Source organism: Pantoea endophytica (assembly GCF_002858935.1).
GTDB classification, from domain to species: Bacteria; Pseudomonadota; Gammaproteobacteria; order Enterobacterales; family Enterobacteriaceae; genus Pantoea; species Pantoea leporis.
In genome coordinates this window covers 171,298-224,196 of the sequence record NZ_PJRT01000029.1, presented here as the reverse complement: position 1 = coordinate 224,196, position 52,899 = coordinate 171,298, and the positions used below count along the sequence as shown (strand labels likewise).

The window sequence follows — 52,899 nt, the reverse complement described above, 5'->3', positions numbered from 1 at the left end:
GGCGGTCCTGAAGACCGGATTCTCCCTCTTCAGCCCAGCGGCGAAGCCACTTGTAGGCAGTGGCGGAAGAAATGCCGTAGTGACGGCAGAGTGCGCGGATGTTCGCCCCGTCTTGCGAGGCTAACAGAACAAACTCTTTACGTAATGACATGGTATCTCTCGCATCCCAGGACATAAGCGACTCCATAAACGGGTTCTTATGCCTTAGTTGTAAGTGTCTACCATGTCCCCGAACAAGTGTTCACCATGTCCCCGGACTGTACAGCGGGAGAGGGAGAGGGAGAGGGAACCGTGTAGTGCAGGTTTAAGCCAGAATTCGGTCTGCTCCCTCTCCCGCCTGCGGGAGAGGGTTGGGGTGAGGGGAAATCCACTACTTCTTACGTGCGTACTTCAATGAATCCAGCGCCACGGCGAAGATGATAATGCCGCCCTTGATGATGTACTGCCAGTAAGGGTTAACGCCGATGTAGGTCAAACCGTAGTTGATCACGGTGAAGATGATGACACCGGTCACCACGCCCGCCACCGAACCCACGCCCCCGGCAAACGACACGCCGCCGACCACACAAGCCGCAATCGCATCCAGCTCATACATAAAGCCGAGGTTATTGGTGGCGCTGCCGATACGGCCTGCTTCCAGCATCCCGCCGAACGCGTAGAACACGCCAGACAAGGCATACACCAGAATCAGGTTGAACGGCACGTTCACACCAGACACTTTCGCCGCTTCCGGGTTACCACCGATAGCGAAGATATTGCGACCAAAGCGAGTTTTATTCCACAGCACCCAAACAAAGACGATGGCAATGACAGCGTAGAAGGTGATAAACGACAGTTTGAAATCACCAAAACGCAGGAAGCCTTGGGCAAATTTGGAGAAGCCAGGATCGAAACCGGCAATTGGCGATGCACCCACAAAGTCGTAATAGAGCGAGTTGATACCGTAAACGATAATCATGGTGCCCAACGTGGTGATAAATGGCGTTACCTTGAGGTAAGCGATGATCACCCCGTTCACCAGACCAATCACACCGCCGATGATGCACACGGTCAGGATAACCACTGGAATAGGTACGGTATCCAGATGCGGGAACACCTTGTTCGCGTTATCCATCGCCTGCAGCAGCGTGGCTGCCACCACCGCCGCTAAGCCAACCTGACGACCCGCTGAAAGGTCGGTACCCTGGGTGACAATCAAACCGGCCACGCCGAGTGCGATAATAATACGCACCGAAGATTGGGTCAGAATATTACTCAGGTTCATTAAGCTTAAGAAGGTTGGATCCTGGAAAATAATAATTGCCAGCAGTACAAACAGGACAACGTAAATGCCGCCCTCTTTTAACCAGGTTAGCGCATTCTTTTTAGTAGTCGCTTTCATGTTAAAGCCCTTGCTTCATTAAAGGTGTAATGACGCTAAACGCAGGATTTCATTCTGCGAGGTCGTTTTGGTATCAACAATGCCTGCTACCTGGCCATTACTCATCACTAAAATACGATCGGTAATACCCAACAGCTCTGGCATTTCAGAAGAGATAATAATGATGCCCTTCTCTTTCTTCGCCAACTCGGCAATAAGTTGGTAGATTTCGAATTTCGCGCCCACATCAATCCCGCGCGTCGGTTCATCAAGCATCAATATTTCCGGCTGCGTTAATAACCAGCGACCAATAATCACTTTCTGTTGGTTACCACCGGAAAGCGAACCAATTTGCGTATGATGACCCGGCGTTTTCACGCGCATCGAATCAATGACCCATTGGGTATCGCTTTTCATGCGTTTATTATCGAGCAGCCCCATGCTGGATTTATACTTTTTAATATTGGAGATAAGCGAGTTAAAGCCAATATCCAGATACGCATAAATACCGGTGGAGCGACGCTCTTCCGTCACCAGCGCAAAGCCGTGGTTAATGGCTTCGTTGGCGCTGTGGTTATTAATTCTCTTGCCGTGCAGCTTAATCGTACCGCCTGACTTCTCGCGAATGCCAAACAGGGTTTCGACGATGTCGGTACGCTTGGCACCTACCAAACCGGCAATACCAAGAATTTCACCTTTACGCAGATCGAACGAGATATCACGTATCGATGGCTGACGCAGTGAGGTTAAATGGCGCACCTCAAGAATGGTTTCCCCCGGCACGTTGGTTTTGTCCGGGAAGCGCTGGTTCAATGAACGGCCAACCATCATCGAGATGATTTTGTCCATGTCCAGACCTTCCAGCGGCTGGGTGGCGATCCACTGTCCGTCACGCAAAATGGTGATCTCATCACACAGCTGGAATATCTCTTCCATCTTGTGCGAGATATACACAATGCCGCAGCCACGATCTTTCAGCTTACGAATAATCGTGAACAAGTGGTTCACTTCTTTTTCGGTCAGCGATGATGTCGGCTCATCCATAATGACGATTTTGGCGTCATAGGAGAAGGCTTTGGCGATTTCGATCATCTGCATCTGCGACACCGATAAGGTGGCAACTTTATCGCGCGGATCGATATCAATATCTAATTCATCAAAGATCGCTTTAGTATCGCGATACATTTTATTCTGATCGACAAACACGCCCTTACGTGGATAACGGCCAAGCCACATGTTATCCATGACGTTGCGTTGCAGAACCAGGTTTAATTCCTGATGCACCATGGAAACGCCATTTTCCAGCGCCTCTTTGGAGCTCTTATAATCAATTTCCTCACCCTGAAACAGGATGCTCCCCGTATCCTTTTTATAAATCCCAAACAGACATTTTAATAATGTAGATTTCCCGGCGCCGTTTTCGCCCATTAATGCATGAACAGAGTGCGGCCGCACTTTTAAATTCACATTATCTAAGGCTTTAACCCCTGGAAATGATTTCGAGACATTCGTCATCTCCAGCAGATATTCACGCTGTGTGGTCGGATTCTCACTGGCCATAATTTACCTGGCTAAATAAAGCGTTGGTCAGATGCAATAAGGCGCGGCGATATGCCGCGCCCAGGATGAATTACTTCACAAACTGCGACAGATTTTCTTTATCTACTGGTACGTAAGGAACACGTACGATTTTGTTGTCCATCTTGAAGTTAGTGCCTGCAGTTGGCTCTTTGCCATTGGCCAGATTGTTAGCAATATCCAGCGTCGCTTTCGCCTGGTTTTCCGCATCGTTCAACACGGTACCGGCCAGCGCGCCTGATTTCACCAGCGCCAGCGCTTCTGGCAGTGCATCGACACCAAACACCGGAATGCTGGTTTTGTTGTGCGCTTTCAGCGCTTCAACCGCACCCATCGCCATCGCATCGTTATTAGCGATGATCACTTCAATCTTGTTGGCGTTCGGGCCAGAGAGCCAGGCGTCAACTTTGTCTTTTGCCTGTGCGGTATCCCACATCGCGGTATCCATCGCCAGTTGCTGCGTTTTCAGGCCGTCTTTGTTCAGGGTATCGATCACGTATTTAGTACGCGCTTCGGCATCCGGATGGCCCGGCTCGCCTTTCAGCAGCACGAACTGGATGGTACCGTCTTTGTTCAGATCCCAGGCTGGCGTGGCTTTCCAGTGCTTCTCAATCAGCTGACCCTGGATGATGCCTGACTCTTTAGAGTCGGTACCGACGTAATACGCTTTCGGGTAGCTGGCCAGCACTTTGGCGTTAGGTTCTTTGTTGAAGAACACCACCGGCACATCGTTGCCACGCGCTTTATCAATCACCACTGCCGCAGCAGCCGGATCCACCAGGTTGATGGCCAGCGCTTTCACGCCTTTCGCCATCAGCACGTCAATCTGGTCGTTCTGTTTAGACTGGTCGTTTTGGGAGTCATTCATCAACAGCTGAATGCCGCCCAATGATTTTGCTTCTTTCTCAATGTCCTTACGCACCATCGACATGAAGTTGTCGTCGTATTTGTAGATGGTCACGCCAATGCGGGTATCGGCGGCGTGCGCAGTTGCACCAAACATCATGCTGGCAACCAGTGCTGTGAGCGTGAAAACCTTCTTATTCATGGTATCTCCGGTTTTTAATGTAGGGCATTTCATTGCGCTATTTGCCTGCGGGCAAACAGCGCCGTCGGTTGTAAACCTGATAATGGGCGGACGCGTAACGCAAAGCCGGGCCACCATCGCAATCCTGACTTCCCTGTAGGTAAACGCTTCCTGAAGAGTGTTGTGAACTATTTCAATCGGCTACTGAAACCGGCTGGGAGAAGGATTTCCCAGCGTTACATGATGTTTCAGTCCGGTAAGACGCTGCCATCATAGTGAGCGGCATGTTAATTAACTGTGAATGCAATCACAGATTGGAAACGGTTACACTGCGCTATCGCCTGAATTAGTGACCGACTCCACAATTTGCCGCTGGGCGACAGAATGGCGACGCACCAGCGTTGGCATAAAGCAGTGTACAGCCAGCTGATCCAGCTCGCCTGCGGCACCTTTAAGCGCTAACTCCGTGGCGAGTTTCGCCATAGAAACAATAGGATAACGGACCGTGGTTAACTGCGGATCGGTGTAGCGTGAGATGGGAATATCATCAAAGCCAATGACAGAGAAATGCTGCGGAACCTGGATGCCGTTGTCCTTTAAAGCGGTCAATGCACCCGCCGCCATGCCGTCATTGTAGGAAAACACCGCTGTTAAATGTAAGTTACGCCCCAGCAGCTCCACCATCGCTGCTTCGCCGCCTTGCATATCAGGTTCAGCATGCGCAATCCATGACTCCTGCGGGCGAATTCCCTGTTCTGACAAGGCCTGCAGCCAGCCTTCACGTCGTTGCGTTACATCCTCAATCGGGTGGCTGGAGCTAAGAAAGCCGATGCGTTGATGTCCCTGTTGTAACAACATGCGCGTGGCTACCTGAGCGCCGGTAACGTTATCCAGGCAGACGCAGCGGTGTTCGTAACCGGGAATTGTACGGTTAATCAATACCATACCGGGAACCTGATCCATAAACTGCATCAGTTCGGCGTCTGAAAGCGTTTTCGCGTGCACCACCAATGCGTTACATCGTTGACGTATCAGCACCTCAATTGCGTGACGTTCTTTCTCTTCCTGATGCCAGGAGTTGCTGATTAACACGTGTTTATGCACGCGCTGCGCCACGGTATCAACCGCTTTCACCAGCGCGCCAAAGAAGGGATCGGAAACATCCATCACCACCACGCCGATGGTGTCACTGATTTGCGTAGCCAGCGCCTGCGCGTTGGCGTTCGGGCGATAGCCTAACGCATCAACGGCAGCCAGCACGGCTTCCCGGGTATCGGCGGTGACTGCACTGCTGTTGTTGAGCACACGCGACACGGTGGCTACTGACACACCGGCCTGACGGGCGACATCACGAATCGTTATCATGCAGCTGTTCCACAGAGGCTGAAAATGCGCGACAAGCGCGTAACGGCGCTATTCTGTCAGGGCATGTGAAACGACTACGTGAATCACGTCACAGCAATGAAAACGGTTACATACAATTCTGCAACCTTTGTGATGAACATCATTATCTGAGCGAGGAGGAAGGATCAGCTTTTCCCGCGGCAAGACGTGTCAGTTTGCGCCAGATCCACTCCATTGGGCCTTGCGGGAAGACGCGCAGCCACAGCACGGAAAACAGGATATTAACCAGCCAGATAGCCGGTACAAAGGCCAGCAGCTGCAGTCGATCGAATCTGAGGAAAAGATCAAAGCGGTAGAACAGCGTGGTGCAAATCAGCGTCTGTAACAGGTAATTGCTCAAGGCCATGCGGCCAACGCATTGAATGGCGTAGCTGACGCGCGTTGACGCAATTTGCGGCCAGAATCCCAGGCAAAGCGCGGCATAACCGAGGCTGATAAACGGACTGGCGAGATCGCGCGGTACCTGCAGGAAAAAGCCGGTCCAGCGGAATTCCCAGCCAATCATCCACTGCGCGGCGATGCCGGGAATGGCGATCAGCCAGCCGATAGTCAGCAGCAGCGCCGCCGAACGGCGATAGTGCTGCACGCTAAATTGCCCGCTGAGCCAGCCGCTGCGCATCAATGCCGCACCAATCAGCATCAAACCCGCCAGTTGCCAGCCATATTGTGATGCCAGTGCCATCAGGCCTGATGACAGATGATCCAGCCGGTTCTGCACCGCTTCCCAACCGCCGAGCAGTTTCCAGTAGCTCTCATACTGCAGGTCCGCCGCACCCGGCAGCCAGGATCGCGTGGGATTGGGGCTGGAGACCGCGCCGAAAATCAGCAGCACGCCACAGCCGACCAGATAGAGTAATGCGCCGGTTTGTAGCAACGCGCGGTCGGAAGGCACATCACGCAGCATGCGCCAGATAATCAGCCCAATCAGGCCATAATCCAGCAGGATGTCGCCTTCCCAGAAAAAGATGCCGTGAATGAAACCGAGCAGCACCAGCAGCGTCAGACGCGCCGACATCCAGCGGCTGCCGCGCGGCGCCTGCATATAAAGACCGGCACCAAACAGCAAGGCAAACAGCGTGAGGAATTTCAGCTGCGCCAGGCCATCCATGATCGCCCACGTCCAGGCATCAGACGTAGCAGCCTCGCCGCGCCACGCCGGATTGAGATAGGCGGCCGATGGCAACGCAAAGCCGACAATGTTCAGCAGCAAGATGCCGAGAATGGCGCAACCACGAATGAAATCCAGCGCGAGATAGCGTTGCATCGAGTGCCCTGACGGAGAGAGGAAATCGGGCAACAGGCTGTTGCCCAAACAGATTAGCTGTGACGAACCGCGCGCAAAAACTCCTGACGCGTGTTCTGGCTGGATTTGAACAAGCCACCCAGCGAGGTGGTGGTGGTGGCGCTGGTAGCATCTTTCACGCCACGCGCTTTCACGCAGTAATGCACCGCATCAATTGACACCGCAACGTTATTGGTGCCAAGCAGCGTTTGCAGCGCCACCAGCACTTGCTGCGTCAGGCGCTCTTGCACCTGCGGACGCTGGGCAAAGAACTGCACAATACGGTTGATTTTCGACAGGCCAATCACTTTCTCTTTCGGGATATACGCCACGGTGGCTTTGCCATCGATAATCACAAAGTGGTGTTCGCAAGTGCTGGTCAGCGTGATATCACGCACTGTTACCATCTCATCCACTTTCATCTTGTTTTCGATGACGGTGATTTTCGGGAAGTTGGCGTAATCCAGACCTGAGAAAATCTCATCCACATACATCTTGGCGATGCGGTGCGGCGTTTCCATCAGGCTGTCATCTTCCAGATCCAGGTTCAGCAGCTGCATGATTTGCGTCATGTGGCCGGCAATTTCGCGTTTACGCGCGGCGTCATCCATTTCACGCACCGGGGCACGTAACGGTGTTTCCAGACCACGCGCCAACAGCGCTTCGTGAACCAGGGCGGCTTCCTGACTTAAGGTGCTCATTTACTCTTCTCCGACAGGTGATGCGCCCGCGGGTTTTCGCCCACGGGGGAAATTCTGAGCGCGTATTGTGAAATACTCCGCGCCCTTAATCCAGTAATCATTCTGATAAGCTTTTCATCACGTACGGCGACGTAAAACCAGCATTCCCGCAAGGATTAAGCTGGCGCCCGCTACCCATAGCGCGGGTTCCAGCTGATGCCATAGCATGCTGGAAATCCACGACAGCAGCGGACCGCCCAATTGCCCGACCGCATAACCGGTGGTGAGCAAACCGGCAAGATAGCGCGCATGCTGCGGTGCCAGCTCGCGCCCATATTGCAGCGTCAGCTGCACCACACACAGGAAGCCGCCGCCGATCAGCGCTGCGCCCAGCATCAGGCCATTCAAGCCGGGCAGCACAATCGCGGCGATAACGCCCAGCGCCTGCGCCCACAGCACTATGGCCAGTCGCAGATGGCTGCTGCCCCAGTGACGCGTCAGGATGCCTAACACGATGCCGATCACCGCCGCGCCACCAAACACCGGCCAGACAAACTGGGCAAACGCGCTGTCAGGAAAACGCGCCGCCGCCATTTGCGACAGAAAAGTGGCGGGCAGAATGTAGCCAAAGCCGGCGAGGCTGTAACTCAGCACCAGGCGCTTGAGATTGCCATTCAGCACCAGCGGCGATGCAGCGTGATCGGGGCGATGTAACTGGCCGGTGCGCGGCAGGAATCGCGCAATCGCGGCAATCAACAACAGCGCCAGCAAACCGTAAGCCGCCCACGCAAAGGCCGCGCTGACACCGCTGGCGTGCAGCGCCACCGCCAGCATGCCGCTGATAAAGATGCCGGTGCCGGGTCCGGCAAACACCGCCGCCAGCAAGCCGGGACGTCCGTGATGATGTAGCTGGTCGCTGGCCCATGCCGCCAGCAACACCATCGCCCAGCCGCTGGCCCAGCCAATCAGGAAACGAATCAGGCCATGTAACCACGGACCGCTGACGCAGGCCGAGAGCAGCGTTAAAATCACTGCGCCCCACACGCCCGCCTGTAAACGCCACTCGACGCGGGTGCGCGCACGCATCGCATCAAACGAGCCAAATAGATAGCCGAGATAGTTGAGTGCCGCCACCAGACTGGCGCTGGTGAGCGTCAGTTGATGGTCCTGAATCATCAGCGGAACCTGCGGCGTGAAAGCAAATCGCCCAATCCCCATCGCAACCACTAAACTTAAGAACGCGCTAAGCGCGACACGAAACGCCATACTGACCTCAGAATGTTTTATCACTTGTCACTAGCATGCATGACGTTTAAAATCACGGAAAGTGAATAATACTAACCAAGTTGTTTACGAGAAGAGAATATGGATTTAGTACAGCTCCGCATGTTTTGCTCCGTGGCCGAATCCGGTTCGCTGGCGCGTGCCGCCGAGCAACTCCATCGCGTACCTTCCAATCTCACCACGCGTCTGCGCCAGCTGGAAGATGAAATTGGCGTTGATCTGTTTATTCGTGAGAAGCAACGCATTCGCCTGTCGCCAATGGGCCACAATTTTCTTAACTATGCGCAGCGCATCCTGGCATTGAGCGATGAAGCGCTGAACATGGCGCGCGCCGGTGAGCCGGGCGGTAATTTCGCGCTCGGTTCGATGGAGAGCACCGCCGCGACGCGCCTCCCTGCCCTCCTGGCGGCCTATCACCAGCGTTTTCCCGCCGTGGAACTGTCGCTGATCACCAATACTTCCGGTGAAATCATCGACAAAGTGCGGGAAGGCACGCTGGCCGCCGCGCTGGTGGATGGTCCGGTGGCGCACGACGATCTCAATGGCTGCATTGCCTTTAATGAGCAGATGGTGCTGATCACCAGCCCGGAACATGCGCCGATTGCCAGCGCGCGCGATGTGCAAGGCGACACGCTGTTTGCTTTTCGCAACAGCTGTTCCTACCGCACCAAGCTGGAAGCGTGGTATCGCGAAAGCCAGACCGCGCCGAGCAGCGTGATGGAGATACAGTCTTACCACGCGATGGTGGCGTGTGTGGCCGGCGGCGCGGGCGTGGCGATGATTCCCGCCTCGGTGCTGGCGCAAATGCCAGCCCGCGCCCGCGTGCAGGAGCATGCGTTACCGCCTGCTTACCGCGATACCGCCACTTGGCTGATGTGGCGGCGCGATGCGTTTACACCCAATGTGGAAGCGCTGAAATACTTGATTATTGAACTGTTTGACGATCGCCCGGTTAACGACGAGTTGCGGCATCCGCTGCACGTTGCCGAGTGAGTTTCTGTTTTATCGACATCACGACCATCGGGGCCACTTACCCCGCATCTACAGGAAGAGGGATTGCATGAACATGATTAAAACCCGCGCCGCCGTTGCCTGGGCAGCTGGCGAACCGCTGAAAATCGAAGAAGTGGATCTGATGCCACCGCAAAAAGGTGAAGTGCTGGTGCGCATCGTGGCCACCGGCGTGTGCCACACCGATGCTTACACCTTGTCGGGACAAGATCCGGAAGGCGTATTCCCGGCGATCCTCGGCCACGAAGGCGGCGGCGTGGTGGAAGCGGTGGGTGAAGGCGTGACCAGCGTGGCCGTCGGCGACCACGTGATCCCGCTTTACACCCCAGAGTGCGGCAAGTGTAAGTTCTGTCTCTCGGGCAAAACCAACCTGTGTCAGGCGATTCGCGCCACCCAGGGCAAAGGTTTGATGCCAGACGGCACCACCCGCTTCTTCAAAGACGGCAAGCCGATTTTCCACTACATGGGCACCTCAACCTTCTCTGAATACACCGTGGTACCGGAAATCTCGCTGGCGGTGATCAGCAAAGAAGCGCCTCTGGAAGAAGTGTGCCTGCTGGGCTGCGGCGTCACCACCGGCATGGGCGCGGTGATGAACACGGCCAAAGTGAAAGAAGGCGATACCGTGGCGATCTTCGGCCTCGGCGGCATTGGTTTGTCGGCGATTATCGGCGCGAAGATGGCGAAAGCCGGTCGCATCATCGGTATCGATCTCAACACCAGTAAATTCGATCTGGCGCGCAAACTGGGTGCCACCGATCTGATCAACCCAAAAGATCACGATAAGCCGATTCAGGATGTGATCGTTGAACTGACCGACGGCGGCGTCGATTTCTCCTTCGAGTGCATCGGTAACGTTAACGTGATGCGTTCGGCGCTGGAGTGCTGCCACAAAGGTTGGGGCGAATCAGTGATTATCGGCGTGGCTGGCGCGGGCCAGGAGATTTCTACCCGTCCATTCCAGCTGGTGACCGGTCGCGTATGGCGTGGTTCCGCTTTTGGTGGCGTTAAAGGCCGTTCACAGTTGCCGGGCATCGTGCAGGATTACCTCGACGGTAAATTCGCCCTGAACGATTTCATCACCCACAACCTGCCGCTGGAAGAGATTAACGACGCCTTTGATCTGATGCATGAAGGGAAATCCATCCGTACGGTGGTGCATTTTACTAAGTAATCAGGAGACGTTATGGCTTCCACTTTGGAGCTGTTAGAAGAGCATCGCATTTTTGGTGGCTGGCAGCAGCGCTGGCGTCATCAGTCGGCCGTGCTGAACTGTCCGATGACCTTCAGCATTTTTCTGCCGCCGCCGCAGAGTGACGCACCGCCGCCAGTGGTGTGGTTTCTCGCCGGATTGACCTGCAGCGATGAGAACTTCACCACCAAAGCCGGCGCCCAGCGCGTGGCTGCGCAGCTGGGTTTGGTGCTGATTATGCCAGACACCAGCCCGCGCGGTGACGAGGTGGCGAACGACAGCGGCTACGATCTCGGCCAGGGCGCAGGTTTCTACCTCAACGCCACGCAGCAGCCGTGGGCGGCGAACTTCCGCATGTTCGATTACCTCAGCGCGGAGCTGCCGGAGTTGGTGGCGGATAACTTTAAGCTGAGCGATCGTCAGTCGGTGATGGGTCATTCAATGGGCGGTCACGGTGCGCTGGTGTTGGCATTGCGTCTTGGCGGACGTTTTGCGTCTGCTTCTGCCTTCGCGCCAATCGTCAATCCTACCGAAGTGCCTTGGGGGCAGAAGGCCTTTTCCGCATACCTGGGTGAAGATCGTCAGACGTGGCGTGAATGGGATAGTTGCCTGTTGATGCGTGACGTGGAACAGCGCTTGCCGATTCTGATTGATCAAGGGGATAGCGATCAGTTCCTCGCCGATCAGCTGCGTCCAGAGCGACTGGAAGCGGTGGCGCGTGAGCAAGGTTTCCCGCTGGAGCTACGCATTCAGCCGGGTTATGACCATAGCTACTTCTTTATCGCCAGCTTCGTGGAAGATCATCTGCGTTTCCACGCGAAGCATTTGTTGGTGTGATGGTGCTGGCTGTTCCAGATCCTGCTGGCTGCCCCCCATCCCGGCCTTCCCCCGTAAACGGGGGAAGGAGACGCTGCCACATGCAGCTTATTGACTCACATATGGCAGCATCTTCCTCCCCCATTAATGGGGGAGGACCGAGGAGGGGGACAGCGTGCACCTACCTAACTACACCAACGTCTCCGCCAACCCGTCGATCATCACCTGCGGCATGCCGCGTGAGCAGTGCTCGATACGGCCGCGCACCCCATACACCTGCGCCAGCGTCTCCGGCGTAATCACCTGCGACGGCTCGCCGTCCGCCAGCAGATCGCCATCCTTCAGCATCAGCGCGTGATCTGCATGACGCAGCGCGATGTTGATATCGTGCACCACCACCACCGTCACAATATTGCGCAACCGGGTTTCACGACGCACCAGATCCATCACGTGGAACTGGTAGTTAAGATCCAGCGCGCTGAGCGGTTCATCCAGCAGCAGAAGTTCCGGACGGCGAATCAGTGATTGCGCCAGACCCACCAACTGCTTCTGCCCGCCCGAAAGCTGATCGAGATAACGCATGGCTAAATGCGCGATGCCGAGCTGCTCGAGTAGATGCATGATCTCCGCTTCGCTCGAGGCGCTGTGCAAGCCACCCGACGCACGCTGCGCCACGATAATCGACTCCAGCACGTGCAGATGCACGCCCGCCGGCAAACTTTGCGGCAGATAAACCACACGCTGCGCCCGGCGCGCAAACGGCTGGCTCATCAGCTCTTCACCGTTCAGCCACAGCTCGCCCTGCCCTTTGCCCAAACCAGCCAGCGCGCGCAACAGCGTCGATTTGCCGCAGCCGTTGGGGCCAAGCAACACGGTGATTTTGCCCTGCGGCAGCTCCGGCACGTTGAGATCGTCAATCACCTTGCGCTTCGGATAACCGGCGGAGAAATGCTTGAGACGTAATCCCTGCTCCATTACACCGTCCCCCGATGACGCAGAATAATGCTGAGGAAGAACGGCACGCCGACCAGCGACGTCACAATTCCCACCGGAATGATCACGCCGGGAATCAGGTTTTTCGACGCCACCGAAGCCAGCGACAGCACCAGCGCACCGACCAGCGCGCTGGCTGGCAGGTAATAGCGGTGATCTTCACCAAACATCATGCGCGCAATGTGCGGCGCGACCAGACCGATGAAACCAATTGGGCCGACAAACGCCACCGCCAGCGCAGAGAGAATACTGATGCGCAGCAGCGTTGCCAGGCGCAGACGGCGCACGTCGATACCAAAACTCACCGCGCGATCTTCGCCGAGGCGCAGCGCGGTCAGCTTCCAGCTGCTGAGCATCGAGAACGGAATCAGGATGGCAAAAGCAGCGGTTAATACGCCGAGCTTTTCCCACGAGGCGCGCGCGAGGCTGCCCATGGTCCAGAACACCAGGCCCTGCAAAGTATCTTCGCTGGCGATGAATTGCATCATTGAGACTAATGCGTTGAAGGTGAACACCAGTGCGATACCAAACAGCACCACGCCAGAGGTCGAAACTTTGGTCCAGCGCGTCACGCCATCCAGCATCAAGGCGGCAAATAGCGCAAACACAAACGCGTTGGCGGAGATAAACCACTGATCCGGCACGCCAGGAATGCCGATACCAAGAACGATGGCCAGCGCCGCACCAAAGGCCGCCGCCGACGAAACGCCGAGCGTAAACGGGCTGGCAAGCGGGTTATTCAGGATGGTTTGCATCTCTGCACCGGCGAGGCCGAGCGAGAAGCCCACCACCACCGCCATCAAGGCGTACGGTAAACGAATATCCCAGACAATCACGCGGGTGCCCGCATCGACCGCATCGGGATGCGTCAGCGTTTGCCATAAGGTATCGAGGGAGAGCCCAGCCGGGCCGAGGGTGAAATCAAGAATCACTGACGCTAATATCGCCAGCGCCAGCACGCCAATTAACATCAGTCGCTGGCGCAGTACCTGACGATAACGCGTCATGGTGTCGGTTTCGAGGCCGTTTTCCGCCAGCAGCGTGGCGTCGGTGGTGCGCATTGTTCTACCCGTTTCTTGTCGAAATCATAACGGCAGCCACAATAGTGCAGGTGATAATAATTATCAATTCAATCTGAGTAACAAAATCCAAAACAATGCGCAATAAATTGCGCCGCTACTACACGTGCACCTTATTCGTAGCGGCGCGATTTATCGCGCAAGGGTATGACTACTCTTTAAACGTCGGGAATTCCATCTCGCTGTATTTCACGAAGCGCGAACCGCGTGTCAGCTTGTAGCCCAACCAAATAATCAGGAACAGCGGCAGACCAATATAGGTTGCGGCCACGCCATACCAATCAATGCGGTCAGCAAGGAACGCCTGATAGTTCTGACCCAGTGTGATGATCAAACACAGAATAAAGGCGAAAATCGGTCCCAGCGGGAAGAAGCCCGAACGGTACGGCAAATCGGCCAGGTTGTGACCCTGAGCGATATAACCGCGACGGAAACGGTAATGGCTAATGGCGATACCCAACCAGGCAATAAAACCGGTCATGCCTGAGGTGTTCAGTAGCCACAGGTAAACTTCCTGGTTACCAAATTTCGAGCTCAGGAAGCACAATCCCGCCACTACGGTGGTAGCAATCAGCGCGTTACGCGGCACGCCACCTTTCGACAGCTTGCCGAAAATGCGTGGCGCTTTACCTTCGCGTGCCAGGTTGAACAACATACGCGTTGAGGCGTACATGCCGGAGTTACCCGCTGACAGTACCGCCGTCAGAATTACCGCGTTCATTACCGCTGCCGCCGAGAGCAGACCGGCATTCTGGAACACCAGCGTGAAAGGGCTGATGGCGATATCGGTGACATCGTTATGCAGCAGCTTCGGATCGGTGTACGGCAGAATCAGGCTAATGATTAGAATAGCGAAGATATAGAACAGCAGAATTCGCCAGAATACCTGACGCACCGCGCGCGGAATGTTCTTCGCCGGATCCTCAGATTCACCGGCCGCGATACCGATCAGCTCGGTGCCCTGGAAGGAGAAGCCAACGATCATCGCCACGCCTATCATCGCAGCAAAACCACCGGCGAACGGCGCTTCGCCCACGGTCCAGTTATGCCAGCCGGCGTTTTCTGCGCCGCGCATGATGCCGGTGATCATCAACACGCCAACCACAATAAAGATGATGACGGTGGTCACTTTGATCAGCGAGAACCAATATTCCGCTTCGCCGAAGCCTTTGACTGAGATGTAGTTGAGCAGGAACATCAGGCCAAGGAACAGTGCGCTCCAGATCCAGCCGGGCGTGTCCGGGAACCAGTAGTTCATGACGAGCTGCGAGGCGACGAGGTCAACGGCGATGGTCACCGCCCAGTTGTACCAATAGTTCCAGCCCAGCGCGAAGCCGAAGCCTTCTTCAACATATTTTGAACCGTAGGTGGAGAAGGAGCCAGAAACCGGCATAAAGGCCGCGAGTTCGCCGAGGCTGGTCATCAGGAAGTAAACCATCAGGCCGATGAGCGCATAGGAGAGCAGCGCGCCGCCGGGTCCGGCCTGAGAAATGGTGGCACCCGAGGCGACAAACAGGCCGGTACCGATGGAACCACCAATGGCGATCATGGTGAGATGACGCGCTTTTAATTCACGGCGCAATCCAGGTTGTTGTGTTGTTTTTGAGTCATTATGCATGTGTAAACGCTATGCTGGATAAAAATGAGGCGAGATTGTAGCAGCTAGCCCCAAGCTGTATAGCATTCACGTCGGGTTATTAGTTACCTTCATGATCGGCCGGGAATTATTAGCCGCAGCGTGATCAGCGCTGTGATTATTCACGGCAATACGACAGGAAACGGCTCAACGCTTTGGACACATGCTTCTGTCGATGATGGATGCGATACAGCGTGCGCGTCAGGCGCGGCAATGGGATCGCGACTTCCACCAGCGTGCCGGCTTCCAGCAGATCCTCAATCACCCGCCGCGACAAACAGCTGATGCCCATGCCGTGACGCACCGCGTGTTTAATCGCCTCTGAATTGCCTAACTCCATGCCGAGCTGAAACTGTGGCAGATGCGACAGCAGCAGATAATCAACGATCTCGCGCGTGCCTGAACCGCGCTCGCGTAGAATCCACGGCGCGGCGGCGAGCGCTTCCAGCGTAATCGGCTGCTGCAGGATGGCGGCATCCGGCGCGGCAAACACCACCAGCTCATCTTCCAGCCACGGCTCGCTGATAATATCCAGCTCGTGGCACGGACCTTCGATCAAACCGATATCGACGCGGAAATCCGCCACCGCATTAATCGCATCCTGACTGTTGCCGACGCTCAGCTCCAGCGGCAACGCCGGGAAATCGCGGCGATAGGCGGCGATCATGCCCGGCAGCAGGTAATTACCAATGGTGCTGCTGGCGAACAGGCGAATCGCCCCGTTATCTTCCTTAAACAGCTGTTCGATTTCGCCCGCCTGCTCCATCAAACCCACGGCGCGCGGATAGAGTAAACGGCCATGCTCATTCACCACCAGCCGCTTACCAACGCGGTCAAACAGCTGCACACCGAGTTGGTTTTCCAAATCTGCTAACGCGGCGCTCACCGCCGACTGCGACAGCGCCAGCACCTGCGAGGCCTGCGTCGTCGAGCCGCTCTTCAGCACTTCGGTAAACACTTCAATCTGGCGCAACGTGATGTGCATGCGGTTCCCTTATATTACTTATTCTGGTTAATTATAAATATATTATCAATTTTACTTTTATACCAGCACAGCGCAGGCTTGAGGCAGAGATTGAATGTTAGAAGGTCGCCAGGAATGGTGCCCCTACAGGAGAAAAGTATGGCTGAGTTAAGCGTGAATAAAACCCCGTTTCATCTACATCACTGGCTGCCGGGTTTGCTGTTGACCGTGGCGATTGCCGGTACCACGGCGTGGTTAAGCAATCAGTCTTGGTTGGCCGGGGCCGGATTCGGTGCGCTGACGTTAGCGATTATTTTGGGCATCGTGCTCGGTAACACCCTTTATCCGCAGATGGCCGGCGCCTGTGACAGCGGCGTAATGCTGGCGAAACAGCGCTTGCTGCGCCTCGGCATCATCCTGTATGGCTTTCGTATTACCGTGCAGCAGATTGCTGATGTCGGTCTTAGCGGCGTATTGATTGATGTGATGGTTCTCAGCTCCACTTTCCTGCTGACCTGTTTTATCGGCATTCGTCTGCTGAAGATGGATCGCGAAACCGTGTGGCTGATTGGGGCGGGCAGCAGCATTTGCGGTGCGGCGGCGGTGCTGGCGAGTGAACCTATCGTCAAGGCTGCGCCGTCAAAAGTGGCGGTAGCTGTTGCGACTGTGGTGCTGTTTGGTACCGTTGGCATCGTGCTGTATCCGATGTTGTGGTCGCTGCTTCCAACGGTCAGCGCGGAACATTTCGGTATCTTCACGGGTTCGACGTTGCATGAAGTATCGCAGGTTGTCGCGGCAGGACATGCGATGGGTGCCGAGGCCGAAAACACCGCCGTGATTGCCAAAATGCTGCGCGTGATGATGTTAGCGCCCTTCTTGCTGATACTGGGAAGCTGGCTGAAACGTCAGCGCAGCCACAACGCACAGCAACAAACGATTCGTTTTCCCTGGTTCGCGCTGCTGTTTATTGTGGTGGCGCTGTTTAACTCGCTGCATCTGCTGCCTGCCAATATTGTTAGCACGCTGAATCAGCTGGCCAATCTGCTGCTGGCGATGGCGATGGCCGCGCTGGGTTTGACTACGCGCTTCAGCGCCCTGAAACAGGCCGGTTGTAAACCGTTGCTGCTGGGATTGGTGATGTTTGGCTGGTTAATTCTCGGCGGCGGAGCACTCAATGTGCTGGTGCAACATTTCATGGCGTAACCGCATCCGCTATGATGGGCAGCTTTGCAGCAGCAATCGCCCAATCAGGAGAGCGGCATGAAATATATCGGCGCACATGTCAGTGCATCAGGCGGCGTGGACCAGGCAGTTATCCGTGCCCACGAACTCGAAGCCACAGCCTTTGCGCTGTTCACCAAAAATCAGCGCCAGTGGAAAGCCGCACCGCTGTCAGGAGAAGTGATCGATGCGTTTAAAACCGCCTGCGATCGTTACAACTTCACCTCCGCGCAGATTCTGCCGCACGATAGCTATTTAATTAACCTCGGCCATCCGGTGATGGAAGCGCTGGAGAAATCACGCGAGGCTTTCCTCGATGAGATGCAGCGTGCCGAGCAGTTGGGTTTGACCTTGCTGAACTTCCATCCGGGCAGCCATCTGAAGCAGATTGAAGAAGAAGCCTGCCTGAAGCGTATCGCCGAATCGATCAACATCGCGCTGGATAAAACCAGCAGCGTGGTGGCGGTGATCGAAAACACCGCCGGTCAGGGCAGCAATCTCGGTTTCCGCTTCGAGCACCTCGCCACCATTATTGAGCACGTGGAAGATAAGTCGCGCGTTGGCGTGTGCATTGATACCTGCCACGCCTTTGCGGGCGGTTACGACCTGCGTACCGAAGAAGCCTGCGCCGAGACCTTCAGCGACTTTGAGCGCATCGTTGGTTTCCAGTATCTGCGCGGTATGCACCTGAATGATGCCAAGAGCACGCTGGGCAGTCGCGTCGACCGCCATCACAGTCTGGGTGAAGGCAATATCGGTAAAACCGCGTTTAGCTGGCTGATGAAAGATAAACGTTTTGACGGCATTCCCATGATTCTGGAAACCATTAATCCGGATATCTGGAAGGATGAGATTGCGTGGTTGAAGTCGGAGCAGCAGGGTTAATTATCTGATTAAACAAAAGGGAGCCGCAGCTCCCTTTTTTTATGTCTGACGAAGATTACGCGGCTTTAACCAGCTCTTCTTCCGGACGTTTCAGGATGGCGTAGCCAAGTCCCGCTACCGCAGTACCAATCACAATCGCCAGCAGATAACCCAATACTGGGGTAATCGCGCCTGGAATCAGCAGGACGAACAGACCACCGTGCGGTGCCATCAGTTTCGCGCCAATCGCCATGGAAATCGCACCGGTTACCGCGCCGCCAATGATACAGCACGGCAGCACACGCATTGGATCACGCGCCGCAAACGGAATCGCACCTTCAGAGATGAAGCACAGACCGAGCACCAGCGCCGCTTTACCACCTTCCTGCTGACCTTTGTTGAACTTACGACGCGCAACCAGCGTCGCCAGGCCCATCGCCAGCGGTGGTACCATACCGGCTGCCATAATGGCCGCCATCGGTGCGTAGGTTTGTGAACTCAGCAGACCAACACCAAACGCATAGGCTACTTTGTTCACCGGACCGCCCATGTCGGTACACATCATGCCACCGAGAATCGCGCCCAGCAGTACCGCGTTCGCGGTACCCATATTGGCCAGCCAGGTTGTCAGGCCAGTCATGATGCCCGCCACCGGCTTACCTACCACGTAAATCATCAGCAAACCGGTAATTAAACTCGCCACCAGCGGAATAATCAGAATCGGCTTCAGCGCTTCCATACTCTGCGGCAGTTTCACTTTGCTGCTCAGCATTTTCGCAGCGTAACCGGCAATGAAACCGGCGATGATACCGCCCAGGAAACCAGCGTTAATGCTGGTGGCGATCATACCGCCAATCAAACCAGGCGTCAGACCCGGACGATCCGCAATCGAGAAGGCAATGAAACCGGCTAACACCGGCACCATCAGCGCGAAGGCGCTGCCGCCACCGATCTGCATCAGTGCCGCCGCTAAGGTGCCCGGCTCTTTAAATGCGGTGATACCAAAGGCAAATGACAGCGCGATGCTCAAACCACCGGCAACCACCATCGGCAGCATGTACGAAACGCCAGTCAGCAGGTGACGATAGGCACCGGCTTTCTCTTTGCTGTCGCCCTGTGCGCTGGCAGCCTGATTGCCGCTCGGCTGATAGGTTTTCGCTTCGGCCTGCGCTTTATCCAGCTCCTGCGCAGTTTTCTTCAGCGCCAGACTGGTTGAGGTGCGGTACATCGGCTTACCGGCAAATTTCGCCAGATCCACATCGATATCAGCCGCGACGATCACCAGATCGGCCGCCGCCACTTCTTCTGGGGTAATCGCGTTGCCTGCGCCCACAGAACCACGGGTTTCAACTTTCACCCACCAGCCACGCTTGGTCGCTTCGGCCTGAATAGCTTCAGCAGCCATAAAGGTATGCGCCACGCCGGTTGGGCAGGCGGTCACCGCCACGATGCGTTTCTGAGCAGCGCTCTGCGCAGCTACTGGCGCGGCAGCGGTTGCAGCAGCAGGCTGCCAGGTTTTGGCACTCGCTTTGGCTTGATTGATTGCCGCCAGCGGATCGCGCAGCGCTTGCTGCACATCAACCAGCGCCAGCGATTTACCGGCCAGCTCTGCGTCCTGCGGCACATTGTGACCAGCAACCAGCACCAGTTCTGCTTCGGCGGCATTATCGGTCAGCGTCAGGCCAGCTTGTGCCGCCGTCGCGCGTAAACGTTCCAGCGCCAGATGTCCTGACGCCAGTCCCAGTAAAGAATCTTTTATCAGCAGCGTTTTCATTATCGCTCTCCTGCTGTTAGTTAACGGGTTGTAAGTCGACGCGCGCCATCATCGCGGCCAACTGGGTACGATCTTTCACGCCAACGTTGCTTTGGCTGACGGCCATCGCCGCCACTGCCGTCGCCAGACGCAGCGTGTGCTCGCTGGATTCACGCATCAGCAAGCCGTAAATCAGGCCGCCGACCATCGAATCGCCGGCACCGACGGTGCTGACCACTTCGCAGGCAGGCGGTTTGGCGATCCATTCGCCGGAGGCATTCACCCACAGCGCACCTTCCGCACCGAGAGAAATCACTACGTGCGCAATACCTTGCTCACGCAGTTCATGTGCAGCACCGATCACGTCCTGCAGCGCAGGCAGTTTGCGACCAGCCCAAATCTCCAGCTCGCGGCGGTTCGGTTTCACCAGCCACGGCGCGGCTTTCAGACCGGCGACCAGCGCTTCGCGGCTGCTGTCGAAGATGATGCACGGGCACAGCGTGCGCAGATCGCTCATCCATTTGGTGAAGGCTTCTGGCGCCACGCCGGCTGGCAGGCTGCCGCTGACGCACACCATGTCGAACTGGCCGAGCCAGGTGAGAGAATCGGCGGTGAAGCGCTCCCAATCCTGCGCGGTGACCTCAAAGCCAGAGAAATTCAGGTCGGTCACATCGCCGTCTTTTTCGGTCAGCTTAACGTTAATACGCGTACGGCCCTGCACCACCTGAAAACGGTTGGCGATGCCGAGTTCGCTGAACAGCTGCTGAAAGCCGTCCTGATTCTCTTTGCCGAGGAAACCGCCGACGGTGACATCAATACCGAGATCCTTCAGCACTTTGGCAACGTTGATGCCTTTACCCGCCGCGTGCAGGCCGGTGGTTTTCACCAGGTTGACTTCGCCGCGCTCAATTTCTGGCGTGTATCCGACCAGATCGTAAGCCGGGTTTAAGGTAATTGTTGCGACACGACGGCTCATGCAACCCCCTCGCCTAAACCAGAATTGATCGCTTCTTCAATTGCGTTCAGCGCCTGCTGTGCATCTTCGCCGCTGGCGGTGAAGCGCAGGCGATGGCCTTTTTTCACACCGAGCGCAACGACTTTCATCAGGCTGCGGCCGTTAGCAGGCTTACCGCTGCCATCGAGATTAGTTACGGTGATGTCGCTGTTAAACTGCTTGATGACGGTCACCAGCGCCGTACCCGGACGCGCATGCAGACCGTGTTCGTTGCGGATGGTGAATTCAGCGGTCAGCAGCTCGGCAGCTTCATCGACTTCGCTGGTCAGTAGCGCCAGAATACCGGCGGCATCGGCCTTCAGCAGACGTTCAGCTTTGTTGCTGAGCAGCAGGTTGCTGAGATAGCCCAGCACTTCCAGCGGACGCTGATCGTTAGCCGCCACGGTCAGCAGCAGCGCGACGTTTTCGCCCTGATGCTGGAATGGCGCAGCCGCGCGGCTTACGGCCACTGCGCTGCCGAGATTGCCGTTGGCGCTGTCGCTCAGCCAGATGCCCTGACCAAGGCTCAGCGGGGCGCGGGAAATCACGTCAGCAATAAAGGACGCGTCCACCGCGCCTGCAGCCTGCAGACGTCCGGCGTTCAGTGCCTGTAACGTGATTAAATCGCTGGCCGCCACATCAACGGCAATCAGCGATGTATCGAATTTGAATTCTGCGGCCTGGTTTTCGCCCATCAGCAGCGCTCGCAGATCTTCCGCCGAGGCGGTTTTTAGCTGTTCAGCAATGCTGTCATCACTTAATACGTGAGTGAGCTGGCGCAGCAACGCGAGGTGTTCATCCGATTTAGCGGCAATACCGATCGCCACATACGCCGTTTGCCCTTCGCCCCAATCCACGCCCTGCGGGAACTGATAAACCTGGACACCGGTTTTCAGCACCAGGTCGCGGGTGTCGGTGGTGCCGTGCGGAATGGCGATGCCGTTACCCAGGAAAGTGGTGGTTTGCTGTTCGCGCGCCAGCATGCCGTTAACGTAGCCTTCGGCCACATTGCCTGCAGCGGTTAACGCAGCGGCAACCTGACGAATGGCCTCTTCTTTATTCTGTGCGCTAGCACCGGTATGAATGGCCTGAACTTCGAGCTGGAACATATCTCTCCTCGCTTGCTGTATTGAATCGTTTCAGCTAGATGGTGAAAAAAGCTGCTGTGCATCGCGGACTTAGCCGGAGTGACAACGCTGAAACGTTTCAGGGAATATGGTACAGCCACGTACAGCAGGCAAGAAAATGCGCGATCTGAGTAGCAGATTTTTGACGTTCCGCACACTTCATGTTGGATTTAAGATTTTTACCGGCAGGCAGGCTGATGCTTTTGCTGTACAGAGCAACGGCATTAAGCCCAATTATTCAGCTATGCGTCAGCAGTGCTTCAGGGCGCCGTCTCGGCTTCCAGTTTAAGCAGAAATGTCATGGCGCTATCACGGCTGCTGCCACACATTTCGGCGCTGGGCTGTAAGCCAGCACAGACCGCCGGACGCAGCGGTGAACCAAAGATTTTGCAACGCTGTTGCTCATCAAGCTGCACGCAACGCGTGTTGGCCGGCTTGCCGTGCGGCATGCCAGGAATCGGGGACGAGATTGAGGGGGCTGTGCAACAGGCACCGCACTGGTCACGACAAAACATCATGCGCTCCTGTAGACAATTCGCCGCGACAATAACAGTCCCAGACCGCGAATGCCATGCACCGGCAACAATTTTACATTGGCTGACTTGCCAGTTTTTCGCCGCGCGAGTAACGTGACGCGCATTAACCTCCTGTCAGCGAGAAAACCACCATGCCAAAGGCAAATGAAATCAAAAAAGGGATGGCTGTCACCTGGAACGGCAAACTGTTGCTGGTGAAAGACATTGATGTACAGAGCCCAAGTGCTCGCGGTGCCGCGACGCTCTATAAAATGCGTTTTACCGATGTCCGCACCGGCCTGAAAGTGGAAGAGCGCTTCAAAGGCGACGATATTATTGACGCCATTTCGCTTAGCCGCCGCGCCGTCACCTTCTCTTATATAGATGGTGATGAGTATGTGTTTATGGATGACGAAGACTACACGCCGTACAACTTCAAAAAAGAGCAAATTGAAGAAGAGCTACTGTTTATTCCTGAAGGTGGCATTCCCGGCATTCAGGTGCTGACGATGGATGGCCAGGTCTTGGCGCTTGAACTGCCACAAACCGTCGATATGGAAATTGTTGATACCTCGCCGGGCATTAAAGGCGCCTCCGCCAGCGCTCGCTCCAAACCCGCAGGCATGAGCACCGGCTTATCCATTCAGGTGCCGGAATACCTGAGCAATGGCGATCGCATCCGCATTCATATTGCGGAACGTCGTTATATGGGACGCGCTGATTCATAACGTGCTTCCGTCCGGCGCCCGGTGATTGTTATAGTATAACAAGGCCGTGCGCGCCGGATGCCTCTCATCCGCGTGCGATTTATTCTCTTTTTTTGGGAGCCCTTTTGTGACGCGCGTAAACCTCATCACCGGATTTCTCGGCAGCGGAAAAACCACCACTCTGCTGCATCTGTTAGCCAATAAACCCGCGGATGAAAACTGGGCGATTCTGGTCAACGAATTTGGCGAAATTGGCATCGACGGCGCACTGCTCGCCGATCGCGGTGCCACGCTGAAAGAGATTCCCGGCGGCTGCATGTGCTGCGTTAACGGCTTGCCGCTGCAGGTTGGGCTGAACATGCTGCTGAAACAGGCTAAACCCGATCGTCTGATTATCGAACCCACCGGCCTTGGCCATCCCAAACAGCTGCTGAATATGCTGCGTGCTGCCGTCTATCAACCCTGGATTCAGGTGGATGCCACCTTAACGCTGCTCGATCCGCGCCAGCTTGCCGACGCACGCGTAGTGGAGAATGAGAATTTCCGCGATCAGCTGGTGGCGGCCGATATCATCGTGGCGAACAAAAGCGATCGCTGGAGCGATAATGATCGTCAGCGTTTGCAGGATTGGCAGCAGCAATTTTTGGGCGAACGTCAGATGGTGGAAGCGGCGTGGGGACACATCGATCCCGCGCTGTTGACTCAACCCGCCTTGGCGGATCGTGCGGTTCCCGATGCATCACATCACCACCATAATTCACGTCCACAAGGCTTGGCCGCACTGAAACTGGATGGCCAGGCGCGCTGGCGTCGTGCGCTAAATGAAGGCCAGGACTATGCTTCCTGTGGCTGGATTTTCGATGGTGAAACCGTGTTTGATACGATCAAAGCGCTAGAGTGGGCAAGGCATGCGCCGGTTGATCGCGTTAAAGGTGTGTTGCGTACTGCCGATGGTTTAGTGAATATCAATCGCCAGGGCGACGATTTGTTTATAGAAACCCGCCCTACTACACCGCCTGATAGCCGCATCGAATTGATTCATCATCAGCCTGCTGACTGGAACCTTTTGCAGACCGCTTTGTTGAAGATTCGTTTAAATTAGATGCGTTAGGTTGCCCCGTTGTTTTCACTTTGAGTCTATTTTCTATGCGCGCTTCTCGATTAGTCACCATCCTGCTGCTGAATGCACTGGGTGTGATGCTTTTCCTTTCATGGTACCTGCCGCCGGATCACGGGTTCTGGTTTGGGATCGATAAAGCCATCTTTTATGGCTTCAATGACCAGATGGTTGATCATCACGGTTTCGCACTGTTAGTGGCCATCACTAACTTCCGCGGTTTCGATGTGGTTTCGCTGCTGGCTATGGGTTTGCTCTATTTAAGCTACTGGCGTCGCGAGACACCGCAAGGTCGCCGCCGTTTGCTGGCCATTGGCATCACGATGCTGCTGAGCGCGGTAGTACTGAACCAGCTCGGTCATCTGCTGCCGGTACAGCACTCCAGCCCAACGCTGTTCTTTGAGAATGTGCATCGCGTAAGCGAACTGACCGGCATCCCGGCCAAAGATGCCTCTAAAGATAGCTTCCCTGGCGACCACGGCATGATGCTGATGATCTTCACCTGCTTTATGTGGCGCTATTTCGGCTTCCGCGCGTTTCTGGTGGGGTTGATGATTACCGTGGTGTTTGCTCTGCCACGTGTGATGGCGGGTGCGCACTGGTTTACTGATATCGCTGTGGGTTCATTGTCAGTCGTGCTGGTTGGCATGAGCTGGTGCCTGTTAACGCCCTTCAGCGACAAGCTGGTGAATTGGCTAAACCGTTCGTTGCCGGGCAAATATAAGCCGCGCACGTAATTGTTAAGCGCGAGTGATCATAGAACAAAAAGTCAGTCGCTCGCGCTTATTTAAAACCTGAATAAACTATTAGCAAACTAACATTATTCAGGTAAAAGAAAAGATTATGATGAAAAACGCGGAACAATAGCCTTAATCCTAAGTTGTCCAGCCCGAACCCTCTTAAAATCGGCCTTAGCGCCAGAATTACCCCCTTATTGCACCGCTGTTTGGCTATTAAATCGCTGCCAATTGTTGATAAACTCGCCATTGTGTTACAGATTGATTTCACATCGAAAAAACCTTTGAATATTTATATAAAAGCACTCGCCACGCGGTCTGTAATCGGTTAACCTCGAATCCGATTAGTAAGCAACAGCATAAAATGCGGTGCTGAAAGCGACAAAAATGTGTGCATTAACACATTTTAGTAATTAAGGATTTGTCTTAGACGGTCGTACTTATTAATCTCAACCCGTTTTGTCATCTGGCTGACGACATCCTGTCGTAAGGAAATCGAAGGAAAACACGTACAATGGTCAAGTCTCAACCAATTCTGAGATACCTCAGGCGGATCATTCCCGCGGTAGCACTCGCAACACTTTTATCAGCATGCAGCAGTACCCATAACGGTCAGAACGCGAATAACGAGAATCATGAAGTTAACAACCAGAATGGTTTTTTACTTCAAGCGTCTCAGGACGAATTTGAACAGATGGTGCAGAACGTGGACGTTAAGTCCCGCATCATGGAACAGTACAGTGACTGGAAAGGTGTACGTTATCGCTTAGGCGGCGACACCAAACGCGGCATTGATTGTTCTGCTTTTGTTCAGCGCACCTTTCGCGAGCAGTTCGGTTTAGATTTGCCACGCTCAACGTCTGAACAGCAAGACACCGGCAAAGAGATTTCACGCAATAAATTGCGCGCTGGTGACTTAGTGCTGTTCCGCGCCGGTTCTACCGGTCGCCACGTGGGCATCTATCTTGGCAACGATAACTTTGTTCACGCGTCCACCAGCAGTGGCGTAATGATTTCCAACCTGAATGACAGTTATTGGAAAAATCGTTACCGCGAAGCGCGTCGGGTTCTTGCTAAAAACCCAAGCTAACGTATTTCTTTGATGATCCTCTCAGCCAGAGAATCAGAAACGCTGCCCCGGCAGCGTTTTTTTTCGCCCGTAGTTTTTAACTCAAATCCAACCGATAAAAAGTAATTGAGAATCAAAAATATAACGAGACATTCTTCGCGCTCTCGTTATATTCTCGTTGACTTCCTGATACCCAGATATTGCGCTGCAGACACCGTTATCACCGTGGCTGCGGTCTGAAGTGGGTAGTGACCAAAAGATAAACATAATAAAAAATGGCAAGACAAGGGGAATGCACTCCATGCCACTGTCAGGGACATTAAAACACCACAGCAGTTATTCACGCCGTATCGCCTGGCATAGCGCGATTATCGGCGCGGCATTCTTTCTGCTTTTTGTCACCGTGCTATTAACACTCACCTGGCAAAAACGTGTACAACAACACGAACAGCTTCTGGCACACAGCCGCGACGATTTACAACAGGTGATAGCAAGCCTGGTCGATACACTTTATCCCTTACAGCAATACACCCAGTTAGCCTGCAACAACGTCAGTCGTGAGCTCACTTCTCGCGCCGCCTTTGCCGGTAATATCCGCGCCATCCTGCTGGTGCGTGATGGCAACGCTTACTGCTCTTCTGCCACCGGCGCTTTTCTGATGCCAGCCAACGATATTTCTCCTGAGTCTGAACTGGAACGCGATCGCGATATGCGCTTGCTGGAAGGCACGCCATTGCTACCGAAGAAACCGGCGCTGGTGCTATGGGTGAAAAATCCAGGTTCAGCCGAGACCGGCCTTTTCGCCACCATGAACATCAGCCTGACGCCTTATCAGCTGCTGGCCTCTTATCATCCCGAAATCACTGGCATGGCGCTGGTGGTCGGCAACAAAGCGCTGTTGAGCGGCAGCAACAACGTGGTACGCGCGAGTGATTTACCGGCATCGCTACATGAAATAGCCTTTAATAACAGCGATCTACGCTTCGTGCTGTTTGGCACCACCTTAGCGCCACGCGATTACTCACTGACGTTGCTGACCGGCATACTCTTCTCACTGCTGATTTCCGCGCTAAGCGGGTTATTGCTGACGCGACATCAGCGGCCGGGCAAAGAGATCATGCAGGGCATTAAACGTGGCCAGTTTCATGTTGAATACCAGCCGCTGGTCACTGCGCACGATGGACAACCCTACGGCGTGGAAGCGCTGCTGCGCTGGACGCATCCCACTGAAGGCATGATTGCGCCGGATGCCTTTATCAGCTACGCCGAAGCGCAAAACCTGATTATTCCGCTCACTCAGCATCTGTTCACGCTGGTGGCGCGCGATGCCCAGTTTCTCTGTAAACAGCTGCCGCGCGGCACGCGCCTGAGCCTCAATCTCTCGCCGCTGCATCTCGCCTCAGAGAGCTTCCGGCGCGATGTCCAGGCATGGATTAACATCATGCCCACCGATCACTTCAACTATGTGTTTGAAATTACCGAACGCAGCATGGTCGGTGAAAAAAGCGCGGGAGAAATCTTCGCCTGGCTACATGAGAACAATTTTAAAATAGCGATTGATGATTTCGGTACCGGGCATAGCGCGCTGATCTATCTGGAAAAATATCCGTTCGATTACCTGAAAATCGATCGCGGCTTTGTGCAAAGCATTGGTACAGAAACTGTCACCTCACCGGTGCTTGATGCAGTGCTGCTGCTGGCGAAAAAACTCAATCTCAAAACTGTGGCTGAAGGGGTCGAAACGGGCGATCAGGCGGCGTGGCTGGTGAATCGCGGCGTGACGCATTTGCAGGGCTATCTGTTTAGTCGTCCGTTACGCCCCGAAAACCTCGTCAGCTATTATCAACGCCAGCGCGCGCTGAGTTAACATCACGCGAACCCCATGAAACTGCTACCATAAAGTGCGGAACACCACAGGAGATCGCCCCACTTATGCTGCTGCGTCTTGTCACAGCGTTGTTCATTTGTAGCGCCACTGCGCCGCTGCATGCCGCCACCATCAATGAAAGCTATGCCTTCGCTAAGCTGGGCGAGCCGAAATATGCGGTGAATTTCACTCACTACGATTACGCCAATCCCGCCGCGCCCAAAGGCGGCAAGATCACGCTGGCGGTGGTGGGCACCTACGACAACTTCAATCGTTTCGCCTCGCGCGGCAATCCCGGCATCGGTACCGATACGCTGTATGACGGCTTGTTCACCACCTCCGATGATGAACCTGGCAGCTACTATCCGCTGATCGCGGAATCAGCGCGCTATCCCGACGACTATCGCTGGATGGAAGTGTCGATCAATCCTCATGCACAGTTTCAGGACGGAACACCGATTACCGCGCAGGATGTGGCTTTCACCTTCCAGAAATTCATGACGGAAGGTGTGCCGCAGTTCCGCGTGGCGTTTCGTGACGTGCAAGTGAAAGCGCTAAACCGTCTCACCGTGCGTATCGACATGCCGAAACCGGACAAAGATCGGATTCTCAGCTGGCTAACGCTGCCGGTCATCCCGGAAAAATTCTGGCAAAACAAAAAGTTTAACGAGCCGATTGGTTATCCGCCGCTGGCCAGCGGGCCTTATCGCGTCACCTCCTATAAATCGGGTCAGTTTATCCAGTACAGCCGGGTGAAAGATTACTGGGCCGCCAATCTGCCAGTGAATCGCGGGCGTTTTAACTTCGATACTTTGCGTTATGACTATTATCTTGATGACAACGTGGCGTTTGAGGCCTTTAAAGCCGGCGCTTACGATTTGCGCGAAGAGAGTTCAGCGAAGAAATGGGCGACACAATATCGCGGTCGCAACTTTGACAGTCACGCCATCGTCAAATCGACCATTCCCAACACCGTTTCCACCGACACGCAATGGCTGGCATTTAACAACGAAAAACCGCTGTTCGCCGATCGTCGCGTGCGTGAAGCCATCACGCTGGCGTTCGATTTCGAGTGGATGAACAAAGCCTTGTTCTATGGCGCTTATAAACGCACGCGCAGCTATTTCCAGAACACTGAATATGCAGCGCTTGGCTATCCCAAAGCCGAGCAGTTGATTCTGCTGGCGCCCTATAAAGCGCAGCTGCCGCCCGAAGTGTTCAACAATGAGTATGCCCCGCCACGTTCTGACGGCAGCGGTTTCGACCGCGGCAACCTGTTGCAAGCCATGAACTTGCTGAAAGCGGCGGGTTGGGAAATCAGAAATCAGCAATTGGTGAATGTGAAATCCGGCCAGCCGTTCCGTTTCGAATTACTGATGCGCAGCGGTACGCAAAACGACTGGGCGTTGCCGTTCCAGCACAGCTTGCAACGGCTTGGCATCCAGGTCTCGCTGCGCCAGATTGACAGCTCGCAATATCTCCGCCGTATGCGCGAAGGCGACTACGACATGATCCCATCGCTCTATTACGCCATGCCATGGCCCTCGACCAGCTTGCAAACGATTTGGCAATCTCAATTTATTGACTCTTCCTGGAACAGGCCACGCGTGAAAGATCCCATCGTCGACCATTTTGTGCAGCAGATCGTTGAGCATCAGGGCGATGAGAAAGCGCTGCTGCCGCTCGGCCAGGCGCTGGATCGCATCCTGCTGTGGAATGCCTACATGATTCCGATGTGGTACAGCGCGGAAGATCGCATGGCGTATTGGGACAAGTTTTCCCATCCCGAGATTAAACCCGCGTTTGCTACCGGTCTGGAAAACTGGTGGTACGATGTGAACAAAGCCGGGCGATTGCCGGCCAATCGACGCTGAGGAGCACGGTTTGGCAGCCTATTTTCTTCGCAGGTTACTGCTGATCATCCCGACACTTTGGGCGATCATCACCCTGAACTTCTTTATTGTGCAGATTGCGCCGGGCGGCCCGGTGGATCAGGCGTTAGCCAACGTGCAGTTTGGTCACAGTACCGGCATTCCCGGCTCAGTCGGCGGCGACAGCGGCGCGCGCGGTGCGCTGATGCGTGACAATCCCGGCGACAGCCAATATCGAGGCGCACGCGGACTCGATCCGGAAGTGATCGCGGAAATTAAGCATCGCTATGGCTTCGATAAACCGCTGCTGCAGCGTTACGGTGAAATGCTGTGGAACTACATTCGTTTTGATTTCGGCGACAGCCTGTTCCGCAGCGCATCGGTGCTGCAGCTGATCAAAGAGAGTTTGCCGGTCTCCATCAGCCTGGGATTGTGGAGCACCTTGATCATTTACCTGGTATCAATTCCGCTGGGCATTAAAAAAGCGGTGCGTAACGGCAGCGCTTTCGATATCTGGAGCAGCACTTTTATCATCATTGGCTATTCGATCCCGGCATTCCTGTTCGGCATCATGCTGATTGTGCTGTTCGCCGGCGGCAGCTATTTCGACTGGTTCCCGCTGCGCGGCCTGACGTCACCGCAGTTTGATGCGCTGCCGTGGTACAGCAAAATCAGCGATTACCTGTGGCACATCACGCTGCCGGTGCTGGCTACGGTGATTGGCGGTTTCGCCACGCTGACTATGCTGACTAAAAACTCGTTCCTTGATGAGATCCGCAAACAATATGTGGTCACCGCGCGCGCCAAAGGGCTGGATGAGAAGCGCGTGCTGTACGGCCACGTGTTCCGCAACGCCATGCTGCTGGTGATCGCCGGTTTCCCCGCCACCTTTATCAGCATGTTTTTCACCAGCTCGGTGTTGATAGAGGTGATGTTCTCACTCAATGGTTTGGGCCTGCTCGGCTATGACGCCACTATTCAGCGCGACTATCCGGTAATGTTTGGCACGCTTTACATCTTCACCCTGATTGGCCTGCTGATGAACATTCTTAGCGATCTGACCTATACGCTGGTCGATCCGCGCATTGATTTTGAGGGACGCTGATGCGCTTATCTCCGGTTAACCAGCAGCGCTGGCAGCGTTTTCGCCATAACCGTCGCGGTTACTGGTCGCTGTGGATTTTCCTGATCATTTTTGTTCTGTCACTGGGCGCTGAGCTGCTGGCTAACGACAAACCGCTGCTGGTGCATTATCAGCAACGCTGGTATGTGCCGCTGCTGTTCAACTACAGCGAAAGTGATTACGGTGGTGATTTCTCTACGCCTGCCGATTATCAGGATCCCTGGCTGAAGCAGCGCATCGATCAACAAGGTTGGGCGATCTGGGCACCGATTCGCTTCAGCGACAGCACCATCAACTTCGCCACCGATGTGCCCTTCCCTTCGCCACCTTCGGCGCAAAACTGGCTCGGTACCGATGCTAACGGTGGTGATGTGCTGGCACGCTTGCTGTATGGCACGCGCATCTCATTGCTGTTCGGCATCATGCTGACGCTGTTCTCCAGCGTGATTGGCATCGTAGTCGGCGCGGTGCAAGGCTACTTCGGTGGCCGCATTGATCTGGTGGGTCAACGCCTGATTGAGGTGTGGTCCGGCATGCCGTCGCTGTTCCTGCTGATTCTGCTCTCCAGCGTGATTCAGCCCGGCTTCTGGTGGCTGCTGCTGGTAACAGTGGTGTTTGGCTGGATGAGCCTGGTAAGCGTGGTGCGCGCCGAATTCCTGCGTGCGCGCAACTACGATTATATCCGTGCGGCGCGTGCGCTCGGCGTCAGCGATAGCCGCATTATGCTGCGCCACATGCTGCCCAACGCTATGGTCGCCACGCTGACGTTTTTGCCGTTTATTCTGTGCGGCTCAATCACCACACTAACTTCGCTGGACTTCCTGGGTTTTGGTTTGCCGGTGGGATCGCCCTCGCTTGGCGAGCTGCTGTTACAGGGCAAAAACAATTTACAGGCGCCGTGGCTGGGACTGGCAGGCTTCTTTGCCCTCGCTCTGCTGCTGTCGTTACTGATCTTTATCGGCGAAGCGGTACGCGATGCCTTTGACCCGAGTCGAGGACGCTAAATGAGCCTGTTAACGGTGAATCATCTGGCGGTGGCCTTTCAGGATCGCCGCGTGGTAGAAGACATTTCGCTGCAGATTGACGCCGGCGAAACGCTGGCGCTGGTGGGCGAATCCGGTTCCGGTAAAAGCGTGACTGCGCTGTCGATCATGCGCTTATTGCCGCAGCCGCCGGTCAACTATCCGCAAGGCGAAATTCTGTTTAACGGCCAGGATATTTTACAAGCCAGCGAACGCACCCTGCGCGGGCTGCGTGGCAACCAGATGGCGATGATTTTTCAGGAGCCGATGGTGTCGCTCAATCCACTGCATAACGTGGAGAAGCAGCTGTATGAAGTGCTGTCGGTGCATCGCGGCATGCGGCGCGAAGCCGCGCGTGGCGAAATGCTGAGCTGCCTGGATCGCGTCGGCATTCGCCATGCGGCATCGCGCTTGCAGGATTTTCCGCACCAGCTTTCTGGTGGTGAGCGACAGCGCGTGATGATCGCCATGGCGCTGCTAACCCAGCCGAAGCTGCTGATCGCCGATGAACCGACCACCGCACTGGATGTGACGGTTCAGGCGCAGATTCTGCAACTGCTGTGCGAACTGCAGCGTGAACTCAACATGGGCATGCTGTTCATCACCCATAACCTGAATATCGTGCGTCAGCTGGCGCATAGCGTCACGGTGATGCGCAATGGCCGCGCTGTGGAACACAATCGCTGCGATATGCTGTTCAGCCAGCCGCAGCAGCCCTATACGCGCGAACTGATCGCCGCCGAGCCGGATGGCGAACCGGTGCCGCTGCTGGATGCGCAATCGCTGTTGCAGGTGAAGAATTTACAGGTTGGTTTCCCGATCCGGCGGGGATTGCTGCGTCGCACTGTGGCAGAGAAGATGGCGCTGAAGGATCTTAGCTTTACCCTGCGGCGTGGCGAAAGCCTCGGACTGGTGGGCGAATCGGGCTCGGGCAAAAGCACAACGGGCCTGGCGCTGCTGCGTTTAATTAGCGCGCGCGGTGAGATCTGGTTTGACGATCAGCCGCTGCATCAGCTGTTGCCAAAGCAGTTATTGCCGCTGCGCCAGCGCATTCAGGTGGTGTTTCAGGATCCCAATTCGTCGCTCAATCCGCGCATGACGGTGCAACAGGTGATTGCGGAAGGTTTAGCGGTGCATCGCCCGGAACTGAGCAGTGCGGAGCAGGAAGCCAAAGTGATTGCGGTGATGCAGGAAGTGGGGCTCGATGCCGACAGCCGCTCGCGCTATCCGGCGGAGTTTTCAGGCGGTCAGCGCCAGCGCATCGCGATCGCCCGCGCGTTGATCCTTGAGCCGCAGCTGATTGTGCTGGATGAACCCACCTCGTCGCTGGACCGCTCGGTGCAGAAGCAAATTCTCACCTTACTGCGCCGTTTGCAGCAGCAGCATCAGCTCGCCTATCTGTTTATCAGCCATGATTTGCAGGTGGTGCGCGCGCTCTGTCATCAGCTGATTGTGCTGCGTCAGGGTGAAGTGGTGGAGCAAGGTGATTGCGAAACGCTGTTTAACGCACCAGCAGCCGATTACACGCGGCAGCTACTGGCGTCTGCGCAGGGAAAAGATCTAAGTCAGTGACCATCAAAGGTTTCGGCGATAGCGACACCCTGATTTTTCAGGCAGCAGTTGGTCGCGCTTTCGTCATCACGTTGAATCAGCAGGCAAGGCTGCCCTTCACACTCGGCGATTTTGCACTCGACCTGAATTTGCGCCAGCGTCTCCTTCAGCTGGTGCAGAATTTCCAGCGCCGGATGACCATCATGACTCAGCAGGCGCAGCACTACTAAATCTTCGGCATGCACGCCATTCGCTGCTTCCTGACGCACAATTTCACCCGCATGTTCCAGCGACCAGCGATAATGTTGTGGCAAGCGATGCACAACGGAAAGTTGCAGCATAGTTATACGGCCCCCAGAGACGTTAACTTTATTCACGACGACGGCACAACGTGGTGAATCCCAACCTGATTAGCTCTGAATACCAATTCAGTCTGCCTTCTCGTTTTAAACACAAAGCGTGTAGCCAATTTATAATTTGCGAGGCTTCTCACATTTATGCCTATGTTTACCGTGTTCGGCTGCGGTTAACAATCATTTTAGACGCATTATCGTTACTTTTTTATCTCTAAATTTTCACATAATGGAAACATTAAGCATAACGAATGAATGGGGATTAGCGAGTGAGGGAGAAGAATTAAGAGAGGCCAGGTCGCCATTTATGACGACCCTGGGGATGTCACGCCGGCTGTTGAGGCCGCGAAGCATAGGTGAACAGCACAATCGAAATTGTGGCGCACAGCGCAATGGTGGCAACCATCGGCCAGGCGCTGTTAATGCTGACTAATGAGAGCAGCGCGCCGACTAAAGCACCGACGCCAAAACGCAGCGTTCCCGCCAGCGAAGAAGCGGTGCCCGCCATATGCGGAAACTCATCCAGAATCACCGCCATCGCGTTCGACGACACCGTCGAGACGCAGCCAATAAACATCGCCACGCCAAACACCAGCGACAAGAAGCCCAAATCCAGCGCGCTGGAAATCAACAGCCAAACGCCCATCGCGAACTGAATCAACAATCCCATGCGGAACATTTTCACCGGACCAAAACGGCGCACGGCGCGGCTGTTGATCAACGTCATCATGAACAGGAACACCACGTTCAGGCCAAAGTAATAGCCGAAGTTCTGCGGGGAAACGTGGTTTACTTCGATGTAGACAAACGGACCGGCATTGAGGAAGGTGAATAATCCGGCAAAGGAGAAACCGCTCGCCAGCATGTAACTGAAGGCGCGCTTGTGGCGCACCAGCGCCACAAAGTTGCCCAGCGTGGTCCGCAGATGAAAGCGCTGGCGCTGTTCGGGCTTGAGCGTTTCACGAATTTGCGTCACGACCAGCATGGTGGTGAACAGCGCGGCACCTGCCAGCGTCCAGAAAATAGCGTGCCAGTTCCACAGCAACAGCAGCCAGCCACCGATAATCGGTGCCAGCAGCGGCGCGATGGTGGTCACCAGCATCACGAATGACATCATGCGCGAGAAGTCCTCTTTCGAGTAGGTGTCGCGCATTAAGGCGTTGATCACCACGCTGGCAGCGGCGGCCGATAAGCCGTGCAGGAAGCGCATAAAGATCAGCTGATCGATGGTTTGTGACAGCGCGCAAGCCGCGGCGGCGCAGGCAAAAATTAGCGTTCCCAGCACAATCACCGGTTTACGTCCGTAGCTGTCAGCCAGTGGACCATAAACTAACTGGCCAATGGCGAAACCGAGGATGTAAAGGTTGAGCGTCATCTGCACGCTGCCCGCCGAAACCGCAAACTCATGGGCGATTTGCGGCATGGCCGGCAGATACATATCGATAGAGAGCGGCATCAGCATTGCCAGCAATCCGAGGATGACCACTAAACCGACCGGTGAATTCTTTTCCTTGCGCACCGCGTTCTCCCGCTATTTACGTTGTTTGAGTTCTTCTGGCAGGCCGATGCTGTCGACCTCTTGCTGGGTCAGTTCACGATATTCACCTTCGCCGAGATCTTCATCCAGCTCAATGTCACCAATACGTTCGCGATGCAGCGCTGAGACATGGTTACCCATCGCCGCAAACATGCGTTTGACCTGATGGTAACGCCCTTCGCTGATGGTCAAACGGGCGGCTTTCTCATCGAGAATCTCTAGCACGGCCGGCTTGGTGAGCTCTTTTTCATTGTGCAGCTGTACACCCGCAGCGAACTTCTCAACCAGGACAGGATCGATTGGCTCCTCCACTTCCACCAGATAGGTTTTTTCCAGGTGATGCTTCGGTGAGGTAATGCGGTGTGACCATTGGCCATCGTCGGTCAGCAGCACCAAACCGGTGGTGTCGATATCCAGACGGCCCGCCGCATGCAGCTTGAACGCTGCGGGTTCTTCGATAAAGAACAGCACGGTGGGATGATCGGGATCGTCGGTTGAGCAGACGTAACCCTGCGGCTTGTTCAGCATGAAATAGCGCGGTCCTTGCTGCACCACCAGCGGATTGCCGTCGTATTCGACTTCATCGTCTGGCTGTACTTTGTATGCCGCATCGCGCACAACTTCGCCGTTAATGGTGACTTTTTTGGCGCGGATTTCGCGTCCGGCGATAGCACGGCTAACTTCCAGTTGCTGAGATATGAATTTTTCGAGTCGCATGAATTCGCTTTGCCTGTTACTGCGGGGGAAACTGAAACGGTGTTTTTGTCCGTTAAGAAAGTGTGGGCAGTATAGCTTGATCCTTAGAGTGCTAACAGTAGTGAACCTGCGTTTAACTGGCTTTCATGGCATAATGCGCGTCCGTTCCAGAAAAAAGTTTGCCCCGATGTCATTCTCCCTGCGCCCATACCAACAAGAGGCGGTTGACGCCACCCTCAACCACTTTCGTCGCCATACCACGCCTGCGGTGATTGTGCTGCCGACCGGCGCGGGTAAGAGTCTGGTGATTGCTGAACTGGCGCGGCTAGCGCGTGGACGGGTATTGGTGCTGGCCCACGTCAAAGAGCTGGTGGAGCAGAATCACAGCAAATATCAGGCTTATGGACTTGAAGCAGACATCTTCGCCGCGGGTTTGCAGCGCAAGCAGAGCGAAAGCAAAGTGGTGTTTGGCAGCGTGCAGTCGGTGGCGCGCAATCTCAACCGCTTCGATAGCGCCTTTTCACTGGTGATCGTTGATGAGTGTCACCGCATCAGTGATAACGAAGAGAGCCAGTATCAGCTGCTGTTCGCCCACCTGCGGCAGCACAATCCGCAGTTGCGCCTGTTGGGTTTGACCGCCACGCCCTTCCGTCTCGGCAAAGGCTGGATCTACCAATTCCACTATCACGGCATGGTGCGCGGCGATGAGAAAGCACTGTTCCGCGATTGCATTTATGAGCTGCCGCTGCGCTATATGATCAAACATGGCTTTCTGGTGCCGCCGGAGCGCTTAGATATGCCGGTGGTACAGTACGATTTCAGCCGCCTGATCCCGCAAAATAATGGCCTGTTTAGCGAAGCCGATCTCAACCGCGAGCTGAAACAACAGCATCGCGTAACGCCGCATATTATTCGCCAGATTATTGAGTTTGCTGAAGATCGCCGTGGCGTGATGGTGTTTGCCTCCACCGTGGAACATGCCCGTGAAATCCTCACGCTGCTGCCTGAAAACAGCGCGCTGGTCTCGGCGGAAACAGCAGTAAAGGATCGTGACCGCTTGATTGGTGCATTTAAAGCGCAGCAGCTGAAGTTTCTGGTCAACGTTGCCGTTCTGACCACTGGCTTTGACGCGCCCCACGTGGATTTGATCGCCATTTTGCGCCCTACCGAATCCGTTAGCCTCTACCAGCAGATCGTCGGTCGCGGTTTACGCTTGTCACCCGGCAAAACCGATTGTCTGGTGCTGGATTACGCCGGTAATCCACACGATCTTTTCACCCCCGAAGTCGGCGCGCCGAAAGGGGCCAGCGACAATCAGCCGGTGCAGGTGTTTTGTCCCGCCTGCGGTTTCGCCAATACCTTTTGGGGCAAAACCACCGAAGATGGACACATTATCGAGCATTTTGGCCGCCGCTGTCAGGGCGTACTGGAAGATGATGAAGGCGAGCGCGAACAGTGTGATTATCGCTTTCGCTTCAAAAGCTGCCCGGATTGCGGCGCCGAGAATGACATCGCCGCGCGGCGCTGCCATCAATGCGACAAAATTCTGGTCGACCCGGATGACATGCTGAAAGCGGCGCTGAAACTGAAAGATGCGCGCGTGTTGCGCTGCGCCGGCATGACGCTGGAGCAAGGACGCGATGATAAAGGCGAATGGCTGAAAGCCACCTATTTCGATGAAGACGGCACCAGCGTCAGCGAGCGTTTTCGCCTGCAAACGCCGGCACAACGTAAAGCCTTTGAGCAGCTGTTTATGCGCCCGCATCAGCGCGCGCCGGGCGTGGAACTTGGCTGGCAAACCGCAGCGGATGTCATCGCCTTACAGCCTTTATTGCGTCATCCGGACTTTGTGGTGGCACGCGCAAAAGGCCATTTCTGGCAGATTCGCGAAAAAATGTTTGATTATCAGGGCCGTTATCGCCGTGCCAATGAGCTGCGTTAAGCGGCGGAATCATTTGCCCCTGCAGCATCATTGGGGCTATAATGCCGCCCGCTTTTGCATCCGTAAAAGCAGTTTGAATAACCGTCCTGTTGCTGGGTCGCCTGTAGCAGGAACTATTGAAGAGACATCAAATGTTCACTATTAACGCTGAAGTACGTAAAGACCAGGGTAAGGGTGCGAGCCGCCGCCTGCGTGTAGCAAACAAATTCCCGGCCATCATCTATGGCGGAAATGAAGCACCAATTGCTATCGAACTCGACCATGATGCAGTGATGAACGTACAGGTTAAACCTGAGTTCTACAGCGAAGTGCTGACCATCGCGGTTGATGGCAAAGAAGTTAAAGTTAAAGCTCAGGCGGTACAGCGTCATCCGTTCAAGCCAAAACTGTTCCACATCGACTTCGTTCGCGCTTAATCGCTGAATGAGTTGAAGGTAGAAGGGCCGGTTGCGAAACCGGCCCTTTTATTTTAGGTATAAAAAATAACCCGACATCTTCCCTTCCTAAAAACCCCTGTCTTTCATTTCTCTCTGCCTTCGTTTATTTGAGACTGTTCTTTACCATGAAGCTTTCACAAACCATGGAGAATGCCGTTTTAACATTTCTCCAGAATTTGTCTGCAAGGACTTCAAGTGAAAAAAATAACTGCCTTGGGCTATGGCATCATACTCATCTCATTTTCTGGCTATGCGGGCGTAATGCGTCATGACATTAACGTGCAAGAATACCGTGATTTTGCCGAGAATATGGGTAAATATCGTGTCGGCTTAAGCAATATTCCCATTTTTAAGAAAGATGGCGAGCTGAGTGATTATCTTGATTTTGCCATGCCCGACCTTAGCAGTGTATCTCGTCGCGGGTTTGCCACATTAATTAATCCATCCTATGTAACCACCACACGGCACGTAACCGCTTTGGGTAGCGTTTATTTTGGCGGTCCTTCTGCTTATTCCACCCGTTATCTTTTTATTAACCGCAATCAATCCGCCGTTCAGGATAATATTCTGCCACGGTTAAACAAAGTTGTAACCGAAGTAGCGCCAATAGATTATGTAGAACGTAATGAGCTTCAGAAAGGACATGGCTCTCGGTATATTGCTTATGTGCGCGCGGGTGCTGGTGAAATGACACAGGTCACAAATGACCTCACTGAGAAAGAGTTCCTGGCCAGTGCCTATAAATGGTTAGCGGGTGGAACAATTAATATTGACACCATTACCTTCAACAAAGAAAAAAATGACGATTTCTATTGGATTCAATATGAACCTGGCCATCAATATTCATCCGCTTTATCAATATCAACCGGCGGCGGTGACAGTGGCAGCCCTATTTTCGTCTACGACAATGTTGATAAAAAATGGAAACTCGCTGGTGTACATTATGGTGGTTATGGTAGCGCAACGCCTTATGGTCGCAAAGTTATCTCAACACGTTTTAATGAAGAATATTTTAATGGGATTATTGCCAACAATATCTCTCCCGATGTCACTGATTTTGCGAATAATGGCCCAATTTACTGGAATGCAGATAAGCTGGTCCAGGGTAGTAAAAACTGGGGTTGGCAAGGTTTAGACAACACATATCGTCATTTGGCGCCAGGCAAAGCCAGCCTTATTGAACTTGATGCAACCAAAGATATTCGCTTTAACGGCGCGGGCGGAGACATTATTCTTAATGAGGCCGTTAATCTGGGAGCAGGCAAACTACAGTTTTCTAATAACTACACCCTGAAATCTGCAGAGAATGTGGGCGCAACCTGGGTGGGCGGCGGCGTTGAAATCGATGAAGGGAAAAAAGTCATCTGGCAAGTGAATGGACTCAAAGATGATGATTTACACAAAATTGGCGGTGGCGTCTTACATATTAATGCTACAGGTGTCAATGAAGGCGGACTGAATATCGGCGATGGCACCGTTATTCTGGATCAACAAAAAGATGCGCAAGGAAATCGTCAGGCATTTTCTCGACTGTATTTAGCGAGCGGTCGGCCTACCGTTATTTTAGCGAGCGAAGACCAGGTTAATCCTGATAACATTTATTTTGGTTATCGTGGGGGGACATTGGATCTTAATGGTAATAATCTCATAATGCGAAAGATTAATCACACGGATAGCGGTGCGGCAGTGATCAATCAGAGTGAGTTAACCTCGGCCAGTCTAACGCTTACAGGGTACTCACGTAGCGATATCAACATTAACACCTGGAGCAGTGTCGACATTGGTAATATTGGTGATATTTATGAATATTATAATTCGAGAACGCAACGTAAAGAGTATTTTCAATTAAAAAAAGAGAAGTATTGGTACTTCCCCACAAATCAGCAGGACAATGAAGACTGGAAGTATCTGGGATATGATCTGGTTCAAGCAGTCGATTATCGCCTATCGCAGTTAAATGATTTAGTTTTCCGCGGAGACATTGGCACGCGCTCGTCGGATAAAACTAACGGTGCATTAGATGTGAATTTATCTCCGGAGAGTGGAAATACACATTTCGCACTGAGCGGTAATATCCATTTAAATGGAAATATCAACGTCAATAAGGGGACTCTTCTGCTGTCCGGGCAACCCGTTCCTCATGCCGGCGGCCTGATCATTGACAACGATTGGTACACTTCCTCTTACACCGCCAATAACATTGTAGTCAATGACAATGCACGTTTACAGGTCGGTGAATACGCGCAGGTTAAAGCCGATATCCAGGCGGGCGACAACAGCCAAGTTATCCTTGGCTACCATCCCGACGCTGCTGATGAGCAGCAAATTTTACGCTGCACCTCGCCGGTGCAAAGCACTAAGGGCAGCTGCAAAGTTGCACAGCGAAACGCGGAAGAGTTACGTTTCCTTCCCGCCAGCTCGGTCGAGGGCAATATCACGCTGGGCGATAACGCCATGCTCCATCTTGGCAAAGTCGATTACCACGGCCACATCAACGACAGTCACTCAGCGCGAGTCACCCTGAGCAGTGAGACATTCTGGAACATGAATGGTAACAGCCGCTTGCATCGGATGGATGCAGGTAAAGGCGGTATCATCTCGCTTCTTGCTGCAGATGAAATGGCCTGGACGCCGAAGCTGCTCTCTGTGGAACATCTGACGGCAAATCATCTGCAGCTTGGTTTCGGCATCGCGCCACAGTCCGCCATCAGCGACAGTTTATACATTGGGTCCAGCGTGCAGGGCGGCAGCAACACCCTCGATCTTGGCTTTATGCTGGGTGAAACCTTCCCCAACCGCATCGCGAAAGAGATCGTGCTGGTGAACGCGCCCGCCGGAACCGCGCACGACTATTTCACGCTACCTCCGGTCAAACGCGGGTTCTCGCTCTATACCGCTGATTATCAGGTTGTGGAAGAGAATGGTCGCGTGAAATGGATCATTGCCAAAACGCCGGATCCGGTGTTACCACCCGATCCGATAATTGACCCCGATCCGGAGACTCATCCCGAACCCGACATTACGCCTGAACCGGAAGTTAAGCCTGAACCGGAAGTTAAGCCTGAGCCTGAAGTGAAACCTGAGCCCGGGATCACGCCAAATCCGGGTACTGCAGAAGACTGGTTTGAGATCATTGATAATCAGCCGCTGGTGCAGAGTACTCGCGCCCTGCTCGCTTCGCGCCACTACCTGTTCAGTGAAATCAGCAATATGCTGACCGATCGCGCTCAGCTCCTGCGCGGTAACCATGAAAATAGCGGCGCATGGGCCAGCCTCAGCCAAAATCGCGGCAGAATGGATAGCGTAACGTTAAAAGACAGCAGGCTAGAGATCGGCGCCGATGCGCAAGCGGATGCCTGGCTTTATGGCGTGACCGCCAGTTACAGCCAGGGAAATGCCGGGGACGAAGCCAGCATTAGCCATAAACTGAGCACTCTGGGCCTGTATGCAAGCGGAATGAGCGATGAAGGATGGTTTATGGATCTTGCTGCCAGCTACCTGCATCTGCGTCAGGACATTCACCTTGACCCGGTATTGGGAGTAAAAAGCACCTCAAAAACCAGCCATATGCTGGCAGGCAGTGCAAAATGGGGTAAATCCTACCCTCTGCTGGATGCGTCTTTCACGCTATCGCCTTACCTGAAAGCCAGCGCAGGCTATTTACCGGGTTACACGCTGGAAAGCAGAGAGGCCAGCATTGCCCTGAGTTCAGCCATGCCGTGGGGACTCGCGCCGGGTATTGAAGTCAGCAAGCAGGGGCTCGGTACGCTGCTGCCACGCGTGCGATTCAGCGCCACCGTTGAAAAACAATTTTCACCGGGCCGTTCTGGCTCTTCACTAACCCTTGAGGATCGCCACAGCCGACGCATTTATGGCGCGCTGGACGACGATCGTTATCGGGTTCATCTGGGTTTAGAAGGGAAAATCAGCGACAACTGGTCAGCGAATATTGGCGCGAAGCATAGCGTTGGTGGCAAGTTCCGCACCGATTCTCTCATCAGCAGTGGCATAAACTATTCGTTCTAATAGAAAAGCCGGGCACTTTGGTGACCCGGCTTTTTTCATTTACTGCTGGTGCGGCGTTGCAGCTGATCGCGCAAATTCGGTGGTGTGCCTTTAATGGTCAGCGTGTCGGTTGTGGGATCCCAGAAGATGCGTTCGCCGAGCAGCATGGCATCAAAGTTCAGGGTTAATCCGCCGCCGCTGCCCGCAAACTTGGTCAACTGGCGCAAGGTGCTACGATCCGCTGGGAAGGTCTCTTCCAGCTCGTAACCTTGCTCCTGGGTGAAGGCCTGAAACGTTTTTTCTCCCAGCGGCGGTAATTCACTGGAGAGATCGTGTAGCGCAATCTCTTCGCCGGCCTGCAGCTGATCGTTACAGTAGCTGTAAACCTGCTGACGATAGTTCTGACGCTCGTTTTTATCGAGATCCGATTCGGCGCAGTAATCATCAACCGCTTGCAGCAGCCCACGGTTTTGCGCTTTGGTGTCCAGACCGACGCTAGCACCAAGGAAATCCATGAAGAAATCCGCCACTTTACGCCCCACGCGACCGCGCAGGAAGGTCAGATAACGGGTGGATTCCGGGTTAGTTTCCCACTCGGTGAGATCGATACGCGCCACAATATCCGCATGATTGATATCGAGATAATGGGTGCTGCTGATATCCAGTTGCTCGTTGACGCGCATGCTCGACTGGCTGTTGAGAACCGCAATCAGCAAATATTCCACGGCCAGATAGCGATAGTGCAAAAACAGCACCACGCCGCCTTCCGCAAACGGATATTTGCTCAGTTCATCACGCAAACGTCCGGTTGCCGCACGGCTAAACGCCAGAAAGTCATCTTCCCCTTTGCGGCAGTTACGCAACGCATCGGCCAGTTCGCTATCTTCGTTAAACAGGCCGTAAGCTTTGCTTTTGGCGCTATATACCCGGTGCAGCTCTTCTGCCATCTCTTCAACCGCGCGGGTAGCAGGCAGCAAGGTGTCGCGCAGTACCAGTTCAAGCTGGTTTTCATCACGTTTAACTAACTGATGCAGGGCAATCTGGTCGATATCCAGACTCATGGTAGACTCTCCTTTTAGCTCAGGCGCGTATTCAAACACCGCCCGCAGCCGCTTTCAACTGCCAGCACAAACTGATCGCTCTGCTTGCGATAAAATTGCGGAAAAAAATGCGTTGTTACGGTAATATACCGCCTTTTCACCCTTGATTAGACGACGATATGCCACAATCATCCCGTTACAGTGACGAACGCGTGGAAAAGCTCCTCGCAGAGATGGCGCAGATTCTTGAAAAAGACAAAGCGCCAACCGACCTTTCCCTGATGGTATTGGGTAACATGGTAACTAACTTGATCAATACCAGCGTTTCACCGGCTCAACGCCGCACACTGGCTCGATCTTTCGCGGATGCGTTGCAGTCATCCGTACGCGATGATAACGCTCATTAATATGCAGATTTGACCTCATAATATGGTAACCAACCGGCAGCGCTACCGTGAAAAAGTCTCCCAGATGATCAGCTGGGGGCATTGGTTTGCCCTGTTTAATATTATCTTCGCGTTAATTTTAGGCAGCCGCTACCTGTTGGTCGCCGACTGGCCCGCGTCACTCGCGGGACGTATCTATGCCTATACCAGCTGGATCGGTCATTTCAGTTTCATCGTCTTCGCCGGTTATCTGCTGATCATCTTCCCGCTCACTTTCGTGGTGATGTCACAGCGATTGCTTAGGGTGTTGTCGGCGATTGTCGCCACCGCCGGGCTGACGTTGATTATGGTCGACAGCGCGGTGTTCAGCCGCTTCCACTTGCACCTCAATCCGGTGGTGTGGGAGCTGGTGATAAACCCTGATCAAAGCGAGATGGCGCGCGACTGGCAGCTGATGTTTATCAGCGTGCCGCTGATTTTCCTCGTCGAAATGCTGTTCGCGACCTGGAGCTGGCAAAAGCTGCGCAGCCTTAATCGGCGCTCGTTCGGCAAGCCGCTGGCTGCGCTGTTTATCAGCGCCTTCTTCGCCAGTCACCTGCTCTATATCTGGGCCGATGCCAATTTCTATCGCCCAATTACCATGCAGCGCGCCAACCTGCCGCTCTCCTATCCAATGACCGCGCGTCGCTTCCTTGAGCGTCACGGTTTGCTGGATGCGCAAGAGTATCAGCGCCGTCTGGTGCAACAGGGTGATCCGGAAGCGTTGTCAGTGCAGTATCCACTGAGTGACATTACCTTCCGCGATGGCGGTACGCGCCACAATCTGCTGGTGCTAACTGTTGATGGTCTGAACAACGCCACGGTGGAAAAAGCGCTGCCGTCGCTTCATCAATTCGCCAGTGAGAACGTGCGCTTCACCCAGCACTTCAGCGCGGGGCTACAGCCGGAAAAAGGGTTATTTGGCCTGTTCTACGGCATCTCTTCCAGCTATATGGATGGCGTGTTAGCGTCGCGTACGCCTTCCGTGCTGCTGAATGCGCTGAACGCGCAAGGCTATCAGTTTGGCTTGTTCTCATCGGACGGCTTCAGCCAACCGCTGTATCGTCAGGCTTTGTTAGCCGATTACTCGCTGCCGCAGGCCGATACCCAACCGAATAGCACCACGGTGACGCAGTGGCAGAACTGGCTCAATGGCCACAAATCAAACAATGCGCCGTGGTTTTCGTGGATTGCACTTAACGGTGTGACGGTCAATGGCGACAACCTAAAAGCGCGCCAGCGTAGCTATACGCGTCAGGCAAGCGGTGTCGACGAGCAGATTAAGGCGGTGCTGCAAACCTTGCAGGATCGCGATTTGCTGAAAAATACCGTGGTGGTGATCACGGCGCAGCGTGCGGTCAATCTGGATAGCAACGATGACAATCCAGGTAACCGTGCGACGTTACAGGTGCCGCTGGTGGTGCATTGGCCGAATACGCCAGCGCAAACCATCGATCGTCTGACCGATCAGCAGGATGTGATGACCACGCTGATGCAGCGCCTGCTGCACGTGCGCACTAATCCCGCTAACTTCTCGCAGGGTGAAGATCTGTTTGCCGCACAACGCAGCCACGATTGGGTGGCGAGCAGCGAAGATGGCAAGCTGGTAGTGACCACGCCAACCGTGACGCTGGTGCTGAATAACAATGGCAGCTACAGCGCTTACGATGCGCAGGGTAACAAACTGAAAGATCATAAACCGCAGCTGGCGTTGTTACTGCAGGTGCTGACGGAAGAGAAGCGTTTCGTCGCAAACTGATTAATTATGAGGCAGTTAAATGCGGCTCATATTGCAATCGTGCGTAGAAACAGTAATATTCTTCCACGTTCGGCACGTAGCGCAGCCTGGTAGCGCACGGTCATGGGGTGTCCGGGGTCGGAGGTTCAAATCCTCTCGTGCCGACCAAAATCCAAAAAAGCAGCCTTATGGCTGCTTTTTTATTGTTTCTAATTCGGTCTAAACGATTCGATTACCCTGCTGATCTATCACCTTCTCACCATCCTCCTTTCTGAATTCGCCCTGCTGCGCATCGGGAAGAATATCGAGCACGGCTTCTGAAGGCCGGCACAAACGCGTTCCCAGCGGGGAGACAACAATCGGACGGTTAATCAGGATGGGATAATTCAACATCGCCTCGATGAGTTGCTCGTCACTAAAACGCTCTTCAGCCAAACCCAATTTTTCGTAGGGTTCGACATTGTTGCGTAATAAAGCGCGCGCATCGATCCCCATCGCGCTAATCAACGCCTTAAGTTGCTCACGATTTGGCGGCGTCTCAAGATAAAGAATAACGGTAGGTTCAACGCCGCTATTGCGTATTAACGCCAGCGTGTTGCGCGATGTGCCGCAAGCGGGATTGTGATAAATGGTGATGTCAGTCATGGTGCTCTCTTCTTAATGGGACAACGTCAGGCGCAGGGCCAGCGCGCTAAGGGTGACGAGCAGCACGGGCAATGTCATCACGACACCCACGCGGAAGTAATAACCCCAGCTAATGTTGATGTTCTTCTGGTCGAGTACGTGCAGCCATAGCAACGTGGCGAGACTGCCAATCGGCGTAATTTTTGGCCCCAGGTCGCAACCAATAACATTGGCATAAATCATCGCTTCCTTTATCACGCCCTGCGCGCTGCTGGCATCAATCGACAGCGCACCAATCAGCACCGTTGGCATATTATTCATTACTGAAGAAAGCAGCGCCGTCACCAAACCGGTACCCAAGGTGGCGGCCCATAAGCCGTGGCTGGCAATGAGGTTGAGTAAGTCAGAGAGATGTTGCGTCAGCCCGGCATTTTTAAGGCCATAAACTACCAGGTACATGCCGAGCGAAAAAATCACGATCTGCCAGGGCGCGCCGCGTAACACTTTACCGGTGTTAATCGCCTGACCTCTTTTGGCAACGATAAACAGAATTAACGCGCCCAGTGCGGCGATAGCACTGACTGGAATGCCCAGCGGTTCCAGCAGGAAAAATCCCACCAATAGCAACAACAGCACCAGCCAACCGGCTTTAAAGGTAGCGGGATCTTTTATGGCTTCAGCTGGTAGTTTGAGGCGTGAAACCTCATAGCTGGCGGGAATGTCTTTGCGAAAGAAAAGGTGCAGCACTATCAGCGTGGTGATAATAGCGGCAATATCAACCGGAACCATCACCGCCGCGTAAGCGTTGAATCCCAATTTGAAGAAATCTGCGGAAACGATGTTAACCAGATTGGATACGATCAGCGGCAAACTCGCGGTATCGGCGATAAATCCTGCTGCCATGACGAAAGCCAGCGTTGCACCTTTACTAAAGCCCAGTGCCAGCAGCATTGCGATGACGATCGGCGTCAATATCAGAGCCGCACCATCATTGGCGAAAAGCGCGGCAACGCATGCACCGAGCAACACGATATAGGTGAAAAGCAGCCGCCCTCGCCCACTTCCCCAGCGCGCTACGTGCAAAGCGCACCACTCAAAAAAACCGGATTCGTCCAGCAACAGGCTGATGATAATGACGGCGATAAAAGCCGCTGTCGCATTCCAGACGATATGCCACACAGCGGGAATATCGTTTAACTGGATAACGCCGGTCACCAGCGCCAGTAAAGCCCCTATCGTTGCTGTCCAGCCAATGCTCAGGCCGCGCGGCTGCCAGATGACAAACACGATGGTCAAAACAAATATTGCGCCTGCCAGAAACATCACGCCTCCAATGCATTCGAATAATCGAATGTGTTTAATGATTATTCACAACCCGTAGCAGCGGCGTTCTTCAGCGACTCACGCACTTCCTCACGCTGGCTATTCCAGGCCGTATCGATAATCGATGCAGCCCAGGCCGGCATATGCGGAGAAAGGCGATAGTGTATCCACTTGCCTTCACGTCGATCCAGAATCAGCTCAGCATCGCGCAGCAAGGCAATGTGGCGTGAAATCTTTGGCTGTGATTGTTGGGTAACGGTGCAGAGATCGCAGACACACAGCTCTCCGGCTTCTCGTAATAATAAAACGATCGTCGTACGCGTTTCGTCAGCAAGCAGTTTGAAAAGTTGAACAGGGAGCATTGGGCCAGGTTCCAGTAAAAATCTATTACATATGGTAATTCATATGTGTTGGAAGTAAAGGCAGAATATAAAGTCTGGCGATTTCATATGTTTTCCATGCAATAAAGCATTCTCAGATTATCGCCAAAGAAATGCTGATTATTGGCTTTTAATCAGTAACTTACCGAAAGCAACTCAACCCGAGCCAGATCACATTTCTGGATAAATGTTACAGCGCTTCATCAAATTGAAACAAAACTGTCACAGACTTCTCTTACTCTTACAGCTCTTGTTTTTTCGATGGAAACCATTATGGTCATCAAAGCAAAAAACCTGCAGGATGCGGAAGAACTCCTGCACTCGGGTATCAATAAAGTTGAACTGGCTTACGATATCGGCAGCGACGATTTCTTCCGTCTCGCCTCGCGCTGGTGCGATCGCGGTGCGCGCATCACCAAAGGCCATCAGCACTTCGTGGTGCAGATTAAAGGCATGGCTATTCCGCCAAATAACTAAAAGTAGGCGAGCCCCTTTGGCTTGCTCTCCATCCGGCTGGCTGGTAAAACTACGTTTTCCGTCAGCCGTGATTTTTTATGTTCGCCTCTGAAACGCCGCTTGCCCTGCCCTCTTCCCCGTTTATCCGCGCTGCTGGCATGTCGCTGGATACATTGCCGATCGCCTGGTGCGAATTCGATCAACATCACTGGCATGCTGAATTGCACCAGGCGTGGCAACTGCCGCTGCCCGCGTCGCTACAGAGCGCGGTGACGAAACGCAAAGCCGAGCATCTGGCGAGTCGCTGGCTGGTACAGCAAAACTTCGCGCACTTCGGTTTACCGCACTTTGTGTTGTGTAATGCGCCCGATCGTTCACCGTTGTGGCCCGCCGGCATTCAGGCGTCGCTGTCGCATACGCACAGCGTTGCGGTGATGGCTGCGACGCGCGAGCCACTGTGCGTGGGTGTGGATGTAGAGCAGATTATGGCGGAGGAAACCGCCGATGAAACCGCTGAGATGTTGATGAGCCCGGCGGAAAAACAGCGCCTGCTGGCGCGGCCTATGCCCTTTGCCCAGGCCGCTACGCTGCTGTTTTCATTGAAAGAGAGTGTGTACAAAGCGCTGTGGCCGCAATTGCATCAGCCAATGGATTTTCTTCAGGCGGAAGTGCTGGAACTGGACGTGCAGCAAGGCCGCGCAACGCTGCGGTTGTGTCAAGATTTTGATGAGTATTTCACCACCAAAGCGCTGCTGCAGGCGCGTTTTTGGCTGGCTGGAGATCGCGTGATTACGCTGCTGACGCATCCGCTCCCGACAAAATAAAAAACCGGCTCAGAAATAAACCTGAGCCGGTGACAACACAAGACGACAGAAAAGTGTTCCAGGGACGCAGAAACGAGGATTTCTGCTGGGAGTGACTTTACTCACTCCGCAACTTCTTGCCCAATAAGGGTTTTTGCTAAGCTTTCCCGGCTGGCGTTAATGGCCGGTATCGGTACGTTGCACCGCATCCAGCGTTGCCATCTCGCGTTCGTTACCGGTTAACTCACTTAGTTGACCTTCGCGCATCTCCAGCAAGCGATCGGCGTGAATAAAGTAGTGATCGTCATGACTAATAGCGAACACCGTTTTACCCGATTCCTGTAACCATGGCAGCAGCTCACGATAGAAGATGCGACGGAAATGCGGATCCTGATCCGCCGCCCATTCGTCGAGCAACAGAATATCGCGCTCTTCGGCGGCTGCCAGCAGCAGCGCCAGACGTTTGCTCTGCCCTTTCGACAGTTGCAGATTAAGCACTCTGTTGCCTTCCAGCTTAAGCTTGTCCTGCATCTTCAGACGTTCCAGCCACTGCTGCACCAGCGCAGGATCGGCTGGCTGCCCTTGATCGCCGATGAGGCGATCAAACAGATGCACGTCGGTAAACACCGCCGAGAAATGTTTGCGATAAGCATCGAGGTTTTGCCAATCCACCACCTTGCCATCCAGCAGCAAACTGCCCGATTGCGGCTGATAGAGGCCGGTGAGCAGCATCGCCAGCGTCGATTTTCCGCTGCCGTTGCCGCCAATCAGGAACACCAGCTCGCCGCGGCGCAGCGTCAAATTGATCGGCCCAACCTGGAATCCGTGCTCGCCGTAGTGGAAGCAGACGTCGCGCAGCTCCAGCGTTTGCCAGTCGCTGACTTTTGGCAGCGCCTTGAACTTTTCTTCATAGGGCGCCAGTTCAAACCTGTTGAGCTTGCGAAACGCCACCTGCGCGCTGAGCAGCGTCGGCAAGGCGCCGACCGCCGCCAACAGCGGTGTGCGCAGGAACAGCAGCGTCAGCGAATAAGTTGCCGCCACCGCCGTATTTGCCCAGCCCAGCCCGTTCGCCATAAAGAACACGATGCCAATCGCGCCGAGCATCATGATATTCGACCAGTTCACCGCGCTGAGGTGGAAGGTATCGGCGCGCACGATGTGGTGGCGATAGCTTTTGGCATTCTCCTGATAAACGCTGTCGTAAATAAGCTGCGCACGTTCGCGGTTAAGCTGCAGCTCTTTACGCCCTTCGATAATGGTCTGGAAATCGCGATACAGGTCATCTTCGATTTCACGCAGCTTAGCCATGTGCTGATAAACGCGTGATACCAGCAACCAGCCGCCAACCAGCGTTACCACCAGCCACAGGCAGGTGATCAGCAGCATTTTTGGCGAGAGCCAGGCGAGATAAAGCGCCGAACCGAGCGTAATAATGATGCCCTGAATCAGCTCGGGTAAACGCACGAAGGCGATGGTGATGGCGCGCACATCGCTGGTGAGACCGGCCAGCAGTTGGGCATTGCCAATCTGTTCGATGCGCTCCACGCGCGTATCAAGAATCCTTTTGATGAATTCGCCGCGCAGCCGCCAGACAAAGTGATGGCCGAGCATAGTCAGCGCCAGCTGGGAGCCGAGCGTCACCGCCATTAGCAGGAACAGCTGACCAAGGAAACTCGGCAGCACCGAAATCGAGGTATTCACCGCGACGATCAGCTCATTATTGATATAGGCAATCAAACCAATACCAAGCACGGCGCTTAACAATGTAAGAAGAATGACGCCAATAAAAGGCCAGCGGTACTGGCGAAAAACGACTTGCAGCAATGCCATCAAAGGGTTCCAGCGGTCAATAAAGCAGCCTGCAGTTTAATGTCGCCTTGGCTGATAGCAAGAATAATTCTCATCTCAAATTTGCCTAAGTAGAATGTGTCTCGCCGCTCGTTTGGTAGCGGCGCGATTTATTGCGAAATGCTTGTCAGATAAGAAGGTATTTTGTTTTGAAAAGGCATTATCTGTGCGGGCTCTGACACGTCTGCGCCTCTGGCAAATGAGCCCTTTTCAATAATAAGCACTGAAGTTGATGAGCAGGCCGGGGCCGCTTTTGGGCCGGCAATCCGCAGCGCTGAACGAAGCGAGGAAGCCAGGAGAGCCCGCAGGACGCGGGCGAAAGGCGGAGCCGGGACATGGAAGTCCCGTCTCCGCCGGTCCGTCAGGCAGACGAGCGAAGTGAAGGTACCGCGTAAGCGGCGCGAGGACCGCCGGACCAAAAGTGGCACCGGCCAGCGCCTTCATTAATGGCTTAACTAACATGTATTACGCAATAAATTGCGCCGCCACAAAAATGCCTAAAATGCGCGGCGGAAAGTCAGGTTGAAACGGAAAGCGCCTGCCTGCGGATGAATGCCAGGTTTGAGCGGCAGAATACCGTGATAACGCAGGCGCGATGGCCCGCCCCACACCACGATATCGCCATGTTCCAGCAGCACGCGCTGGGTGGCGTCGCCGCGTTCGAAACCGCCGAACTGGAATACCGCAGGCAATCCCAGTGAAACCGACACAATCGGCTGGCGCAGATCCTTCTCATCTTTATCCTGATGCAGCGTCAGTTTTGCGCCGGGTTCATAGCGGTTAATCAGGCAGGCATCCGGATTGAAACCGGCAAAGCCCGCTTCGTGCGCGGTTTGCTGCGCCAGCTCGCGGAACAGCGCGGGCATCGGCGGCCAATGGTGTCCGCTGTTGCTGTCTTGCTCGGTATATTGATAGCCGCGCGAATCGGTGGACCAGCCAAAATCACCACAGTTGGTCATCGCCACCGACATGCGATGGCCACCGGGCGTGATGCGATGGGCAAAGGGATTTTTCGCGGCGATATCGTGAATCGCCGCCAGCAGCGCATCGGCCTGTTCGCGAGCGCGACGCCGCAGAATCACCGCGCCATCCGCCAGCGGTTCCTGCCACGGCGCTTCGTCACTAAATAAATCCAGCATGTGCGCCTCCTTTATTGAGATGCCTGATCGATGAGGAAGGTTTTAAACTGCGGCGACATCCAGTGAGTAAAACCGTCGCCCTGCTTGCTGATCAAATAGACCGCCAGATGCTCTTTCACCGCTAACGCTTTAGCGCGTTCGCTGCCGAGCACCATCAAACCGGTATCCCAGCCATCCGCTTCCAGCGCGGTGGTGGCTATCACCGTTGCCGACACCAGCTTGTGCTCAATCGGTCTTCCGGTAGTCGGATCGATGACGTGCGAAATGCGTTTGCCATCCAGTTCATAATAGTTGCGATAGCTGCCGGAG

The 52,899-nt window shown here is 54.4% G+C and carries 47 protein-coding genes and 1 tRNA gene (1 of these 48 only partly in view); 22 read left to right on the top strand and 26 right to left on the bottom strand.

What is annotated here, in order from left to right; translation table 11 throughout:
* The 8 genes from PZBJ_RS18660 to PZBJ_RS18625 all read right to left on the bottom strand — a co-directional run.
* The coding region (locus PZBJ_RS18660; protein ID WP_420818499.1) for a helix-turn-helix domain-containing protein at nucleotides 1–175 on the bottom strand (175 nt) is incomplete at its 3' end.
* A gap of 195 nt (nucleotides 176–370) precedes the next feature.
* Entirely contained in the window at nucleotides 371–1,381 is a 1,011-nt protein-coding gene (mglC, locus tag PZBJ_RS18655; protein WP_007889502.1) for a galactose/methyl galactoside ABC transporter permease MglC, read from the bottom strand.
* Between the two features lie 18 nt (nucleotides 1,382–1,399).
* Nucleotides 1,400–2,920 (bottom strand): galactose/methyl galactoside ABC transporter ATP-binding protein MglA, encoded by a 1,521-nt coding sequence (mglA, locus tag PZBJ_RS18650; protein ID WP_101763716.1) that lies wholly within the window; start codon nucleotides 2,918–2,920, stop codon nucleotides 1,400–1,402.
* 70 nt (nucleotides 2,921–2,990) lie between these two features.
* Entirely contained in the window at nucleotides 2,991–3,986 is a 996-nt protein-coding gene (mglB, locus tag PZBJ_RS18645) for a galactose/glucose ABC transporter substrate-binding protein MglB (RefSeq protein WP_101763715.1), read from the bottom strand.
* Between the two features lie 303 nt (nucleotides 3,987–4,289).
* Complete coding sequence (gene galS, locus PZBJ_RS18640) at nucleotides 4,290–5,330, bottom strand: HTH-type transcriptional regulator GalS (protein WP_101763714.1); 1,041 nt, start codon at nucleotides 5,328–5,330, stop codon at nucleotides 4,290–4,292.
* Nucleotides 5,331–5,472: 142 nt separating this feature from the next.
* Entirely contained in the window at nucleotides 5,473–6,633 is a 1,161-nt protein-coding gene (gene yeiB, locus PZBJ_RS18635; RefSeq protein ID WP_101763713.1) for a DUF418 domain-containing protein YeiB, read from the bottom strand.
* A gap of 53 nt (nucleotides 6,634–6,686) precedes the next feature.
* Nucleotides 6,687–7,352 (bottom strand): GTP cyclohydrolase I FolE, encoded by a 666-nt coding sequence (gene folE / locus PZBJ_RS18630; RefSeq protein ID WP_049852430.1) that lies wholly within the window; start codon nucleotides 7,350–7,352, stop codon nucleotides 6,687–6,689.
* A gap of 117 nt (nucleotides 7,353–7,469) precedes the next feature.
* Nucleotides 7,470–8,597, bottom strand: coding sequence for a YbfB/YjiJ family MFS transporter (locus PZBJ_RS18625; protein ID WP_101763712.1), 1,128 nt, complete (start codon nucleotides 8,595–8,597; stop codon nucleotides 7,470–7,472).
* Between the two features lie 99 nt (nucleotides 8,598–8,696).
* Here PZBJ_RS18625 and ptrR point away from each other — a divergent pair, with 99 nt between their 5' ends.
* From ptrR to fghA, 3 genes are all read left to right on the top strand, one after another.
* Nucleotides 8,697–9,608: a putrescine utilization regulator PtrR gene (gene ptrR, locus PZBJ_RS18620; protein ID WP_101763711.1), complete on the top strand. Its 912-nt coding sequence runs from the start codon at nucleotides 8,697–8,699 to the stop codon at nucleotides 9,606–9,608.
* Nucleotides 9,609–9,675: 67 nt separating this feature from the next.
* Nucleotides 9,676–10,800, top strand: coding sequence for an S-(hydroxymethyl)glutathione dehydrogenase/class III alcohol dehydrogenase (locus PZBJ_RS18615; protein WP_064739274.1), 1,125 nt, complete (start codon nucleotides 9,676–9,678; stop codon nucleotides 10,798–10,800).
* Between the two features lie 12 nt (nucleotides 10,801–10,812).
* Nucleotides 10,813–11,655 carry an S-formylglutathione hydrolase gene (gene fghA / locus PZBJ_RS18610; RefSeq protein ID WP_101763710.1) on the top strand — a complete coding sequence of 281 codons (843 nt, stop codon included), beginning with the start codon at nucleotides 10,813–10,815 and terminating at the stop codon, nucleotides 11,653–11,655.
* Between the two features lie 168 nt (nucleotides 11,656–11,823).
* Here fghA and PZBJ_RS18605 read toward each other — a convergent pair whose 3' ends face one another.
* The 4 genes from PZBJ_RS18605 to yieE form a co-directional block, all read right to left on the bottom strand.
* Nucleotides 11,824–12,609 (bottom strand): ABC transporter ATP-binding protein, encoded by a 786-nt coding sequence (locus PZBJ_RS18605; protein WP_101763709.1) that lies wholly within the window; start codon nucleotides 12,607–12,609, stop codon nucleotides 11,824–11,826.
* Nucleotides 12,609–13,688 (bottom strand): FecCD family ABC transporter permease, encoded by a 1,080-nt coding sequence (locus tag PZBJ_RS18600; protein ID WP_101763708.1) that lies wholly within the window; start codon nucleotides 13,686–13,688, stop codon nucleotides 12,609–12,611. The genes PZBJ_RS18605 and PZBJ_RS18600 overlap by 1 nt, the downstream gene beginning before the upstream one ends.
* 169 nt (nucleotides 13,689–13,857) lie before the next feature.
* Nucleotides 13,858–15,324 (bottom strand): amino acid permease, encoded by a 1,467-nt coding sequence (locus PZBJ_RS18595; RefSeq protein ID WP_101763707.1) that lies wholly within the window; start codon nucleotides 15,322–15,324, stop codon nucleotides 13,858–13,860.
* A gap of 136 nt (nucleotides 15,325–15,460) precedes the next feature.
* On the bottom strand, nucleotides 15,461–16,327 hold the full coding sequence (gene yieE, locus PZBJ_RS18590; protein WP_101763706.1) for a DNA-binding transcriptional regulator YeiE: 867 nt from the start codon (nucleotides 16,325–16,327) through the stop codon (nucleotides 15,461–15,463).
* A 138-nt stretch (nucleotides 16,328–16,465) separates the two neighbouring features.
* Between yieE and PZBJ_RS18585 the strand changes: the two genes are divergently transcribed.
* Complete coding sequence (locus PZBJ_RS18585; protein WP_101763705.1) at nucleotides 16,466–17,509, top strand: YeiH family putative sulfate export transporter; 1,044 nt, start codon at nucleotides 16,466–16,468, stop codon at nucleotides 17,507–17,509.
* Nucleotides 17,510–17,566: 57 nt separating this feature from the next.
* Nucleotides 17,567–18,412: a deoxyribonuclease IV gene (gene nfo, locus PZBJ_RS18580; RefSeq protein WP_101763704.1), complete on the top strand. Its 846-nt coding sequence runs from the start codon at nucleotides 17,567–17,569 to the stop codon at nucleotides 18,410–18,412.
* Between the two features lie 55 nt (nucleotides 18,413–18,467).
* Here the strand turns inward: nfo and fruA are convergent, their stop codons facing one another.
* The 4 genes from fruA to PZBJ_RS18560 all read right to left on the bottom strand — a co-directional run bounded on the left by fruA (nucleotide 18,468) and on the right by PZBJ_RS18560 (nucleotide 22,780).
* The gene (gene fruA, locus PZBJ_RS18575; RefSeq protein WP_101763703.1) at nucleotides 18,468–20,165 is read right to left on the bottom strand and encodes a PTS fructose transporter subunit IIBC; all 1,698 of its coding nucleotides are present in this window, start codon (nucleotides 20,163–20,165) and stop codon (nucleotides 18,468–18,470) included.
* Between the two features lie 16 nt (nucleotides 20,166–20,181).
* Nucleotides 20,182–21,120, bottom strand: a complete 939-nt coding sequence (gene fruK, locus PZBJ_RS18570) for a 1-phosphofructokinase (RefSeq protein WP_101763702.1) — start codon at nucleotides 21,118–21,120, stop codon at nucleotides 20,182–20,184.
* A complete protein-coding gene (fruB, locus tag PZBJ_RS18565; protein ID WP_101763701.1) occupies nucleotides 21,117–22,247 on the bottom strand; it encodes a fused PTS fructose transporter subunit IIA/HPr protein in 1,131 nt (376 codons plus the stop codon). Before fruB ends, fruK begins: the two co-directional genes overlap by 4 nt.
* Nucleotides 22,248–22,525: 278 nt before the next feature.
* A complete protein-coding gene (locus tag PZBJ_RS18560; RefSeq protein ID WP_101763700.1) occupies nucleotides 22,526–22,780 on the bottom strand; it encodes a YkgJ family cysteine cluster protein in 255 nt (84 codons plus the stop codon).
* A gap of 152 nt (nucleotides 22,781–22,932) precedes the next feature.
* Here PZBJ_RS18560 and yeiP point away from each other — a divergent pair, with 152 nt between their 5' ends.
* The 9 genes from yeiP to yejF all read left to right on the top strand — a co-directional run bounded on the left by yeiP (nucleotide 22,933) and on the right by yejF (nucleotide 33,865).
* A complete protein-coding gene (gene yeiP, locus PZBJ_RS18555) occupies nucleotides 22,933–23,508 on the top strand; it encodes an elongation factor P-like protein YeiP (RefSeq protein WP_008105009.1) in 576 nt (191 codons plus the stop codon).
* Between the two features lie 106 nt (nucleotides 23,509–23,614).
* Complete coding sequence (locus PZBJ_RS18550; RefSeq protein ID WP_101763699.1) at nucleotides 23,615–24,589, top strand: CobW family GTP-binding protein; 975 nt, start codon at nucleotides 23,615–23,617, stop codon at nucleotides 24,587–24,589.
* A gap of 44 nt (nucleotides 24,590–24,633) precedes the next feature.
* Nucleotides 24,634–25,341, top strand: coding sequence for a phosphatase PAP2 family protein (locus PZBJ_RS18545; protein ID WP_101763698.1), 708 nt, complete (start codon nucleotides 24,634–24,636; stop codon nucleotides 25,339–25,341).
* 514 nt (nucleotides 25,342–25,855) lie between these two features.
* The gene (gene mepS, locus PZBJ_RS18540) at nucleotides 25,856–26,431 is read left to right on the top strand and encodes a bifunctional murein DD-endopeptidase/murein LD-carboxypeptidase (protein WP_008105015.1); all 576 of its coding nucleotides are present in this window, start codon (nucleotides 25,856–25,858) and stop codon (nucleotides 26,429–26,431) included.
* 280 nt (nucleotides 26,432–26,711) lie between these two features.
* Nucleotides 26,712–28,277, top strand: a complete 1,566-nt coding sequence (locus PZBJ_RS18535) for a cyclic di-3',5'-guanosine monophosphate phosphodiesterase PdeN (protein ID WP_101763697.1) — start codon at nucleotides 26,712–26,714, stop codon at nucleotides 28,275–28,277.
* A 65-nt stretch (nucleotides 28,278–28,342) separates the two neighbouring features.
* The gene (locus PZBJ_RS18530; protein WP_101763696.1) at nucleotides 28,343–30,151 is read left to right on the top strand and encodes an extracellular solute-binding protein; all 1,809 of its coding nucleotides are present in this window, start codon (nucleotides 28,343–28,345) and stop codon (nucleotides 30,149–30,151) included.
* 10 nt (nucleotides 30,152–30,161) lie between these two features.
* Nucleotides 30,162–31,253, top strand: coding sequence for a microcin C ABC transporter permease YejB (locus PZBJ_RS18525; RefSeq protein WP_101763695.1), 1,092 nt, complete (start codon nucleotides 30,162–30,164; stop codon nucleotides 31,251–31,253).
* Nucleotides 31,253–32,275 carry an ABC transporter permease gene (locus tag PZBJ_RS18520; RefSeq protein ID WP_101763694.1) on the top strand — a complete coding sequence of 341 codons (1,023 nt, stop codon included), beginning with the start codon at nucleotides 31,253–31,255 and terminating at the stop codon, nucleotides 32,273–32,275. Before PZBJ_RS18525 ends, PZBJ_RS18520 begins: the two co-directional genes overlap by 1 nt.
* Nucleotides 32,276–33,865 carry a microcin C ABC transporter ATP-binding protein YejF gene (gene yejF / locus PZBJ_RS18515; protein WP_101763693.1) on the top strand — a complete coding sequence of 530 codons (1,590 nt, stop codon included), beginning with the start codon at nucleotides 32,276–32,278 and terminating at the stop codon, nucleotides 33,863–33,865. It abuts the gene before it with no gap.
* On the opposite strand, the gene PZBJ_RS18510 is transcribed toward yejF, so the two are convergent.
* The 3 genes from PZBJ_RS18510 to rsuA form a co-directional block, all read right to left on the bottom strand.
* Complete coding sequence (locus PZBJ_RS18510; RefSeq protein WP_101763692.1) at nucleotides 33,859–34,185, bottom strand: YejG family protein; 327 nt, start codon at nucleotides 34,183–34,185, stop codon at nucleotides 33,859–33,861. The two genes, yejF and PZBJ_RS18510, sit on opposite strands and share 7 nt — an antisense overlap.
* A 337-nt stretch (nucleotides 34,186–34,522) precedes the next feature.
* Nucleotides 34,523–35,716 (bottom strand): Bcr/CflA family multidrug efflux MFS transporter, encoded by a 1,194-nt coding sequence (locus PZBJ_RS18505; protein WP_101763691.1) that lies wholly within the window; start codon nucleotides 35,714–35,716, stop codon nucleotides 34,523–34,525.
* 12 nt (nucleotides 35,717–35,728) lie between these two features.
* A complete protein-coding gene (gene rsuA / locus PZBJ_RS18500) occupies nucleotides 35,729–36,451 on the bottom strand; it encodes a 16S rRNA pseudouridine(516) synthase RsuA (RefSeq protein WP_101763690.1) in 723 nt (240 codons plus the stop codon).
* Between the two features lie 166 nt (nucleotides 36,452–36,617).
* On the opposite strand from rsuA, the gene radD reads away from it, so the two are divergent.
* The 3 genes from radD to PZBJ_RS18485 all read left to right on the top strand — a co-directional run bounded on the left by radD (nucleotide 36,618) and on the right by PZBJ_RS18485 (nucleotide 42,835).
* On the top strand, nucleotides 36,618–38,372 hold the full coding sequence (radD, locus tag PZBJ_RS18495) for a DNA repair helicase RadD (protein WP_101763689.1): 1,755 nt from the start codon (nucleotides 36,618–36,620) through the stop codon (nucleotides 38,370–38,372).
* A gap of 131 nt (nucleotides 38,373–38,503) precedes the next feature.
* The gene (gene rplY / locus PZBJ_RS18490) at nucleotides 38,504–38,788 is read left to right on the top strand and encodes a 50S ribosomal protein L25 (RefSeq protein WP_101763688.1); all 285 of its coding nucleotides are present in this window, start codon (nucleotides 38,504–38,506) and stop codon (nucleotides 38,786–38,788) included.
* A 216-nt stretch (nucleotides 38,789–39,004) separates the two neighbouring features.
* On the top strand, nucleotides 39,005–42,835 hold the full coding sequence (locus tag PZBJ_RS18485) for a S6 family peptidase (protein ID WP_101763687.1): 3,831 nt from the start codon (nucleotides 39,005–39,007) through the stop codon (nucleotides 42,833–42,835).
* 35 nt (nucleotides 42,836–42,870) lie between these two features.
* On the opposite strand, the gene yejK is transcribed toward PZBJ_RS18485, so the two are convergent.
* A complete protein-coding gene (gene yejK, locus PZBJ_RS18480; protein WP_101763686.1) occupies nucleotides 42,871–43,875 on the bottom strand; it encodes a nucleoid-associated protein YejK in 1,005 nt (334 codons plus the stop codon).
* Between the two features lie 158 nt (nucleotides 43,876–44,033).
* Between yejK and PZBJ_RS18475 the strand changes: the two genes are divergently transcribed.
* The 3 genes from PZBJ_RS18475 to PZBJ_RS18465 all read left to right on the top strand — a co-directional run bounded on the left by PZBJ_RS18475 (nucleotide 44,034) and on the right by PZBJ_RS18465 (nucleotide 46,185).
* Nucleotides 44,034–44,261 (top strand): YejL family protein, encoded by a 228-nt coding sequence (locus PZBJ_RS18475; RefSeq protein WP_036648480.1) that lies wholly within the window; start codon nucleotides 44,034–44,036, stop codon nucleotides 44,259–44,261.
* Between the two features lie 22 nt (nucleotides 44,262–44,283).
* Complete coding sequence (yejM, locus tag PZBJ_RS18470) at nucleotides 44,284–46,038, top strand: LPS biosynthesis-modulating metalloenzyme YejM (RefSeq protein ID WP_101763685.1); 1,755 nt, start codon at nucleotides 44,284–44,286, stop codon at nucleotides 46,036–46,038.
* A 70-nt stretch (nucleotides 46,039–46,108) separates the two neighbouring features.
* Nucleotides 46,109–46,185: transfer RNA gene (locus PZBJ_RS18465), tRNA-Pro, on the top strand.
* Between the two features lie 51 nt (nucleotides 46,186–46,236).
* Here PZBJ_RS18465 and arsC read toward each other — a convergent pair.
* Genes arsC through PZBJ_RS18450 form a run of 3 tightly spaced genes read right to left on the bottom strand, consistent with a single transcriptional unit; the run spans nucleotide 46,237 to nucleotide 48,326 of the window.
* Nucleotides 46,237–46,662 (bottom strand): glutaredoxin-dependent arsenate reductase, encoded by a 426-nt coding sequence (arsC, locus tag PZBJ_RS18460; protein WP_101763684.1) that lies wholly within the window; start codon nucleotides 46,660–46,662, stop codon nucleotides 46,237–46,239.
* A 12-nt stretch (nucleotides 46,663–46,674) separates the two neighbouring features.
* Entirely contained in the window at nucleotides 46,675–47,964 is a 1,290-nt protein-coding gene (locus PZBJ_RS18455; RefSeq protein WP_101763683.1) for an arsenic transporter, read from the bottom strand.
* Between the two features lie 41 nt (nucleotides 47,965–48,005).
* A complete protein-coding gene (locus PZBJ_RS18450) occupies nucleotides 48,006–48,326 on the bottom strand; it encodes a metalloregulator ArsR/SmtB family transcription factor (RefSeq protein ID WP_101763682.1) in 321 nt (106 codons plus the stop codon).
* A gap of 291 nt (nucleotides 48,327–48,617) precedes the next feature.
* Here PZBJ_RS18450 and PZBJ_RS18445 point away from each other — a divergent pair, with 291 nt between their 5' ends.
* Together PZBJ_RS18445 and PZBJ_RS18440 are read left to right on the top strand one after the other, a co-directional pair.
* On the top strand, nucleotides 48,618–48,821 hold the full coding sequence (locus PZBJ_RS18445) for a hypothetical protein (RefSeq protein ID WP_008105079.1): 204 nt from the start codon (nucleotides 48,618–48,620) through the stop codon (nucleotides 48,819–48,821).
* Between the two features lie 77 nt (nucleotides 48,822–48,898).
* Nucleotides 48,899–49,624 (top strand): 4'-phosphopantetheinyl transferase family protein, encoded by a 726-nt coding sequence (locus tag PZBJ_RS18440; protein WP_101763681.1) that lies wholly within the window; start codon nucleotides 48,899–48,901, stop codon nucleotides 49,622–49,624.
* A gap of 156 nt (nucleotides 49,625–49,780) precedes the next feature.
* On the opposite strand, the gene PZBJ_RS18435 is transcribed toward PZBJ_RS18440, so the two are convergent.
* From PZBJ_RS18435 to apbE, 3 genes are all read right to left on the bottom strand, one after another.
* Nucleotides 49,781–51,433 carry a multidrug ABC transporter permease/ATP-binding protein gene (locus PZBJ_RS18435; RefSeq protein ID WP_101763680.1) on the bottom strand — a complete coding sequence of 551 codons (1,653 nt, stop codon included), beginning with the start codon at nucleotides 51,431–51,433 and terminating at the stop codon, nucleotides 49,781–49,783.
* Between the two features lie 515 nt (nucleotides 51,434–51,948).
* Nucleotides 51,949–52,590, bottom strand: a complete 642-nt coding sequence (alkB, locus tag PZBJ_RS18425) for a DNA oxidative demethylase AlkB (protein WP_101763679.1) — start codon at nucleotides 52,588–52,590, stop codon at nucleotides 51,949–51,951.
* 11 nt (nucleotides 52,591–52,601) lie between these two features.
* Nucleotides 52,602–52,899, bottom strand: the final stretch of a protein-coding gene (gene apbE, locus PZBJ_RS18420) for an FAD:protein FMN transferase ApbE (protein WP_101763678.1). It continues 740 nt past the right edge of the window; only the last 298 of its 1,038 coding nucleotides appear in the window; its start codon lies beyond the right edge, outside the window; its stop codon occupies nucleotides 52,602–52,604.

Coding starts and splice junctions, on each gene's coding strand:
- fruA (WP_101763703.1), bottom strand. CDS start 20,165: ATGAAAACGCTGCTGATAAAAGATTCTTTACTGGGACTGGCGTCAGGA.
- PZBJ_RS18440 (WP_101763681.1), top strand. CDS start 48,899: ATGTTCGCCTCTGAAACGCCGCTTGCCCTGCCCTCTTCCCCGTTTATC.
- galS (WP_101763714.1), bottom strand. CDS start 5,330: ATGATAACGATTCGTGATGTCGCCCGTCAGGCCGGTGTGTCAGTAGCC.
- yejF (WP_101763693.1), top strand. CDS start 32,276: ATGAGCCTGTTAACGGTGAATCATCTGGCGGTGGCCTTTCAGGATCGC.
- PZBJ_RS18455 (WP_101763683.1), bottom strand. CDS start 47,964: ATGTTTCTGGCAGGCGCAATATTTGTTTTGACCATCGTGTTTGTCATC.
- alkB (WP_101763679.1), bottom strand. CDS start 52,590: ATGCTGGATTTATTTAGTGACGAAGCGCCGTGGCAGGAACCGCTGGCG.
- PZBJ_RS18535 (WP_101763697.1), top strand. CDS start 26,712: ATGCCACTGTCAGGGACATTAAAACACCACAGCAGTTATTCACGCCGT.
- ptrR (WP_101763711.1), top strand. CDS start 8,697: ATGGATTTAGTACAGCTCCGCATGTTTTGCTCCGTGGCCGAATCCGGT.
- yieE (WP_101763706.1), bottom strand. CDS start 16,327: ATGCACATCACGTTGCGCCAGATTGAAGTGTTTACCGAAGTGCTGAAG.
- PZBJ_RS18585 (WP_101763705.1), top strand. CDS start 16,466: ATGGCTGAGTTAAGCGTGAATAAAACCCCGTTTCATCTACATCACTGG.
- PZBJ_RS18450 (WP_101763682.1), bottom strand. CDS start 48,326: ATGCTCCCTGTTCAACTTTTCAAACTGCTTGCTGACGAAACGCGTACG.
- PZBJ_RS18625 (WP_101763712.1), bottom strand. CDS start 8,597: ATGGCGTTTCGTGTCGCGCTTAGCGCGTTCTTAAGTTTAGTGGTTGCG.
- mglC (WP_007889502.1), bottom strand. CDS start 1,381: ATGAAAGCGACTACTAAAAAGAATGCGCTAACCTGGTTAAAAGAGGGC.
- radD (WP_101763689.1), top strand. CDS start 36,618: ATGTCATTCTCCCTGCGCCCATACCAACAAGAGGCGGTTGACGCCACC.
- rsuA (WP_101763690.1), bottom strand. CDS start 36,451: ATGCGACTCGAAAAATTCATATCTCAGCAACTGGAAGTTAGCCGTGCT.
- yeiP (WP_008105009.1), top strand. CDS start 22,933: ATGCCAAAGGCAAATGAAATCAAAAAAGGGATGGCTGTCACCTGGAAC.
- PZBJ_RS18445 (WP_008105079.1), top strand. CDS start 48,618: ATGGTCATCAAAGCAAAAAACCTGCAGGATGCGGAAGAACTCCTGCAC.
- PZBJ_RS18475 (WP_036648480.1), top strand. CDS start 44,034: ATGCCACAATCATCCCGTTACAGTGACGAACGCGTGGAAAAGCTCCTC.
- PZBJ_RS18600 (WP_101763708.1), bottom strand. CDS start 13,688: ATGCGCACCACCGACGCCACGCTGCTGGCGGAAAACGGCCTCGAAACC.
- mglA (WP_101763716.1), bottom strand. CDS start 2,920: ATGGCCAGTGAGAATCCGACCACACAGCGTGAATATCTGCTGGAGATG.
- PZBJ_RS18530 (WP_101763696.1), top strand. CDS start 28,343: ATGCTGCTGCGTCTTGTCACAGCGTTGTTCATTTGTAGCGCCACTGCG.
- PZBJ_RS18435 (WP_101763680.1), bottom strand. CDS start 51,433: ATGGCATTGCTGCAAGTCGTTTTTCGCCAGTACCGCTGGCCTTTTATT.
- PZBJ_RS18605 (WP_101763709.1), bottom strand. CDS start 12,609: ATGGAGCAGGGATTACGTCTCAAGCATTTCTCCGCCGGTTATCCGAAG.
- PZBJ_RS18510 (WP_101763692.1), bottom strand. CDS start 34,185: ATGCTGCAACTTTCCGTTGTGCATCGCTTGCCACAACATTATCGCTGG.
- PZBJ_RS18615 (WP_064739274.1), top strand. CDS start 9,676: ATGAACATGATTAAAACCCGCGCCGCCGTTGCCTGGGCAGCTGGCGAA.
- fghA (WP_101763710.1), top strand. CDS start 10,813: ATGGCTTCCACTTTGGAGCTGTTAGAAGAGCATCGCATTTTTGGTGGC.
- PZBJ_RS18545 (WP_101763698.1), top strand. CDS start 24,634: ATGCGCGCTTCTCGATTAGTCACCATCCTGCTGCTGAATGCACTGGGT.
- PZBJ_RS18520 (WP_101763694.1), top strand. CDS start 31,253: ATGCGCTTATCTCCGGTTAACCAGCAGCGCTGGCAGCGTTTTCGCCAT.
- rplY (WP_101763688.1), top strand. CDS start 38,504: ATGTTCACTATTAACGCTGAAGTACGTAAAGACCAGGGTAAGGGTGCG.
- mglB (WP_101763715.1), bottom strand. CDS start 3,986: ATGAATAAGAAGGTTTTCACGCTCACAGCACTGGTTGCCAGCATGATG.
- PZBJ_RS18595 (WP_101763707.1), bottom strand. CDS start 15,324: ATGCATAATGACTCAAAAACAACACAACAACCTGGATTGCGCCGTGAA.
- nfo (WP_101763704.1), top strand. CDS start 17,567: ATGAAATATATCGGCGCACATGTCAGTGCATCAGGCGGCGTGGACCAG.
- arsC (WP_101763684.1), bottom strand. CDS start 46,662: ATGACTGACATCACCATTTATCACAATCCCGCTTGCGGCACATCGCGC.
- yejK (WP_101763686.1), bottom strand. CDS start 43,875: ATGAGTCTGGATATCGACCAGATTGCCCTGCATCAGTTAGTTAAACGT.
- yejM (WP_101763685.1), top strand. CDS start 44,284: ATGGTAACCAACCGGCAGCGCTACCGTGAAAAAGTCTCCCAGATGATC.
- fruK (WP_101763702.1), bottom strand. CDS start 21,120: ATGAGCCGTCGTGTCGCAACAATTACCTTAAACCCGGCTTACGATCTG.
- PZBJ_RS18560 (WP_101763700.1), bottom strand. CDS start 22,780: ATGTTTTGTCGTGACCAGTGCGGTGCCTGTTGCACAGCCCCCTCAATC.
- mepS (WP_008105015.1), top strand. CDS start 25,856: ATGGTCAAGTCTCAACCAATTCTGAGATACCTCAGGCGGATCATTCCC.
- fruB (WP_101763701.1), bottom strand. CDS start 22,247: ATGTTCCAGCTCGAAGTTCAGGCCATTCATACCGGTGCTAGCGCACAG.
- yeiB (WP_101763713.1), bottom strand. CDS start 6,633: ATGCAACGCTATCTCGCGCTGGATTTCATTCGTGGTTGCGCCATTCTC.
- folE (WP_049852430.1), bottom strand. CDS start 7,352: ATGAGCACCTTAAGTCAGGAAGCCGCCCTGGTTCACGAAGCGCTGTTG.